At 41.9% G+C, this 57671-nt stretch carries 51 protein-coding genes and 1 pseudogene (1 of these 52 running past the window's edge); 19 read left to right on the forward strand and 33 right to left on the reverse strand.

Annotated features, from left to right (window positions below):
- Positions 1-49: 49 nt before the first annotated feature.
- The 4 genes and pseudogenes from U5J89_RS15320 to U5J89_RS15335 form a co-directional block, all read right to left on the reverse strand.
- Positions 50-647: pseudogene (locus tag U5J89_RS15320) on the reverse strand (transferase hexapeptide repeat family protein).
- A 90-nt stretch (positions 648-737) separates the two neighbouring features.
- Complete coding sequence (gene pcaF, locus U5J89_RS15325; protein ID WP_322576527.1) at positions 738-1943, reverse strand: 3-oxoadipyl-CoA thiolase; 1206 nt, start codon at positions 1941-1943, stop codon at positions 738-740.
- Between the two features lie 94 nt (positions 1944-2037).
- A complete protein-coding gene (gene paaI, locus U5J89_RS15330) occupies positions 2038-2460 on the reverse strand; it encodes a hydroxyphenylacetyl-CoA thioesterase PaaI (RefSeq protein ID WP_322576528.1) in 423 nt (140 codons plus the stop codon).
- A 71-nt stretch (positions 2461-2531) separates the two neighbouring features.
- Positions 2532-3698 (reverse strand): 3-hydroxyacyl-CoA dehydrogenase NAD-binding domain-containing protein, encoded by a 1167-nt coding sequence (locus U5J89_RS15335; RefSeq protein ID WP_322576529.1) that lies wholly within the window; start codon positions 3696-3698, stop codon positions 2532-2534.
- A gap of 148 nt (positions 3699-3846) precedes the next feature.
- Between U5J89_RS15335 and U5J89_RS15340 the strand changes: the two genes are divergently transcribed.
- Positions 3847-4098 (forward strand): FitA-like ribbon-helix-helix domain-containing protein, encoded by a 252-nt coding sequence (locus tag U5J89_RS15340; RefSeq protein ID WP_322576530.1) that lies wholly within the window; start codon positions 3847-3849, stop codon positions 4096-4098.
- Complete coding sequence (locus tag U5J89_RS15345; RefSeq protein ID WP_322576531.1) at positions 4095-4517, forward strand: type II toxin-antitoxin system VapC family toxin; 423 nt, start codon at positions 4095-4097, stop codon at positions 4515-4517. Before U5J89_RS15340 ends, U5J89_RS15345 begins: the two co-directional genes overlap by 4 nt.
- 4 nt (positions 4518-4521) lie before the next feature.
- Here U5J89_RS15345 and U5J89_RS15350 read toward each other — a convergent pair whose 3' ends face one another.
- The 5 genes from U5J89_RS15350 to paaA all read right to left on the reverse strand — a co-directional run bounded on the left by U5J89_RS15350 (position 4522) and on the right by paaA (position 8103).
- On the reverse strand, positions 4522-5304 hold the full coding sequence (locus tag U5J89_RS15350; protein WP_322576532.1) for an enoyl-CoA hydratase-related protein: 783 nt from the start codon (positions 5302-5304) through the stop codon (positions 4522-4524).
- 92 nt (positions 5305-5396) lie between these two features.
- Complete coding sequence (paaD, locus tag U5J89_RS15355) at positions 5397-5906, reverse strand: 1,2-phenylacetyl-CoA epoxidase subunit PaaD (RefSeq protein ID WP_322576533.1); 510 nt, start codon at positions 5904-5906, stop codon at positions 5397-5399.
- A gap of 66 nt (positions 5907-5972) precedes the next feature.
- Positions 5973-6764, reverse strand: coding sequence for a 1,2-phenylacetyl-CoA epoxidase subunit PaaC (paaC, locus tag U5J89_RS15360; protein WP_322576534.1), 792 nt, complete (start codon positions 6762-6764; stop codon positions 5973-5975).
- Complete coding sequence (paaB, locus tag U5J89_RS15365) at positions 6761-7078, reverse strand: 1,2-phenylacetyl-CoA epoxidase subunit PaaB (protein WP_322576535.1); 318 nt, start codon at positions 7076-7078, stop codon at positions 6761-6763. The genes paaC and paaB overlap by 4 nt, the downstream gene beginning before the upstream one ends.
- An 80-nt stretch (positions 7079-7158) precedes the next feature.
- Positions 7159-8103 (reverse strand): 1,2-phenylacetyl-CoA epoxidase subunit PaaA, encoded by a 945-nt coding sequence (gene paaA / locus U5J89_RS15370; protein WP_322576536.1) that lies wholly within the window; start codon positions 8101-8103, stop codon positions 7159-7161.
- A 204-nt stretch (positions 8104-8307) separates the two neighbouring features.
- On the opposite strand from paaA, the gene hppD reads away from it, so the two are divergent.
- The 3 genes from hppD to U5J89_RS15385 all read left to right on the forward strand — a co-directional run bounded on the left by hppD (position 8308) and on the right by U5J89_RS15385 (position 13421).
- The gene (hppD, locus tag U5J89_RS15375; protein ID WP_322576537.1) at positions 8308-9456 is read left to right on the forward strand and encodes a 4-hydroxyphenylpyruvate dioxygenase; all 1149 of its coding nucleotides are present in this window, start codon (positions 8308-8310) and stop codon (positions 9454-9456) included.
- A gap of 89 nt (positions 9457-9545) precedes the next feature.
- Complete coding sequence (locus U5J89_RS15380; protein WP_416208551.1) at positions 9546-10733, forward strand: homogentisate 1,2-dioxygenase; 1188 nt, start codon at positions 9546-9548, stop codon at positions 10731-10733.
- Between the two features lie 447 nt (positions 10734-11180).
- Entirely contained in the window at positions 11181-13421 is a 2241-nt protein-coding gene (locus U5J89_RS15385) for an IGHMBP2 family helicase (RefSeq protein ID WP_322576539.1), read from the forward strand.
- Between the two features lie 16 nt (positions 13422-13437).
- Here the strand turns inward: U5J89_RS15385 and U5J89_RS15390 are convergent, their stop codons facing one another.
- Both U5J89_RS15390 and U5J89_RS15395 read right to left on the reverse strand, forming a co-directional pair.
- Positions 13438-15129: a S8 family peptidase gene (locus U5J89_RS15390; RefSeq protein ID WP_322576540.1), complete on the reverse strand. Its 1692-nt coding sequence runs from the start codon at positions 15127-15129 to the stop codon at positions 13438-13440.
- Positions 15130-15171: 42 nt separating this feature from the next.
- Complete coding sequence (locus U5J89_RS15395) at positions 15172-15987, reverse strand: hypothetical protein (protein ID WP_322576541.1); 816 nt, start codon at positions 15985-15987, stop codon at positions 15172-15174.
- Between the two features lie 263 nt (positions 15988-16250).
- Between U5J89_RS15395 and U5J89_RS15400 the strand changes: the two genes are divergently transcribed.
- Positions 16251-17840, forward strand: coding sequence for a sensor histidine kinase (locus U5J89_RS15400; RefSeq protein ID WP_322576542.1), 1590 nt, complete (start codon positions 16251-16253; stop codon positions 17838-17840).
- 33 nt (positions 17841-17873) lie between these two features.
- Here U5J89_RS15400 and U5J89_RS15405 read toward each other — a convergent pair whose 3' ends face one another.
- Positions 17874-18680: a protein-L-isoaspartate(D-aspartate) O-methyltransferase gene (locus U5J89_RS15405; protein ID WP_322576543.1), complete on the reverse strand. Its 807-nt coding sequence runs from the start codon at positions 18678-18680 to the stop codon at positions 17874-17876.
- 137 nt (positions 18681-18817) lie between these two features.
- On the opposite strand from U5J89_RS15405, the gene U5J89_RS15410 reads away from it, so the two are divergent.
- From U5J89_RS15410 to U5J89_RS15420, 3 genes are all read left to right on the forward strand, one after another.
- Positions 18818-20473, forward strand: coding sequence for a class I adenylate-forming enzyme family protein (locus tag U5J89_RS15410; protein WP_322576544.1), 1656 nt, complete (start codon positions 18818-18820; stop codon positions 20471-20473).
- Between the two features lie 93 nt (positions 20474-20566).
- A complete protein-coding gene (locus tag U5J89_RS15415; protein WP_322576545.1) occupies positions 20567-20929 on the forward strand; it encodes a four helix bundle protein in 363 nt (120 codons plus the stop codon).
- A 135-nt stretch (positions 20930-21064) separates the two neighbouring features.
- Positions 21065-21781 (forward strand): hypothetical protein, encoded by a 717-nt coding sequence (locus tag U5J89_RS15420; protein ID WP_322576546.1) that lies wholly within the window; start codon positions 21065-21067, stop codon positions 21779-21781.
- A gap of 63 nt (positions 21782-21844) precedes the next feature.
- On the opposite strand, the gene U5J89_RS15425 is transcribed toward U5J89_RS15420, so the two are convergent.
- The gene (locus tag U5J89_RS15425; RefSeq protein ID WP_322576547.1) at positions 21845-22273 is read right to left on the reverse strand and encodes a hotdog fold thioesterase; all 429 of its coding nucleotides are present in this window, start codon (positions 22271-22273) and stop codon (positions 21845-21847) included.
- Positions 22274-22414: 141 nt separating this feature from the next.
- Between U5J89_RS15425 and U5J89_RS15430 the strand changes: the two genes are divergently transcribed.
- The 6 genes from U5J89_RS15430 (at position 22415) to U5J89_RS15455 (ending at position 29341) form a co-directional block, all read left to right on the forward strand.
- A complete protein-coding gene (locus U5J89_RS15430; protein WP_322576548.1) occupies positions 22415-24223 on the forward strand; it encodes a long-chain fatty acid--CoA ligase in 1809 nt (602 codons plus the stop codon).
- A 72-nt stretch (positions 24224-24295) separates the two neighbouring features.
- The gene (locus U5J89_RS15435; RefSeq protein ID WP_322576549.1) at positions 24296-24691 is read left to right on the forward strand and encodes a 3-hydroxyacyl-CoA dehydrogenase family protein; all 396 of its coding nucleotides are present in this window, start codon (positions 24296-24298) and stop codon (positions 24689-24691) included.
- Complete coding sequence (locus U5J89_RS15440) at positions 24678-26669, forward strand: 3-hydroxyacyl-CoA dehydrogenase family protein (protein ID WP_322576550.1); 1992 nt, start codon at positions 24678-24680, stop codon at positions 26667-26669. The genes U5J89_RS15435 and U5J89_RS15440 overlap by 14 nt, the downstream gene beginning before the upstream one ends.
- Positions 26670-26763: 94 nt before the next feature.
- Positions 26764-27117 carry a four helix bundle protein gene (locus U5J89_RS15445; protein WP_322576551.1) on the forward strand — a complete coding sequence of 118 codons (354 nt, stop codon included), beginning with the start codon at positions 26764-26766 and terminating at the stop codon, positions 27115-27117.
- A 47-nt stretch (positions 27118-27164) separates the two neighbouring features.
- On the forward strand, positions 27165-28352 hold the full coding sequence (locus U5J89_RS15450) for an acetyl-CoA C-acyltransferase (protein ID WP_322576552.1): 1188 nt from the start codon (positions 27165-27167) through the stop codon (positions 28350-28352).
- Positions 28353-28480: 128 nt separating this feature from the next.
- Positions 28481-29341, forward strand: a complete 861-nt coding sequence (locus U5J89_RS15455) for an SDR family oxidoreductase (protein WP_322576553.1) — start codon at positions 28481-28483, stop codon at positions 29339-29341.
- On the opposite strand, the gene U5J89_RS15460 is transcribed toward U5J89_RS15455, so the two are convergent.
- The 3 genes from U5J89_RS15460 to U5J89_RS15470 form a co-directional block, all read right to left on the reverse strand.
- Positions 29338-30189 carry a hypothetical protein gene (locus U5J89_RS15460; protein ID WP_322576554.1) on the reverse strand — a complete coding sequence of 284 codons (852 nt, stop codon included), beginning with the start codon at positions 30187-30189 and terminating at the stop codon, positions 29338-29340. The genes U5J89_RS15455 and U5J89_RS15460 overlap by 4 nt on opposite strands.
- Positions 30190-30276: 87 nt before the next feature.
- Positions 30277-30459 carry a PspC domain-containing protein gene (locus tag U5J89_RS15465; RefSeq protein ID WP_322576555.1) on the reverse strand — a complete coding sequence of 61 codons (183 nt, stop codon included), beginning with the start codon at positions 30457-30459 and terminating at the stop codon, positions 30277-30279.
- A 53-nt stretch (positions 30460-30512) separates the two neighbouring features.
- The gene (locus U5J89_RS15470) at positions 30513-31196 is read right to left on the reverse strand and encodes a CDP-alcohol phosphatidyltransferase family protein (RefSeq protein ID WP_322576556.1); all 684 of its coding nucleotides are present in this window, start codon (positions 31194-31196) and stop codon (positions 30513-30515) included.
- Between the two features lie 648 nt (positions 31197-31844).
- Between U5J89_RS15470 and U5J89_RS15475 the strand changes: the two genes are divergently transcribed.
- Complete coding sequence (locus tag U5J89_RS15475; protein WP_322576557.1) at positions 31845-32177, forward strand: hypothetical protein; 333 nt, start codon at positions 31845-31847, stop codon at positions 32175-32177.
- 1033 nt (positions 32178-33210) lie between these two features.
- Here U5J89_RS15475 and U5J89_RS15480 read toward each other — a convergent pair.
- The 6 genes from U5J89_RS15480 to U5J89_RS15505 form a co-directional block, all read right to left on the reverse strand.
- Complete coding sequence (locus U5J89_RS15480; protein ID WP_322576558.1) at positions 33211-33630, reverse strand: hypothetical protein; 420 nt, start codon at positions 33628-33630, stop codon at positions 33211-33213.
- A 202-nt stretch (positions 33631-33832) separates the two neighbouring features.
- Entirely contained in the window at positions 33833-34237 is a 405-nt protein-coding gene (locus U5J89_RS15485) for a hypothetical protein (RefSeq protein WP_322576559.1), read from the reverse strand.
- A 184-nt stretch (positions 34238-34421) separates the two neighbouring features.
- Positions 34422-34826: a hypothetical protein gene (locus U5J89_RS15490; protein WP_322576560.1), complete on the reverse strand. Its 405-nt coding sequence runs from the start codon at positions 34824-34826 to the stop codon at positions 34422-34424.
- Positions 34827-35260: 434 nt separating this feature from the next.
- Positions 35261-36907 (reverse strand): TonB family protein, encoded by a 1647-nt coding sequence (locus U5J89_RS15495; RefSeq protein ID WP_322576561.1) that lies wholly within the window; start codon positions 36905-36907, stop codon positions 35261-35263.
- Entirely contained in the window at positions 36907-37290 is a 384-nt protein-coding gene (locus U5J89_RS15500; RefSeq protein ID WP_322576562.1) for a BlaI/MecI/CopY family transcriptional regulator, read from the reverse strand. The genes U5J89_RS15495 and U5J89_RS15500 overlap by 1 nt, the downstream gene beginning before the upstream one ends.
- Before the next feature lie 338 nt (positions 37291-37628).
- On the reverse strand, positions 37629-38114 hold the full coding sequence (locus U5J89_RS15505; RefSeq protein WP_322576563.1) for a TIGR00725 family protein: 486 nt from the start codon (positions 38112-38114) through the stop codon (positions 37629-37631).
- Positions 38115-38194: 80 nt separating this feature from the next.
- Between U5J89_RS15505 and U5J89_RS15510 the strand changes: the two genes are divergently transcribed.
- From U5J89_RS15510 to U5J89_RS15520, 3 genes are read left to right on the forward strand one after another with little or no spacing between them, the layout of a single operon-like run.
- Positions 38195-39769 carry a cryptochrome/photolyase family protein gene (locus U5J89_RS15510; protein ID WP_322576564.1) on the forward strand — a complete coding sequence of 525 codons (1575 nt, stop codon included), beginning with the start codon at positions 38195-38197 and terminating at the stop codon, positions 39767-39769.
- 18 nt (positions 39770-39787) lie between these two features.
- A complete protein-coding gene (locus U5J89_RS15515; protein ID WP_322576565.1) occupies positions 39788-40771 on the forward strand; it encodes an aldo/keto reductase in 984 nt (327 codons plus the stop codon).
- Positions 40772-40795: 24 nt separating this feature from the next.
- Positions 40796-42277, forward strand: a complete 1482-nt coding sequence (locus U5J89_RS15520) for a hypothetical protein (RefSeq protein WP_322576566.1) — start codon at positions 40796-40798, stop codon at positions 42275-42277.
- 69 nt (positions 42278-42346) lie between these two features.
- On the opposite strand, the gene U5J89_RS15525 is transcribed toward U5J89_RS15520, so the two are convergent.
- The 11 genes from U5J89_RS15525 to U5J89_RS15575 form a co-directional block, all read right to left on the reverse strand.
- Positions 42347-43138: a purine-nucleoside phosphorylase gene (locus U5J89_RS15525; protein ID WP_322576567.1), complete on the reverse strand. Its 792-nt coding sequence runs from the start codon at positions 43136-43138 to the stop codon at positions 42347-42349.
- A gap of 2 nt (positions 43139-43140) precedes the next feature.
- Positions 43141-43932: an MBL fold metallo-hydrolase gene (locus tag U5J89_RS15530; protein ID WP_322576568.1), complete on the reverse strand. Its 792-nt coding sequence runs from the start codon at positions 43930-43932 to the stop codon at positions 43141-43143.
- 1 nt (position 43933) lies between these two features.
- Positions 43934-44920 carry a PhoH family protein gene (locus U5J89_RS15535; protein WP_416208552.1) on the reverse strand — a complete coding sequence of 329 codons (987 nt, stop codon included), beginning with the start codon at positions 44918-44920 and terminating at the stop codon, positions 43934-43936.
- A gap of 101 nt (positions 44921-45021) precedes the next feature.
- Positions 45022-45708, reverse strand: coding sequence for a ribulose-phosphate 3-epimerase (rpe, locus tag U5J89_RS15540; RefSeq protein ID WP_322576570.1), 687 nt, complete (start codon positions 45706-45708; stop codon positions 45022-45024).
- 5 nt (positions 45709-45713) lie between these two features.
- The gene (locus U5J89_RS15545) at positions 45714-46535 is read right to left on the reverse strand and encodes a PASTA domain-containing protein (RefSeq protein ID WP_322576571.1); all 822 of its coding nucleotides are present in this window, start codon (positions 46533-46535) and stop codon (positions 45714-45716) included.
- Positions 46536-46566: 31 nt separating this feature from the next.
- Positions 46567-47418, reverse strand: a complete 852-nt coding sequence (locus U5J89_RS15550) for a hypothetical protein (RefSeq protein ID WP_322576572.1) — start codon at positions 47416-47418, stop codon at positions 46567-46569.
- 31 nt (positions 47419-47449) lie between these two features.
- Positions 47450-50824 carry a hypothetical protein gene (locus U5J89_RS15555; protein ID WP_322576573.1) on the reverse strand — a complete coding sequence of 1125 codons (3375 nt, stop codon included), beginning with the start codon at positions 50822-50824 and terminating at the stop codon, positions 47450-47452.
- On the reverse strand, positions 50825-53953 hold the full coding sequence (locus tag U5J89_RS15560) for a T9SS type A sorting domain-containing protein (protein WP_322576574.1): 3129 nt from the start codon (positions 53951-53953) through the stop codon (positions 50825-50827).
- Between the two features lie 72 nt (positions 53954-54025).
- Entirely contained in the window at positions 54026-55129 is a 1104-nt protein-coding gene (gene porV, locus U5J89_RS15565) for a type IX secretion system outer membrane channel protein PorV (RefSeq protein WP_322576575.1), read from the reverse strand.
- A gap of 184 nt (positions 55130-55313) precedes the next feature.
- Positions 55314-56495 (reverse strand): acetyl-CoA C-acyltransferase, encoded by a 1182-nt coding sequence (locus tag U5J89_RS15570; RefSeq protein WP_322576576.1) that lies wholly within the window; start codon positions 56493-56495, stop codon positions 55314-55316.
- 47 nt (positions 56496-56542) lie between these two features.
- Positions 56543-57671 carry the 3' portion of a cystathionine gamma-synthase gene (locus U5J89_RS15575; protein ID WP_322576577.1) on the reverse strand. It continues 11 nt past the right edge of the window, so the window shows 1129 of its 1140 coding nt (coding positions 12-1140); its start codon lies off the right edge, out of view; the stop codon is at positions 56543-56545.

The raw sequence follows: 57671 nt of genomic DNA on the forward strand, positions 1-57671 counted from the left end.
TATTCAGCTGTTATTTGGAAGCATATTGAACTTAATGAAGAAACGGCTCCTAGCTCTTCCGATCTCCCCAGGTCTTGTAGTTGGCTGACTGGCTAGGGCGGTCTTCCGGTTCTTCACGGAGCGGTTCGCATTCTTTTAGCGAATTGTGCAGTTGTCCGGGTAATTGCTGATACAATTTCGTGCCCTTTCGTTTTCCATTGAATCATCTCATCGGATACATCTTTGACAATTTTCGCTGGATTTCCGACCACCAGCTTCCGATCTGGAATTTCCATTCCTTCTTTTAAGAATGACATAGCGCCTACTATGCATTCAGCGCCGAGCTCTACGTTATCCATTACCACGGAATTCATTCCAACAAGGCAATTTTGTCCAATATGTCCACCGTGGATAATGGCACCGTGTCCAATGTGAGCACTCTCTTCAAGCACTACGGTAACACCGGGAAACATGTGGATGGTGCAATTTTCCTGTACGTTGCATCCATCCTTGATTACAATCTTTCCCCAGTCGCCGCGAATGGCCGCTCCAGGAGCAATATAGACATCCTTGCCGATGATTACATTACCGGTTACCGCTGCCTGCGGATGCACAAAAGCACTTTTATCAACAACCGGTTTATATCCATCAAATTTGTATATAGCCATAATGAATAGAACACTGATTTTGCGGATATCTCGGATTTTCGCCGATTAAACCTGTGGAGATCAGCTAAATCTGTTTTATCCGCGTTCCATTTAAACTTTTTCCAGGATTACAGCCATGCCTTGTCCCACGCCAACGCAGAGCGTGCAGAGGGCATACTGTTTATCCTGTTCGTGGAGTTCAATCGAGGCCGTTTGCAGTAGTCGTGCTCCCGACATGCCCAGCGGATGTCCCAGTGCAATAGCTCCGCCATGCGGATTCACGCGCGGATCATCATCGTCAATTCCAAGTTCCCGAAGTACAGCCAGACTTTGAGCTGCAAATGCTTCGTTGAGCTCAATGATGTCAATATCTTCAAGTGTTAGAACAGAGCGAGCCAATACCTTTTTCGTAGCACCAACCGGACCCATCCCCATGATACGGGGTTCAACACCGACTACCGCCGAAGCGACAATGCGTGTCAGCGGTTCGAGATCGAAATCTTTGATGGCTGTGTCTCCGGCCACCAGCATGGCACACGATCCATCGTTAATACCGCTGGCATTTCCCGGCGTTACGGTTCCGCCATCGCGAAAAACAGCCGGAAGTTTGCTTAACACTTCTACCGTGGTTTCGGGACGAATAAACTCATCTTCTTCGAAAATTTTGGGATCACTTTTTTTCTGTGGGATCTCCACCGGCATGATTTCTTTGGCCATGCGTCCACTTTCGGTGGCCTGTCCCGCTTTTTGTTGCGACCAAGCCGCAAACTTATCCTGATCTTCACGGCTTACCCCATATTTTTCTACAATATTTTCGGCCGTTTCGCCCATCGCTTCGCTTCCGTACTGCTCATCCATTTTGGGATTGACGAAGCGCCATCCGAAGGTGGTATCATGCATTTCGGTATTGCCGGAGTAGGGGGCTTCCCCTTTACCAAGTACCATCGGTCCGCGGGTCATATGTTCCATGCCGCCTGTGATGAATAAGTCGCCTTCGCCGATTTTGATAGATTTGTAGGCCTGTACAGCACTGCTCATTCCGGAAGCGCAGAGTCGGTTGACCGTTTCTCCGGGTACTGAAACTGGAAGTCCTGCCAGCAGCGCTGCCATGCGAGCTACATTGCGGTTGTCTTCGCCTGCCTGATTGGCACATCCAAAGATCACATCTTCTATACGCTCAGGATCAATGTTCGAATTTCGATTCATCAATTCTTCAATGGTTAATGCGGCCAAATCATCGGCCCGGATGGGAGAGAGGGCTCCGCGATATTTGCCGATGGGAGTTCGAATGGCATCAATAATATAAGCTTCAGACATAGTATTTTAGTTCTTAGTATTAAGTAGAAGGTAGAAAGTATGAGTGTGATTTTCTGAAATTTTTAACTCAAGATTTTCTGCTTTTGACTTTCGACTATTCAAAATGTTGTTCTTGCGTTCTAAAAACGGTTCCGCGGAAAAGAGCGACCTGGTCAGCATTTTGGTTGGTAATACTGATGTTATAGACGCCAATGCGTCGGCCAATGCTAAGTTCTTCAGTTTCTGCTGTTAGTGTATCACCTGCAACAACTTTCTTCATAAATGAGATATTGTTCTCCATGGCTACCGCTATTCTGCCATAACTGTTGGAGGCGAAAGCCAGGGCGCTGTCGGCCAGCGAAAAAGCAATTCCTCCATGAGAAACATTGAATCCGTTAACCATTTCCTTTCGGACTTTCATCTGCAACTTAGCAAATCCGGGATTTACCTCAACGACGTCGATACCCAGCCATTGACTGAAGGCATCATCCGCCATCATTTTATCAACTACTTTTTCAGCAAGTTCATTTTTATTCATAGCATTAGCTCTCAGCCGTCAGACATCAGCTTTCAGTATTAATTTAATCACTGAAAACTGACTGCTGATAGCTATTCATAAAATTTCTCATTATTTCGAACCTTACGCTTTAATAATGGATTCGGCCGGTAGCGATCTTCGCGATATTCCGTTTGTAACCTTGAAATACGATCTAACACTTCCTGCAAACCAATCTCATCCGCCCATTTAAGTAATCCCTTGGGATAGTTAACACCTTTGGTCATGGCAAGATCCACATCCTCAACGGTAGCTACATTCATAAATACGGCATCAGCAGCTTCATTAATAAGCATTGCCAAAATTCGATCTACTATTCTTTGACCGAGTTCTTCATCTTTGGTCGGCTCGGGATTGTCGGCATCATCACCATATTCATAAAATCCTTTCCCTGATTTCTTACCCAACCAGCCGGCTTCGACCATTCGTTTTTGGGTAAAAGACGGTTTAAACCGCGGATCATAGAAAAATTCCTTAAACACTGTTTCAGTCACCTTGTAATTTACATCGTGACCGATAAAATCCATCAGCTCAAAAGGACCCATGCGAAATCCGCCAATTTCTTTCATAGCCCAGTCGATAGTGGGTACATCAGCAACGCCTTCTTCATACATGCGGATAGCTTCACTGTAAAATGGTCGTGCTACACGATTAACAATAAAGCCGGGAGTATCTTTGGCCAGAACTGTAGTCTTCCCCCATTCATCAATCTGCTTTCGAGCTGATGTTGTAGTTTCATCCGAAGTAGCAATGCCGGGAATAATTTCGACCAGCGGCATAATTGGGGCGGGATTGAAGAAGTGAATTCCCAAGAATCGTTTCGGTTTATTGAGTGCTGATGAAAGAGAAGCTATCGAGAGGGAGGAGGTATTTGTTGCCAGGATGCATTCGCGTGGGACAATTCCCTCGAGACGTTGAAAGACATCTTTTTTTATTTCTAAATCCTCTACTACAGCTTCAATAACTAAGCTACATTCGCCGTAATTGGTTAGGTCTTCTACAAAGTGGATACGATCCATAATGCCATCCACTTCGTCTTGCGTCATCCGATCCTTTTCTACCTGTCGCTGCAGGATTTTCCGCAACTCATGTTTGGCAGTGCCCAACTGATCGGGATAGGCATCGTATAAATACACTTTATGATTATGTTGGGATGCAATCTGGGCGATACCTTGTCCCATAGTACCAGCGCCCACTACGCCAATAACCTTATCTTTCATTTTTTGTCATAATTAAATTCAAGATTTTTCACTTTGAAAATAATGATTTCAACTCTAAAACCAACTTATTCGTAGATGTGAAATACAGTTTGAAAACTATACCAAATTATGCTATCATGATGATATCATACTGATAAAAGAAAGTGTCATGTCTAAAAATGTTCTCGTAAGAAATATCGATGAAGAAACGCTTAAAAAGCTGAAAAAGAAAGCGGCAGCGAATAATCGATCCCTGCAAGAAGAGCTTAAAGAGTTGCTCGAAATGCACGCCGGTCCAGATCCAGACGAGGTTAAGGAAAGGGTTCGAGATATCTTTGAATCATATAGAGCAGAAGGAAGAAAATTTTCAGATAGTGTTGAAGATATCAGAAAAATGAGAGAAGAACGCGAAGACCGATGAATTATGTATTAGATGCATCGGTGGGAATAAAATGGTTTTTGCCAGAAAATCTTTCTCATAATGCGTATGTTTTACTTGAAAAAGAAAAAGGTTTTGAAATCCCAGATCTATTCCTGATAGAAATTGATTCTATACTTACTAAACGCGTCCGAAAGGGAAACTTAAATGTTATTAGAGCTGCAGAAATTGCTAACACGGTAAGGGATCTTTCTTTTATAACTACTAACTATCAAGCAATTAATAGTATAGCTTTTCGTATCGCGACAGCCTATTATATCTCACTTTATGATGCGATTTACGTTGCACTTGCTGTTATAAAGGATAAAAAAATGATAACTGCTGATAAAAAATTAGTACGTGCTGTGGAAAACACTCCTCTTGAAGTTTTTGTAGTATATTTAGGAAATATTAAAGAATAGTTGGTTACTTCCCCTCAAACTCCGGCTTACGCTTTTCCAGAAACGCCTGCACGCCTTCGTGATAATCGTCAGTTTTACCGGCCTCGGTTTGGAGATCAGCTTCCAGCTCAAGATGCTCATCTAAGTTATTCGATAGGGATTGATTAATTGCTTCTTTATAGAGAGCAAATCCCTTGGTGGGCATCTTAGCCAGTTTTTGGCAGACGGATTGAGCTTCGTTCAAAAGCTCCTCTGCATCCACCGCTTTGTAAATGAGTCCGATTTTTTCGGCCTTTTGTGGAGATATCTTTTCATCTAGCAGATACATTGCATTGGCGCGCTGAAGACCGACGAGACGCGGCAGAAAAAAAGTGCCGCCGCTGTCAGGAATGAGTCCAATTTTACTGAAGGACTGTACAAAGACCGCTTCGTTGGATGCCAACACGATATCGCAAGCCAGTGCAATATTGGCACCAGCACCTGCAGCCGTTCCATTTACGGCACAGACAACCGGTTTGTCAAGCCCTCGAATGGCATTGATGATAGGATTATAGCTTTTTCGGACGGTTTCTCCGAGCTCGTAATCATCTCCTTTATTAACGACCTCTGGCAAATCCTGTCCCGCAGAAAATGCTTTGCCGTTTCCAGTTAATAACACACAGCGCACATCTTCATTTCTCGTTGCATTGGTGAGTTCTTGTTGCAGCTCTTTTGCCATCGGCTCAATAAAGCTATTAAGCTTATCGGGACGGTCAAGTGTGATAGTTAAAATATTATTTTCAAGAGATGTTTTAATAAAATCACTCATGGGTAATTATTTTTTTGGCCACAAATTTACACGGATCTTTAAAGATATATTGGGGTATAGGATCAGTTTTAATCTGTGATTATTAAAGTGGCCTATATACACTTAAAATGTTCAAAGGGCTCGTCACAATCGTGGCAATAATATTGTGATTTACAAGCAGTGGAGCCAAACTCACTTTGCAGTTTGGTGTCGGTAGAATCGCAATAGGGACAGGGAATTACTCGGCTCGATCCCTTTATCGTTTTCAGAAAATCATCGTCTTTTTCGGTTTTGCCGGGGGGAGCAATGCCGTAGTCTTTAAGCTTTTTCTTAGCTTCATCAGACATCCAGTCTGTTGTCCACGTTTCTGAAAAATCCTTTTTGATTTCAAAATTTTGAATACCGTTGACCTTCAGTGTTTTCTCAATTTCTTGTTCGATAGCTTTCATTGCAGGACATCCGGAATAGGTGGGCGTAATGCGGACCATTACTTTATCACCATCGATCGAAACTTCGCGGGCAATGCCCAGATCGATAATAGAAAGCACAGGAATCTCCGGGTCTTCCACTTCCGACAAAAGCTCCCAGATTTCATCTTCATTATATGTTGTTACTGTGGCCATAGCATTAAACTAACGATACTTCGTAATGATTTATTAGCTATTACTACAAATAACTAATAACAAAATTTACTGCCAATCTGCATCGGGATAAGAACGCCGTAAGTGCTGCATTTCTGCTAATAGATGTCCCAAGTGCTCGGTATGTAATCCTTTGCGACTGCCTTCTACCATAAACTGATTAAAGTCCGGAACTTCTAAGGTGGCCTCTTCCAGCGTATCTGAAACCAAGATTTTCCAGTCGGATTTGAAACTTTCTGTATTGGCAGCCAGGTTTTTATCCTGTAAAAATTCATCGACTTCATCTTGGTAAAATAATTCACCAATATAGGTCCAAATGTCGTTAAAAGCATTTTGGATACGTTGGTGACTTTCTTCCGTACCGTCGCCGAGTCGCAGTACCCATTCTCGGCTGTGACGCAGGTGATACTTTACTTCCTTAAAATGTTTTTCAACTATTCCGCGGAATTGCTCATCCTCAACATCCGACAGTAATTGGTATAAATAATAGCTATAAGAGGAGAACAAAAACTGTCGAGCAATGGTAAAGCCGAAATCGCCTTTCGGTAATTCCGTAATTTTTAGATTCTTGTATTCAACATCATTGCGGAAATAGACCAAATCGTCACGGTGACGTCCTTCTCCTTCAATTTCAACGGCATACTCATATAGATTGGCAGCATGACCGATGTAATCCAATGCGATATTAGCCAGCGCAATATCTTCTTCGAGGATCGGCCCGTGTCCACACCATTCAGAAAGACGATGTCCTAAAATAAGGCGATCATCCGCAAGGCGTACAAGATATTCAAAAAGCGCTTTCTGTTTTGTCAATTCTTTAGACTTTATAGCTGTACTCATGATCGTCGTTTTGAAACTCGGGGTACACTGTAAAATTGCGGATGCCTATAGGGTTTGTCGTCCGCCGGATCGAAAAATGGTCCTTCATCTTCGCCTTTGGACGCTACAATCTGATCGCTCGGCACAACCCAAATATTAACTGCTTCTTTACGTCGGGTGTACACATCCCGAGCATTTTCCAAGGCTTTTTCGGCATCGGGAGCATGTAAACTACCGGCATGTTCATGAGGTTTGCCGTCACGAGGCTGAGTAAATACCTCCCAAAGCGGCCATTGGGTATCGTCGTTGTTAGTTTTCTTATCGTCTTTGCTCATGTTTTAGATAAATAGGAATTGTTAGCCACGGAATGGCACGGTTTAAATCTGTTTTAATCCGCGTAGAACTGTGGCTATAATTAACTCGCTTTTTCTTTGCTCAATTTCTGTTTACGGGCATATTCTTCGGCCGCTTCGCGGACCCACTTGCCATTTTCGTGCGCCTCGCGACGTGCTTTCATGCGTTCTTTATTCATAGGTCCATTGCCTTTTACAACATTCCAGAACTCATCCCAGTCAATTTCGCCAAACTCCCAGTGTCCCGTTTCGTCATTGTATTCCAGATCCGGATCCGGAATTTCAATACCTACCTCGTGGGCCTCAGCTACTTGACGATCAACAAAACTCTGGCGCAATTCATCATTAGTTTTAGATTTTACGCCCCATTTGATTAGTTCGGCACTGTTGGGCGAATCCTCGTCATGTGGACCAAACATCATAAGTGTTGGCCACCACCAGCGATTGACGGCATCCTGAATCATTTCTTGCTGCTCGGGAGTGCCATCCGCCATTTTAGCAACCATTTCATACCCCTGCTTCTTGTGAAAACTTTCTTCTTTACAAATACGCACCATGGCACGTGAATAGGGTCCGTATGAACTGCGAGCCAACATCGTTTGATTAATAATAGCAGCTCCATCTACCAGCCAGCCGATTACGGCCACATCTGCCCATGAAAGAGTAGGATAGTTGAAGATGCTAGAATACTTTGCTTTGCCCTCAAGCAGTTGGTCAATTACTTCTTGCCGGCTTGCTCCCAGCGTTTCAGTAGCGCTATAGAGATAAAGGCCGTGACCTGCTTCGTCCTGAACTTTGGAAAGCAGAATCATCTTGCGTCGCAGGGAGGGAGCACGAGTAATCCAGTTGCCTTCGGGTAACATACCCACAACTTCAGAATGGGCATGTTGTGACATCATCCGGATAAGTTGTTGTCTGTATCGATCCGGCATATCGTCTTTAGGTTCAATCGTTTCGCCATTGTCAATGCGCTCTTGAAACGATTTCTGTTCGCCTTGGTCACTCATAGCAGATTATTTTGGTGAAATTTTTTTGCACAAAGAACATATAGATGAACAGTAAATTAAACAAATACATTCAATAAAACGCATTTAGTTCATTAATCTTATAAGTAGAATACAAGTGTGATTAAATAATTTGAGACGTAAACCGTTGGATACTATATTAACTAATGTTAAATATAAAAAAAATGAAGTGAGGTGTAATACAGGATGGGTGCACAAGTAGATCAAGCAGCTACCTTAGAACGACCTGTTGAAGAAGAATTTGATGACCATCTTGGACTTCAAGATGTTGATTTTGTCGAGCATTATGTAGGAAATGCCAAACAGGCCAGCCATTTTTATCAAACGGTTTTTGGATTTGAGCTCAAAGCGTACAGTGGATTAGAAACCGGAAATCGAGATCGGGTTTCCTATCTGTTGCAGCAAGGGAATATTCGGTTTTTAGTGACGTCATCATTGAATAGCAATTCACCAATTGCCGACCATATCACAAAGCATGGAGATGGTGTTCATGATATTGCCATGCATGTGGAAGATGTAGATCGGGCTTACAAAGAAACGGTTAAGCGTGGAGCCGAAGGTGTTGAGGATCCCCACGATCTGGAAGATGAGCATGGAACCATCCGCAAAGCTGCTATCGCTACTTATGGTGATACCATTCACACCTTAATTAATCGGTCGAACTATGATGGAATATTTATGCCGGGTTTTGAACCTGCAGATTCACCCATCAAAAAGATTAACCCGGTTGGTGTACAGTATGTAGATCATTGTGTGGGTAATGTCGAGAAAGGGAAGATGAACGACTGGGTGGATTTCTATCGCGATGTAATGGGCTTTACGCAGTATATCCATTTTGATGATAAGGATATTTCTACGGAATATTCGGCGCTGATGTCGAAAGTGATGGCCGGAGGACGCGGGATGATCAAGTTTCCGATAAACGAGCCGGCGGATGGGAAAAAGAAATCCCAGATAGAGGAGTTTCTTGATTTTTATGAAGGTCCGGGTGTGCAGCATATTGCACTGTTAACTGGAGATATTATTAAAACTGTGAAGGAGCTCAAGGGTCGAGGATTAGAATTTTTGCATGTGCCAACGACTTATTATGAGGAACTGGAAAATCGCGTCGGTACAATTGATGAACCCATTGATCAGCTGGAAGAGTTAGGCATTCTGGTGGATCGCGATGATGAGGGATATCTGCTGCAGATTTTTAGTAAACCGGTAGTTGATCGTCCGACCTTCTTTTTTGAGATCATTCAGCGAAAAGGAGCACGCGGTTTTGGAAAAGGAAATTTTAAGGCGCTTTTTCAGGCTATTGAACGTGAGCAGGACAAACGAGGAAATCTTTAAAATTGTCGAAAGTCCTGAGTATAAAGTGAAAAGTGTTTGATGCCACTGATAACTTGAGACTTTCTACTTTTGACTAAAAAGAGGTAGCAATTATGATTTATCATCAGTTGGGAAAAGTTCCGCATAAACGGCACACGCAATTCCGCCGTCCGGATGGAGAGCTCTACCAAGAGCATCTGTTTGGCGCCGAGGGATTTCACGGAGTGTCATCGTTGATGTATCATCACAATCCTCCTACAAAGACGTTTAAGGTGGAAAAGGGTGAAGAGGTGAAGATTGAAAAGTGGGATGAAGGAATGCTACGTCATCATCACCTGCGAACGGCCAATATTGAAGAGGGTGGTGATCCGGTAATGGGACGTAAAGTGTTGCTCTATAATAATGATGTGCAAATTGGAGCCGTGCGTCCGACAGAACCTATGGATTACTTTTATAAAAACGGGGAGCACGACGAGCTACTGTTTATCCATGAAGGGGAGGGATACGTGCATACGATGTTTGGCAAACTCGAATTTGGATGGGGTGATTACATCTATATACCACGCGGTACGATCTATCAAATAGTATTTGAGACCGAGAAAAATCGAATGTTGACGGTAGATTCTACGGGCCCGATTGATGTGCCGGACCGTTACTTGTCTGATAAAGGTCAATTCCTGGAAAATAGTCCATATTGTGAGCGTGATATTCTTCGTCCCGAAGGACCTATTTTTGTCAATAAGCAGGGCGAATTTGAGGTCCGCATCAAAAAGCAAGGACGATATACTTCGTATTGGTATGAACATCATCCATTTGATATCGTAGGATGGGATGGATATTTATATCCGTGGATTTTTAATATCAAAGATTTTGAGCCCATTACGGGACGTGTCCACCAGCCGCCTCCCGTACATCAGACGTTCAAGGGAAATAATTATGTAGTATGCTCATTTTGTCCACGAAAATTTGATTATCATCCCAAATCAATACCGGCACCATACGCGCACTCCAATGTAGATTCCGATGAGGTGCTCTATTATGTGAAGGGTGATTTTATGAGTCGAAAAGGTGTGGAAGAAGCCAGTATTACACAACATCCCGGCGGAATTCCACACGGGCCACATCCCGGAAAGTACGAGGGGAGTATCGGCAAAGAGGCTACCGATGAATATGCCGTAATGATTGATACCTTTCATCCGTTGCACTTGACGACCGAAGCTAAAAAACTGGATGATGAAAGTTATCCGTATTCATGGAATGAAGAAGTCGAAAAAGGAAAAGTAGAAGCCGAAGAATAGGTTCGTCTTCAGTTAAAATATTGAAGCCTGTCAGCTATTAAGTCTTGACAGGCTTTTTTATTAAAAATGTTTAGAGCTATTTATTGGTGTAGAATTAAATTATAAAAGGTAATTGAGCTTCTATCGGGTTTAAGCTTTCAGCTATTTTAAATTTTGTGAAGTAAAACTTCGTAGTTAGGTCTATTATTTTATCGGGAACTACTTTAATGGGAAAAATCTGATTGGTTTTAAATACAGAATCGTAATTTTTTATTTTTAAACGAAGTATTAAAGATCTATCAGTAAATAAATGATCAATTTCTTTTGAGCTTTGGATTTCCTGAGGCCCCCGAATTTTCTTGAGATATAACTTTTATTTTCTTGTTCTTTTGGAATTTCTCCCACTTTTTTTTGTGTTTTGATGTTGCTAACAAACAATATATAAAAGCTGAAAATAGAGATTAAAATATGGCAGAAGGCAACATTTTAATCACTGAATTAGAAAATCAAGGCCCGGGTGATATTCTTGGAGCAATCGGCGGAGAAACGAACATCGATCCCGGTATTATCGGAAATATTGATATTAATGGCTCTAAAGCTTTTGTAGAAGTGAAAAATGGAAAAGCCGAAGAGCTGGCAGCTCAACTGAATGGAAAAAAAGTAGCCCATTCCAGGGTATCAGTCCGGAATATTGAAGAGGAAGATTTTGACGATATAGAAACGATTTTTGATTATGTGAGCCGATACAAACGGCTGGTTGAGCTGGAGCGCGAAGAGGAAATGCGGGAGCATGAGGAAAGTATTCGTTCTCTTTCAGGCGAACAGCGAGAAGCCGAAGGGAAAGCTATTCTCCATTTAAGAGGTCGTGATGAAGGTAATGCGCTTGAAGGAAAGTTGGTGAAATTTATGCGCCAGCATAAAGGAGAGCCGCTCCCTGAGACAGAAATAGCTGTTGGAGATCTGGTGATGATTTCCCGCAGAGATCCTTTGCTTAGCGACAATCCTACGGGTACGGTAGTGCAAAAAACCAATTATTCTGTCACCGTTGCTTTTGATCAGCCCAAGAGTTTCATCTTTGGCAAGGGATTGCGCATGGATCTGTATGTCAATGATATTACATACCAGCGAATGAAGGATGCGTTGACGCAAGTAGAAGAAGCAACCGGACGACTGGCGAAACTGAGAAATATTGTAGTTGGCCTGCGTTCTCCTGAGGAGGGAGAAAAAGCTGAGGTAGATGAGTGGTTTAATAAAGAGCTGAATGACTCACAAAGAGAGGCAGTGGCCTATAGTTTGGGTGCCGAAGATGTTCATCTTATTCATGGACCGCCGGGTACCGGTAAGACAACAACAGCCATCGAGGTGATTGAACAGGCGGTGGAAAATGGACAGAAAGTACTTGCTACGGCTGCATCAAATATTGCTGTTGATAATATGCTGGATTTTCTGCTTGATCGTGGAGTAAAAGCAGTACGTGTGGGACATCCGGCGCGGGTTACGCCACAATTAAAGGAACATACGCTGGATAGCCTGATCGAAAATAATGAACAATATCAAAAATCGGAGGAGTTACGGGCTCAGGCATTTGAGAAAAAAGAGGAGCAGGAAGAATACACTCATCCATCCGGAAAATATCGACGCGGTATGAGTAATACCAAGATTAAAGAGCTTGCTGAAGAAGGACGCGGATCGCGGGGTGTATCAGAAGATAAAATTAAGAAAATGGCCCGTTGGATTGAGTTACAGGATGAAATCGAAGAGCTTTTTGAGGAAGCAGATAAGCTTCGGGAGGAAGCTGTCAATGAAATTCTGGAGACCAAACAGGTTATTTGTACAACTAATAGCACGGCCGGCAGCGAATTGATAGAAAATCGTGAGTTTGACCTCGTAGTAATTGATGAGGCTACACAGTCGACGGAACCAAGTTGTTTAATACCTATTACCCGTGGCAAGAAAGTAATAATGGCCGGTGATCATCGTCAGTTGCCGCCTACGGTAAAAAATCGCAAAGCTGCTGATAAAGGATTGGAGGATACGCTTTTTGAGCGACTTACTGAGAATCATCCCGACATCAAAGATATGTTGGAGGTGCAGTATCGCATGCATGAGAAAATTATGGAATTTTCAAATGAGCAATTTTATGATGGGATACTTTCTGCCGATGAAAGTGTGAAGAAGCATACGCTTGAAGATTTCCAGCTGGATATCAATTTATTTGATAACAATCTGACAGAGATTCTGGATCCGCATGAACCGGTTGTATTTGTGGATACAGCAGGACGTGATGCCGCGGAACGCATACGACAAGGATCGACATCCAAAGAAAATCCCGAGGAAGCCATGCTGGTAGCTCTGATGGCGGACAATTTAATGCAATCGGGGATGCGACCGGAAGATATTGCTGTTATTAGTCCATATAAAGATCAGGTTGATTTGCTCGAACGTAAAATTAATACCGAAAACCTGGAGATAAAATCGGTTGACGGTTTCCAGGGACGAGAGAAAGAGGTAGTAATTATATCACTGACGCGGAGTAACAAAAAGAGAAGCATTGGTTTTCTTAAGGATGTCAGAAGACTTAACGTATCGTTGACCCGCGCAAAACGAAAGCTTATTGTTGTAGGCGACAGTGCCACCATAACATCTCATGAAACTTATAACCGTTTTGTAGATTATGTACGAGACCAAGGAAGAGTGATAGAGTTATAATTTTACCTGCAATGAATTATTTCTTACTCATTTGCTCCGCCGCCTGCAGTGCTTTGTAAACATTGACTACTCCATCAGAAACAGATAACTCTGCAAAGGCAGCCTGTTTGGCTTCTTGAGGATTTCCTTCGCTCGGTACAGTTACTTGCTGACTGGAGTACTGGGTTGTGTTTTCGATAATAATTTGTCGAACCTGTTTAGCAGTTAAATCCGGATAATAAGCCATAATCAAGGCTGCAGTTCCTGCCACAACCGGCGAAGCCATGCTGGTTCCTTCCTGAAATTTGTACTCGTTGTCGGGCATGGTAGAATAAATATCCACGCCGGGCGCAAATAGGTCAACCGTTTGGTCACCATAGTTGCTGAAGTTGGCGACAAATTCTTGATTGGGCTTCCAGCTTGTTGCCCCCACGCTCAGCCAAAGAGTGGCAGCAGAATCACTAATGGCACTACTATATTTATCAGTGGGATAGTTTGCCGTTGTATCTGTATTCTGAGCACCGTTACCTGACCCGTGTACCATCAATACATTATTTTTGTCGGCATGAGCTAAGGCTTTGTCAACGACTTCTTTGTAAGGAGAGTAGCTTTTGCCAAAACTCATATTGATTATATCGGCCCCGTTATCCACAGCGTAGCGGATAGCATTAGCCACATCTTTGTCTCTTTCATCGCCATTGGGGACGGCGCGAATGGCCATAATTCGTACGTTTGCAGCAACGCCGTTTACCCCGATTCCATTATTGCGTTCCGCTCCGATAATTCCGGCTACGTGCGTTCCGTGAGAAGGATCAGGTCCCGCTACATCGTTGTTACCATAATATCGTTCAGATTTGTTTTCGTAATCATCGCCCACAATATCACGGGGATTAAAATTCGGATTGTAGCCGTATTTCGCGAACTCATAAATCTGTTTTTTCTGGTTGGCAATAAGCGTAGAGTCGATATCATTTTCCATCACGTACAGCATCACATTTTTTGCAAAGTTAAGATCCTGGCTGGTAGGCTGAAGGTTTTGGAGGTCTTTGTAGGTGTATGAGGAGTCGGCAAAATGTTCATTTAAAATATTTTCAGCTTGTACCTTGCTCTGTTCAATGCTCTCAATATTTTTATACTGTTGACTTAATTCCTGAATTTTATCTTCATAATCTGATTTAATTTCCCGGTAATAGAGGTATTTTTCTTTTTCTTTGTCAGTGAAAGAAGATGATTTCATCTGTCCGTACTCTTCCTTCAGCTTGCGATAAAGGCGGGTTAGCTCAAAGGTATCGTGATTGACATTTTCTCCGTTCGCACCTCCAATAAAATTCCATCCATGCACGTCATCAACATAGCCATTATTGTCATCGTCTTTGCCATTACCTGGAACCTCATCTTCATTCATCCAAATTACATCATCAAGATCCTCATGATCAGTATCTACACCGCCATCTATTACGGCAACTGTAACAGTTTTTTGTGGGGATTTATCAGCCAGCAATTTATGGTAAGCAATGTCACTGCTGATGCCGCGGAATCGAGTGATTTCTTCATCCCAGTGGTGCCATCCCTCGGGTGGTTCCAGCATTGTTTCAAAATTTACAGAGTCCGGTGCTGCTTCCTGTTGATATTTTAAAGGAGATTTATCATCAGAAACCGTTTGTTGCGTTGTAGAACAGCTATATAACGAAACAGCAAAAGCCAGTATAATTAAAAATCGCTTTTTCATATGGGTAATGGTTATAAAATGTTACAACTAACTGTGATGTTTTTACAATGATTTGATATCGGAGATAAATCGATCAGAAGCTTCTTGAAAAGCTGTATGAATAGATTCATTTAGGGCCTTCTTAAATTCAGTTCCCGCTTTGGTAGTATAAAAATCTGCATATTTTGTAAGTCGGTCATTTTCCAATCCATGGTACATAACCAAATAATTGTTGACCAACTCATCTTCTAACTGCATCTGCAGACGGTTCTTAAAGTTATTGATGATACTGTTAATCTGTGAGTCGCTTAAGTTAAGCCTGCTGCTAATTGCATCGGTACCAATAACAAATGAGCGGAATAGGATACTTTGAGATTCTAAAGCAGATTTTTTTGTCGAGCTCTGTTCTATAAGGTTTTTTACAATTGAAATTCGTTTTTGAGAGGGTTCATCCTGTTCAAGCTCATATTTGGTGACAATCTGTTTGCGGATTCCCTGCACGGTATAATAATTAGCCTCCGAGTTTAGAACAGGTTTTATTTTATCAGAGTTGAGGATGGTGAGAACAGAATCGGAATAACTGGAATCAAAGTTATTTTTAAAGTGTTTGTGAGCGATTTTGAATAGGGAATCAGCGTGGTATGCTTCGCTGAAAAGTTCTATAAGCTGCTCATTTTTTGAGGCAGATATGCCAAACGGATTCTGTGAAAATTGGTTCTTCAGATCTTTTGGAAGCTCCGTTAAAGTTTGTTCAACCGGAATCAAGTCGAATATCCGATCAATGTCGTTGCCATTTTTGACGTCTGCTGATTCTTGAGCAAAAGCCAGAAAAGGGAATAAGAGGCAAAAAAGAAAGATCGTTAACTGCGAATGTTTCATAGTTACTTAAAAATTAAAGGAATAGGATAGATGATGAAAAATTATAAAATAAGCTAACGATAATTTTTAATGCTCAAAAGTTTCAAATTAATTGCTGGAAATTATTTTTATTAAATAAAGATTTATTTTTTTGTGTTGATCAAAAGTTATGGTAGAATCAAATCAAGATTGATAATTCAGAATGTGATGATTAAAATGAAATTTGATTTGAAAAGGTGCAGTTAGACTACTCTGGCTAAGTGAAAATATAAAGGATTATTTTGATGAAAGAAGAAAGAGGGAGCATGAGCGCAGAAAATACAGGGCATTGGCGTCCACTGCCACTGGGATATTTACTGGAAGAATATGGGTTATTTAATAAAAAGGTAGCACTGTTACTGGTTTTATGGCTCGTCTTATTTGTACTCAGTTTTATTTCCGTAATTTACTGGATACCCCAAGACTGGGATACATTAGCCAATACGAGTCAGGCAATTTCGCTTTTTCTGTTGTTTTATCCCCCGCTTTTAATATCAAATTTATTACTGTTTTGGTTGGGATTTGAATGGGGATTTATTCCTGCATACCTCTCAACATTTATGGTAGCCTTGGCTTTTAATATGCCTACCCAGTGGTCTATACTTTTTGGTATAGCGGTTGTTTTAGGGATGGCAATTTTTGCGGTGGTATATTATAGCACTCATTTTCATTACACGTTAGACAGTGTTACCCATTTAGCATTTTTTGTAGGTGTTGCACTGGTAGCCTCAATGGCGTCCTCATTGGGATCCTTAATTTGGAGCCATGTTCAGAGCCTGACAATTGAAGAAACACTCATTGCTTGGCAAAGTTGGTGGACCGGTACATTCCTTCAGCTCATATTTATTAATGCTCCTATTCTTTTTTTGGTTGGCGATAGAATAGAGCGCGTTAAGGATAAATATTTTGATGTCCCCGACCGACCTGAAATTTCACTGGGATGGGTGTATAGCGCGATTATATCTGTAGTTACTGTACTGGTTATTTTTATTCTTTCGGCCGAACAGTTGGGTACCCTGCGAATAGAAGAAGCACTTAGAAATACCTCTTCAAGTTTGGCAAATGAGATTTTAAGTGCTTCGCAAACATTTGAGTTAACAGCTTGGATTGCCATAGTGATTCTATTAGCTGCTGGGTTGGGGGGCATCCGATTGGTTGAGGGCTGGAATAAAACGCTAAAAGATCAGGTACGGATAAAGAGAGCGCTAATAGCAGAAATCCATCACCGTGTTAAGAATAATATGCAGTTAGTATCGGGACTTATTGAGCTGCAGCTTCAAAATTCAGATAACCAGGTTGTGCAAAAGGAGTTGAGAAAAAGCCATTCTCGTATTTATTCGATGGGCAAAGTCCATGAACAGACGTATCAGCACGAAGATGCTGCTGATGTAAAAATGGATGTTTATGTTGAGAGCATTGTAAAGCAAGTGCAAGCAAATTTTGGAGAGATTGACGGAGCTCGATTTAAGTTGGTTTGCTCTTCTTTTAAACTGACTATTAGCCAGGCGGTAACCTTTGGATTATTGCTCAACGAGCTGTTGACTCTTATCTGTAGACACGAATACAGTCACGCCAATAAAGACACTGAAATTTCAATAAGTGTAGAAGGAACTGAGAATCAGGTAAGAACGAAATTTCAGGGCATTTCTAAGCCTTTTGAGATTGCAGTTGCTGATTCATTGGATGGTACGTTGATTAGGAAGCTTACCAAACAGCTTAATACCGAGTTACATCGTATTGAAGATCAGGAAGAAGTTATAAACTTGGAATTTACCTTTGATAAAAAAGATTCTCCATCGTATTTCAATTCCTGGAACCCTGCAAATAACAGTTAAGTCTCAATATCATATGGTATTGTATTTAATAGCTTACTGCTTTTGACTTTTGCCAGTCATGGGAACAAACCGTACCGGCATCTTTTGCTCTCTTTTTATTTCTCCGTCTTTTGTTTTGGTAACCTTTGTCAAAACCTGACTGTCATCAACATTACCAACAGGAGCTACCAATACGCCATCGGGAGCCAACTGATTAATTAATGGTTGAGGGATTTCCTCAGGGGCTGCTGTTAAAATAATCTTATCAAATGGTGCGTGCTCCGGCCATCCTTTGTAGCCGTCCCCAATTTTTGTTGTAATGGTATGATATCCCAATATTTCAAATCGCTTGATTGCCTGATCAGCCAGTGGTTTTACAATTTCTATCGTATAAACATGGGGAGTAAGTTCTGATAAAACGGCCGCCTGATAACCACTGCCCGTACCGATTTCCAGCACCTTTTCACCTGCTTCAATATCCAGCAGATCTGTCATATAGGCTACTATTAAGGGTTGTGAAATCGTTTGGTCATATCCGATAGGGAGGGGACGATTTTCGTAAGCATATTCCTGATAGTTTTTGGGTACAAAAAAGTGCCGTGGAACATGGCGCATGGCCTCCAATACTTTTTCATCATCTATAATCTTACGGTTTTCAATACCTTGCTCGACCATCTCGTGCCGTTCATCCTGGCGCTGATCAAAACGAGGTCGTTCCCATTCTACGGTATCAGTTGCAACTGTATCTAAAGTCTGTGGTGCGGGCAAATGGTCGGCGGACAGAGGTGCGGGATCGTCGAATGTAAACCATATCCCTGCAGCTGTTATCAGTAAAATGAGAAAACTATTGAGCGTTTTCATAAAAGTGATATTCATTTATCTGGATTATAAAAACATAGTATCATTAATAGTTCGTTCAAAATATGGTAGTTATTTGCCTTTCCGCCCTTCAAAACCTAAAATTGAGCACAGGTCAATGGGCAATAAATAGGTGCTTTATGGATTTTCAAGAACTTCAGCAAAAAATTGATTACGCGCGAACAACTTCTAATCAATTACCACCTTTGTCATTTCAGGATATCCCGGAGTTATTACAACAACGTGCGGATAATGACCGCAATTATTTGACCTATATTGATGAAAATGACAACAGGACAGAGGTCAGTTATGCTGAATTTTATCAACATGTGCTAAACTGCGCTAGGTTAATGCAGAATCATGGGCTTAGCCACGGCGATCGCATTGCTACGATCTCACATAATCACTGGCACACCGTTGTGCAGTATTTTGCTGCGTGGTTATTGGGATTAGTAGTTGTGCCTATTAATTTGGGAGAAGATGATGAGCGCATTGCTTATATCCTTGAAAATGGAGAAGTAGAGCTGGCATTTGTACGCACTGAATACCGAGAGCGATTTCGGGGGATTCTGGAATCGTATAAGTATTTGAAAAATGTTGAGTGGATTATCTGTGAGGGAGAGACCGAAAATTTCACGAAGGAGAAGGGAGATCTTGAACTTCCTGACGATGCTTTAGGTGAATCTGAAGCTCTGATTGTCTTTACATCGGGAACCACCGGTGCGCCCAAAGGGGTAGTGTTAAGCCAGCGTAATTTACTTGAAGATGCCCGCAGTATTGCTGATTGGCATAATATTGACGATCAAACACGCATGATGTGCGTGTTGCCGATCCATCATGTGAACGGTACGGTAGTTACTTTGATCACCCCATATTTTGCCGGGGGTTCTGTAGTACTTAACCTAAAGTTTAGAACCAGCCGCTTTTTCCCCATTATCAAAGAAGAGGAGGTTCATATCGTGAGTGTAGTACCTACTTTGCTGCAGTATCTCAATAATTATTATGCGGATAAAGAGGTGCCCGGTACCTCAACTTTGAAGCACGTAATTTGTGGTGCGGGACCCTTGACCATTAAAGTGGCTGAAACATTCGAAAGTCGCTTTGGTATTCCCATAATTCACGGCTACGGACTTTCGGAGACGACCTGCTATTCTTGTTTTCTTCCTGTTGATCTGGATGAAGAAGAACATCAAAAGTGGATTGCTGATTATGGATACCCGAGTATTGGCGTGCCTATTCCGGCAAATGAGATGGCTATTCACGATGAAGACGGAAATAAGCTGGAGGAAGAGGAGCGCGGAGAAATTGTGATTCGCGGTGTAAATGTAATGATTGAATATTATAATAACCGGGAAGCCAATGAAGAAACCTTCAAAAACGGATGGTTTAGAAGTGGGGATGAGGGATTCTATGCCAATGATGAGGAAGGCCGTCCCTACTTTTTTATTACCGGTCGGTTGAAAGAGCTGATTATCCGTGGTGGCGTAAATCTTGCACCCCTCGAAATTGATGAAGTAATCAATAAGGCGCCGGGTGTAAAGGCAGGTATTGCTGTAGGTTTTGAAAATGACTGGTACGGCGAAGAAGTAGGTGCCTATGTAGAGCTTAAAGAGGGAGCAGAGGAGGATGAGGAAGCTATTTTAGAGTACTGCCGCGACCATCTGCCATTTTCGAAGTCACCGAAAGTTGTTGTTTTTGGGGATAAAATTCCGGTGACCTCAACGGGTAAATATCAGCGCCGAAAAGTAACGCACCATTTCGAACAGTGGAAAGACGTGCAGTTTCGGAAGGAATAGTGGCATTGAGCTCGGAGCCTGGAGCTTTGGGCAAGATGAATAGGAGACAATTTTTGAATTATTTATACATATTAACATCAAGAGAGGAAAATTATGAGTCAATTTCGATTCCAAGATTTCACTATTTGGCAAAATGCGATAGAATTGACAGATGAACTCTTTGATTTAGCAGATAACTTGGAAGCTGATAAAAAGTTTAGATTTGCCGAGCAGCTAAGAGGTGCTGTTATGAGTATCACGAATAATATTTCAGAAGGTGCAGGATCAAATTCAAAGAAAGATTTTGCACGGTTTCTTAGTTATTCAAGAAAATCATGCTTTGAAACAGCTAATATTTTAATTCTTATGGAGAAACGTGGTTATATGTCTTTCGATATTTTAGCAGGACAACTTGCGGAACTGGAAATTCTTAGCAAGATGATAACTAATTTTCGAAAATCGCTCTTAAACAATTAGTGGGTTTAACGCTCCAAGCCCTTTATTCCTTGCTCTAAGCGATATGAAAACAATAAAACTTGCTCCTCTCTTCGTTATTAATTAAAGTTGAAAAAAGGATCATCTACACCACGGAACAAAAAGCAAGAGGTCACTATGGCTCATTCACTCGATCTAGATCTTTTTACACACCTTCAATCTGATTTTGAATCCCAGCAGTATAAAATATTGGCTGGACTCAAATCCATTTCTGATGACTTTCAGATGAATAAAATTTATCCGCATCTGAGTCATCTGGTTGAACTCTACACCACCTTGGATGATATTTTGAATCGACTGCAGGATCTGCGGGATGAATTTCCAAAGCGTATCAAAAAGATCGATTTTGTTAATGAGGTTATTGAGCACGAAGTGGTATTTGTGGATGGATCTGATCTTTCAAAAGTAGAGGATCTGATCGAATGGGGACTGCCATTGATCAAAGCAAAAATTGAGGAGGGGAAAACGATTTATGAATTTGTGAATGATGAAATCAAGCTCGAAGAAGTCGGTATTGTTCCTAATTATACGGATGAGGGATACTTTTTTGTACCGGATAACGAGGAGTCGAAACTCTTGCTATATCAATATGAACTAACTGTTTTTGAAAGTTCGCAGGATAAGTATCGATCGCTTAAAACAGCTTTTTTAAAAGGATTGGAACAAGGCGGTGCATATCGTTCACCGAATGCTATTAAGCTGGATCTGATTGATGAAAATAAAGAATTACCCAACCCGGCTACTTTTGTGTTCAATACTGATCTGAACTTTCCGTTTCGGGAGACGATTTTTCCCGTAACTAAGCGGAAGTTATTGCAGCAGCTTTATGAGTAATTAAGTAGAGAGTCAATAGTAGAAAGTATTAGGGCGCACTTTGAACTTTTGACTTAATACTTTCTACTGATCCACTATCGCCAGTGTACACCGAGATACACATACCAATTTTTCTTCCTTGTTATAAATTTTTGTCTCCCAGACCTGAGTTTGACGTCCGTTGTGGATGGGATGAGAAATGCCTAAAACTGTTTCTCCTTTTTTGGCAGCACGTACATGATTGGCATTGATTTCAACCCCCACTGCTGTTTTACCTTCTTCCTCTATGTTTAGCCAGGCTCCGACGGATGCCAGCGTTTCGGCCAGAGCAACAGAGGCTCCGCCATGAAGTAATCCGAAGGGCTGAACAGTATTTTCATTGACCGGCATCGTGGCTTTTACTTCATCAGACTTGAAGGATGTAAACGATATACCGAGAGCATCGCCCATATTTTTTTCAGAGATTGAAAGAAATTTTTCTACTCGTTTTTCAATATTCGGTTGGATATACATAAATGATTCTGTTACAATTGATTAGTGGGTGTGAAGGTAATTATAAAATTGGAAGAAAAAATTTAAATAGACTTTTAAATCATCCACAATAGTTTAAATTATTAGTTAAGAACGTCATCAACAATTAAATAGCGTACCGTTATGGCTTATGATCCAACTACTATTATTGATGAGATTGAGAAAGGCACTCAAAAGCATGATAAAGATGTATTCATTTCTACGAAAAGGAATGGAGAATGGGTAGAAACGAGCAACGCTGAATTTAAGGAAAAGGTGCGAAATTTAGCACTGGGGTTGTATGAGCTCGGCGTGCGTGCCGGTGATAAAGTGAGTCTCCATTCCGAAAACAGTGCTGAATGGGTAATTTGTGATCAGGCAATTCTTTCGTTGGGAGCGGTGAACGTGCCGATTTATACAACTCAGCCCGGAGAACAGATTAAGTATATACTCGAGAATTCTGAGACTAAAGTGCATATTGTTTCGAACGATGAACTTTTTGCTGATACGAAGCCTATCATCAAAGATATTACCAACGTAAAAGCAATTATTTCGATTTTCGGATCGAAGCATGACAAGCTCAAAGAGTTTGAAGAGATCACGGAAATGGGCGCGAAGAAACATCAGGATAATCCTGAGCTTTATGAGGAATTGCGATCAAAAGTGCAGCCGGATGATCTGGCTTCCCTAATTTATACATCCGGCACGACCGGAGATCCCAAAGGAGTAATGTTAACGCATAATAACATTGCATCAAATCTGCTGGCCTCGCTGGAGCGCGTGCCTTTTGATGAGACCGTCCGGGAGCACGAAAGAATGTTGTCTTATCTGCCGCTGTCTCATGTGTTTGAGCGGATGATCACTTATATGTATCTGAGTATGGGATATCCCATTTACTACATCGAAGATGTGGATGAAATTCGAGATGATTTTGAATATGTGAAACCCTATTACTTTGCTACGGTGCCCCGGTTGCTGGAAAAAATCCATACGGGCATTAAAGTGAAGGGACAGGAAATGAGCGGACTCAAAAAGCAACTGTACTACTGGGCGATAAACAGGGCAGAAGAATACGATCCTGAAAACCCACCGAGCGGTTTGGATGCCATTAAGCACAAAATTGCCGATAAGCTGGTGTATTCGAAAATTCGTGATCTATTCGGTGGAAATCTTCTTGGTATGGTGAGTGGTGGTGCAGCTCTGTCAGATAATTTATTCCGGTTTATGAATGCGATGGGACTTATTTGTATGCAGGGATACGGACTAACGGAAACATCGCCGGTTCTGTCTGTGCATGATAAAGACCACATGCGGATAGGCAGTTCGGGTCCGCCCTTATCGAATGTGGATATCAAAATTGCTGATGACGGTGAGATTCTTGCGAAAGGCCCTAATGTGATGGAAGGGTATTACAACAATCCCGAAAAAACAGACGAGGTTTTTACAGAGGACGGCTGGTTTATGACAGGTGATGTGGGTAAGCTTGAAGATAACTATCTGTTTATAACAGATCGCAAGAAGTCAGTCTTCAAACTCTCTACCGGAAAATATGTGGCACCGCAGACTATTGAGAATCTTTTAACCGAAAGTGGGTTTATTGATCAGGCTGTTGTAATCGGATACCAGCGAAAATTTTGCTCGGCATTGATTGTGCCCGATTATGGAAATGCCAAAAAGTGGTTGAAAGGACGTGGTAAATCCGTTTCGGATCCCGCAAATGAAGATCCCGAAATTCGAAGGCTTATGCAGCGCGAAGTCGATAAAGTGAATAAGCAGCTTTCACCTTGGGAGACGGTTAAGAAGTTTGTTCTGCTGGAGACGCCTTTCTCAATTGAGTCCGGCGAACTCACGCCAACCCTGAAAACTAAACGTCCCGTTGTGAAAGAACGTTATGAAGATGAAATCGAGTCGATGTACCAAGATGGGGAGCAGAAAGCAAAAGCTGAAAAATAAATATTTTTAATTTCTGGTGATTTTGTGAGATTAATATATAAGTAGTAATAAAAATATTATACGATAATTTTTATGTCCACAAGCAAATACGATATTCAGAAAGTAGCGGTACTTGGATCGGGAACAATGGGTAGTCAAATTGCAGCGCATTGCGTAAATGCAGGTATGCAGGTTTGGCTGCTTGATCTCAAAGATGAGGAGAGCGACAATCCCAATCAGCAGGTGATTGATAATATTAAAAATTTGAAGGATATGAATCCCTCTCCGCTGGGATTGCCCGAATATGCTGACCGTATTAAGCCCGGAAACTTTACTGATGATCTGGATATTATTAAAGAAGTTGATTGGGTTTGTGAGGCCATCATTGAAAAGATGGATATTAAAAAGGATATGATGGCAAGGATCGATGATATCAGAAGAGAAGGCACGATCGTAAGCTCCAATACTTCGGGACTTGCCCATCGGTAAAATAGGAGAGGATTGCTCAGAAGAGTTTCAACAACATTTTCTGGGCACGCACTTTTTTAATCCGCCGCGGTATATGAAATTGCTTGAGGTTATTCCTACGGAATCAACTGATGATCAAGTTGTGGAATATATGTCTCGTTTTTGCGAGCGTGACCTGGGCAAGGGGGTGGTACAGTGCAAAGATACGCCCAACTTTATTGCTAATCGCATCGGTATTTTTTCGATAGCCAGTATAATGCCACACTTTTACAATGGGGATTTCCGAGCCGAAGAGATCGATTATTTGCTTGGAACGCTCACTGGTTATTCCAAAGCGGCCACCTTTCGCACTGCTGATATGTCTGGCCTGGATGTAATTCATCATGTAGCAACGAATTTGTATCCTGCCATTCCGGATGACGAGCGGCGCGAAGTATTTGATCTGCCCGATTTTTTTGATCAAATGGTGGAAGAGGGTAAGCATGGAAATAAAGCTGGAAAAGGTTTTTATAATAAAGTGCGTACTGATTCCGGCAAGGAGTACAAAGTAATTAATCCGGAAACGGGTGAATATGAGTCGCAGATCGATCCTGAATTTGAAAGTGCCACCGAGGCTAAAAAGAAATTTGATACGCCCGAAGATCGGCTCAAGTTTTTGGTTAACCGAGATACCGAAGTCGGACATTTTTTGTGGAAAGTTCACTGCGACCTGCTGTTGTATGCCGCCAATCGTATTCCTGAGATTACAGAATCCGTAGAAGCCATCGATCGTGCGATGAAGTGGGGCTTTAACTGGGAGCTGGGTCCGTTTGAGCGTTGGGATGCCATCGGTGTTGAGGAGTCAGTCGAGCGCATGCAGGATGAGGGACTCGAAGTTCCTCAAAATGTATTGGACATGCTTAACAGTGGCCGTGAGCGATTTTATGACAAAAAGAAAGGCACGGTTTATAATCTGGCAAGCGGAGAAATCGAGGAGTTAAGTCCGCCGGCAGAGGGGGCGATCCAGGTTGCAAATCTAAAAGCTGATAATAATGAAGTGTTTGGTAACGAAAGCGCCGCGCTGTACGATATGGGAGATGGTATTGCCCTTTTCGAATTCCGCACACGAAAATATACGCTCGGCTTTGAGCTGGTTCAGTCGCTGCAAAAGGCCTGTGATATTGTTGAAAAACGATTCGATGGGTTGGTAATCAGTCATGACGGAGACAATTTCACCTACGGCGCCAACTTGATGGAGGCGATGCAGGCCTGGCAGAATGGAGAAAAAGATCGTGTCAAGAAGGCCGCTAAAAATTTCCAGGATACGGCTGTGGGATTGCGGTATCGCCCGTTTCCGGTTATTGTAGCACCATTTGGTCGCTCGCTGGGCGGCGGAGTTGAATTTATTCTGCATGCGGATAAAGTTGTGGCACATCATGAGTTGTATGCCGGACTGGTAGAAGTGGGTGTTGGATTGCTCCCGGCTGGCGGTGGTACTAAAGAGGTACTCTATCGCACTATGCAAAATCTGATGAAAGACGAGCAGGTTGATCCGCTGCCAAATATCAAAGAGAAATTTAAAAATATTGGTATGGCAGAAGTGTCGGATGGAGCGCCCAAAGCTAAAAAGCTGGGATATTTACGGGATTCAGATACCGTAATAATGAATCGAGATCTGCTGATTGCCAATGCCAAGGAGGAAGCCCGCCGTATGGTTGATACAGGTTATTATCCGCCAGAAAAACCGATGATCAAAGTGCTTGGAAATGAGGCACTGAGTTCGCTGAAGATGATGCTGTACATCATGCATGAGGCTAATTTCATTACCGACTATGACAAAGTGGTGGCCGAAAAAGTAGCCTATGTGATGAGCGGCGGAGATTTGAGCGAACCGCAGGAAGTGCCGGAAGAGTACATACTGAAACTCGAACGTGAAGCCTTTATGGAACTACTGGAAGACGAACGAACGCAAGCACGAATCGAGCACATGCTCAAGAAAGGAAAACCATTGCGAAACTAGTTATTGGTAGAAGGTCGAAGGTATAAAGTTTGTAAGTTAGTTCATGTAGAGCAGTCTTACTTATAGGCTATAATTTAAAATAAAGACTGTTACTATGAACAATTTTCGGAATTTAGATGTATGGGATAAAGCTGTTGAATTGGCAACTATTATTTATGATAAAACAGAAAATTTTCCTAAAACAGAGCAATATGGTTTAACAAGCCAGATAAGACGAAGTGCCGTTTCTATTAGTTCAAATATTGCTGAAGGTGCGGGTCGAGAATCTAAAAAAGAATTCAAGCAGTTTCTAAATATTTCAACTGGTTCTTGTTATGAATTGGAAACACAGCTCAAAATTTCAAAAAATTTAGAGTTTTTAGATGAAGGAAAATATTCTGAAATCAGAAAGAGACTTATTGAAATCCAAAAAATGATTTATGCTTTAAGGCAGAGTTTGACGAAATAGATTCTTTAACTTTCTACTTATTACATTCTACTTAACACTTTCGACTTATGACTACAAAAGATGCTGTAATTGTTGCTGCTGCGCGAACTCCAACTGGAAAAGCAAATAAGGGATCACTTCGATTTACTCCACCCGATACGCTGGGAGGAGAAGTGATCAAGAACCTCTTAGAACGGGCTCCGAACCTTCAGCCCGAGCAGGTCGATGACGTGATTATGGGCTGCGCCTTTCCCGAAGCGGCACAGGGACTGAATATTGCACGTCAATGTGCCGCGCTGGGAGGACTGCCGCCTTCTGTTCCCGCCGCTACGATGAACCGCTTTTGCTCCTCGGGATTACAAACTATTGCTCAAGCCGCTGAGCGCATTATGGTTGGCGGTGCTGATGTGATTATTGCCGGGGGTGTAGAGTCAATGTCGCTCGTGCCTATGGGTGGGTATGTTTCAAGGCTCAATCCAGAGTTGGTGGATAATTATCCCGAAATTTATATCAACATGGGATTAACAGCCGAAAATGTGGCCGACAAATACGATGTAAGTCGCGAAGATCAGGATGCCTTTGCCTATCGCAGTCACCAGCGTGCGCTAAAGGCCTGGGATGAAGGCTATTTTGATGATCAGATTGTGCCTATTGAAGTGAAAGAGAAGAAAGTTACAGCGGATGGAGAAGTTGAGGAGACCGAATTTATCTTAGATACCGATGAAGGACCTCGACGCGATACCTCGAAGGAAATTTTAGCAAAGCTAAATCCTGCCTTTAAGCAAGGAGGATCAGTGACGGCTGGAAATGCATCCCAGATGAACGACGCGGCGGCAGCGGTAATAGTGATGAGCCGTGAGAAAGCCGATGAATTGGGCCTTGAACCCATTGCCAAATACCACGGTTTTTCAGTGGCGGGAGTTCCGCCCGAAATTATGGGCATCGGTCCGGTTGAGGCAGTGCCAAAGGTTCTAAAGCAAACTGGGTTTGATTTAGAGAATATTGATTTAATCGAATTAAATGAGGCTTTTGCCGCGCAATCACTGGCGGTAATTCGTGAGCTTGGGCTGGATGAAGATATCGTCAATATAAACGGTGGAGCTATTGCAATGGGACATCCGCTGGGCTGCACCGGTGCGAAGCTGACGACACAGATTCTGCACGATTTGAAACGACTGGATAAACAGTTCGGGATGGTAACGATGTGTGTAGGCGGAGGCATGGGTGCAGCCGGTATTTTTGAGAATCTGAATTAATAATAAGTCTATTTGTCATCTTGACCGGAGGGAGAGATCTTTGTTTAACTTTCATTTGGTATGCATGATTTTAACAAGGATTTCTCGCTTAGGCTCGTAATGACAGGTTTAAAAATAATTATACAGGTATGTTTACAGAAGATACGTTAGCAGATCAAACGATTTTAATTACGGGTGGTGGCAGTGGATTGGGACTGGCTATGGCGAAGAAGTTTGCGTCACTGGGCAGCAATATTGCTATTTGTGGTCGGACCGAAGAAAAACTCCAAAAGGCCGTCAAAGAAATTGAAGAAGCCGGCAATAAAATTTCTGCAAAATACTATGTAGCTGATGTCCGCGATTATGACCGCATTAAGGAGATGATCGAAGAAATTGTATCCGATTTCGGTGCGATGACGGGACTCGTGAACAATGCGGCCGGGAACTTTTTGTCGGCCTCAGAAGATTTGAGTCCCGGTGGATTTAAAGCCGTAGTCGATATCGTATTGCACGGCTCGTTCAACTGCACGCACGTATTTGGTAACTATCTTATTGATGAGGAACAAAAAGGCAATATCTTGAATATGGTGACCACCTATTCTGAAGATACGGGATCGGCATTTGTGCTGCCATCCGCCTGCGGTAAAGCGGGTGTACTGGCTATGACGCGATCACTGGCCTATGAATGGGCAACATATGACATTCGCCTGAATGCTATAGCGCCGGGGCCCTTTCCCACCAAAGGAGCTTGGGAGCGGTTGGTTCCCGATGAAAGTGCAGAAAAGAAATTCCTTTCAAAAATTCCTGCCGGCCGTTATGGAGATAAAGAAGAGTTGGCCAATCTTGCTACCTTTTTGATGTCGGATATGGCGCCCTATATCACGGGAGAATGCGTGGTTATTGACGGCGGCGAACGCCTTTCTGCCGGACAGTTTAATTTTATTGATAAGCTGGGATCACGCGAAGAGCTGAAAGGGTTCTTTAAGATGATGCACAAAAAAGGAGACTAAACGCGAGTCAACCTTTTTTTAATCTTATCAATCGTTTTGTTCAACTCCCACAGGTGATAGGCATTATAAATCGTTTCACGATTAAGTTGTATGGATTTCAGAAAGCTTAAAGCCGCTAATTCTGCTGCTTTGCTGGCATCGAAAGATTTTCTGTTGAAGAATAGGTGTCCATCTCCATTTTCTTCTCCTAACCGAACCGACTGTTCTAACACATCACAATCTAAAATAAAATGATTGTTTGCAGCCAGCCGATGATGATGAGCGTTGGTTGCCGTTACGTTGATAAAAATATTTGCTGTTGCCCCACTCTCAAAGCGTAACATCATATGCAGTGCATATAAATGCTGTTCGGAAAGTTCAACTGTTTTTAGATCAATATGATGGACCGATCCGTTTATCCAGCGCAGGCAAAAGGCGAGCTCATCAATCCAGTAATATTCAAACGGATGATTTGACTCTACAAATTTTGAATAATTCAGCTCGCGATTAATCTGCAGAAAGGAAGGTTTTTCGATCTTTTTTGCCATCCATTTTGAAGCCGGGGCAAGGGTAGGCCAGTGCGAAAATTGCACAAGAACATTTGATTCCTCAGCGGCATGGTAAATTTTTTCAACCTGCTCGGTATGGGTGGGAATAGGAGCAATCAAAAAGGTATGATATCCTGCTTTAACCGCTGTAAGTAAGCGATCCAGGTTTTTAGAGTGCTCATCCATTAACAGGCACGCATCTACTTCACCAATCTCAGATAGTTTGCCGGCAATGACTACTTCTGAGACGGTTCGGTGGGGACGCAAATGATTTTCCCAGGCAACTGCTCTGTCGGCAGGACCAACGATGCCTATTCTCATAACTGGATTTTTCGTTAAGGTGAATACCTATCCATAGTTATGAAATAGGGTTATAATTTCAAAACTGATTACACTGCTTGAGGGGAACTATTCCGGCATCACCAACGCAAGAATAAAATACAGGAGAACGGGGCTGCCCCATCCGAGAAAAGTGGTAATCACAAAAATAATTCTCACGATCGTGGGATCCCATCCCAAATATTCAGCAATGCCTCCGCAGACACCGGTAATCATTTTGTCGGTACGAGATTTTTTTAATCGAGCTCCCATAAGCAATATCAGTTAATGGTTTTATTGATCTTTGTTGAAATCATACGATAGAGTCAGCGGGATGTTTCAGGCGATTTGATATTAACAAAAAAGGAAAGTCCAAAGTAATAGAACGGAAACAGAAAGGAACTGTAAATTAGCCAGGGCGGAGACTGATCAAAATAATATAGCAATGCAATAAGCTGGAGAGTAAAGATGCTGCCGAGGATTAAGGTAACGGGACGCAAATATTTGGTGCGGGATGGATAAACAAACTTAACGGGCAAAAATGTTACGAGTGCAAACATTAGTAAGACTGCGGAAGCAAAAGTAACGGGTAGTTCAAGGAGAAAAATATAGAATACTACAATATTCCAGTAGGATGGGAAGCCCAGGAAAAAGTGATCGTCGGTCTTGGCTTTTGTATTGGAAAATCCGAAGATGCTTGCTATGGCACAAATTACGAGCACCCAGGTGGGAATGTTCATCGTTGCAAAAATCCAGAGTAGGGGAGCGATGGTCCAAGTGATAAAATCAACGATATTATCCATTAGGGCACCGTCGATAGCCGGTGCATGTTCTTTGGTTTGCGTAAGTCGTGCCAGGGCTCCATCAACAGAATCGATGATGGCAGCTACGGCCAGTACCCAAACCGTTTCTTTGTAAAATCCGTTATATGTTAAAATCAGTGCCCATAAGCCAAGTCCTGCCCCTAAAGCAGTAAATAAATGGACCCCGTACGCTGCCGCTTTTTTCACAAGCAGTTTTTGTTGTTAATGATATCCTTCTTTTAATCACCCTTAATAAAATAAAAAAAGCGGAACTTCACAGAACGAAGTGTAAGAAAAAACATAAGTTTAAATTTATTTAACGGTGATAATGGAAATAAATCATAGGATATTTTTTAGTTCTCACCCCTAAAGCACCCAAAAAATGCCAAAGATTGAGTTGACTAAATCGTTACTTAAATCAACAAGTGAAAAAGTAAGTTACTGCGATGCAGTTGAAGAAGGACTAATTGTTTGAATTACAGTGAATTGTATAAACTCTTTCTGTTTCCGTTATGAGTTTAATAGAAAAAAAAGACTTGTGTTAGTGATTTCCGTCCTCATGATATAAGAAGAACTGTCGCAACAAATATAGCTAAACGAGGGTAGTGCGGACAGTAGTTGGTAAAATTCTAAATGATATAGGAATGAGTGGTGTAAGCTAAAAGGCTACTTTACTTCGTAGCGTTTTTGATGCGGTATATTATAAACTGTTAATATTGCATGTAAAGAGTTGGTTTTTTTGTAGAGATTAATACTTTTAAAAGTCGTGTTTTTAGATTCTTTTTCGAATCCAGATGAATCTACACAAGAGATTTTTTAGACGTAATATCAACTAATAAACCAAGAGAGGGCATTATGAGTGATGAGACCACATCAGAAAGGAGAGATCTCAGAATGTTACGGTTTGAGATTATCAATGAAGATGGGAATAAAAAGGCGCCTATCTATGAAGGCAACTATAGAGAGATATTTTCGTATCTAAAGAAACATGATATAGAAGGGCTAAAGGTGATAGCCGTTGATATTGATAGCTGGAACAGCATGGATCCAATATCAGCGGAACAATTCCTCAAGTGGTATGAGCTGATTGTCCTGCCACAGTTGAAAGATGCAGACTACAGAAGTGAAATGGACGTATATTTTCCTGATAAACACTTTGAAGTAGCTGATAATGGAAGAGGTAACTAACTAATATAATAGGTGACCTTGGTATAAAGATGGCGAGAGCGTAGTTAAAGATTATAGGGCTTAGAACTCTTTTGTATAGGCTTCATATTACAACAGATGGGAAAACTTTTCCGTATTTAGTAGGTGTTTCCCGCTATTAGGGATAGGTGTTATCTGCTATTTTGAGCCATAAAGCCCCTAATTCCTTGGAACAAGTTGAAGGAAAGTGTATTATACTATATGCGCCTTTTGTTAGGCGTCTCTCTTGATGAATAGCAAGCCCCCGCAACTGATACTTGTGGGGGCTTATTTATTATTAAAGCAATCTAATGTAACTACATTTCTTTCAAGGCGTCTTACCAACCACTGTTCATTAAGGTGGATACCTTGAGAGGACAGTTAAATATGCTCTTATTGTTTGAATGGTAGGCTCCCGTAAGTGATACTTGCGGGGGCTTTTTTATTGATAGAAGCGATAAAGCATCGTAATTTGTATTTGCTTTATAAGGTGTCATTACAAATGACTGGTCATTAAGTTAGGCACCGATAGAGAAAGTAAAACCTACAGAAGGCAGAGTAATAGGCTTTCATTCTTATATTGGATGGGAGTTTTTACTTTTGTAAGTAATCAGATTAGAAGCAAAATTTTACCTACCGTCAACACGATGAGCTGTTGGGACAGTGGTTTGTAGGGGATTCCCTCAAATATTGACTGCTGACATAAGGAATTTGGATTCCAAAATGATTAGATGTAAATAGGTCAGTAGCTTCATAATTAGAAAGAGAAGAACCTCACATTTAAATATTTAGGTGTGGGGTTTTTTATTGGGTCTAACAACTTCCTTAAGGGTTAGATCCGATTGCCAATACTCTTTCCCCTTTACAATCTACTCCAGTGGTAATTTCGGATTATTCATATCAGGAAATGATAGCATTGACCATCTATTAGTTGAGCTGATAAAAGTTTATGATCAAGTATTGGAGTGGGGATAGAAAAAGTTAGAGTTAAGCAGGAGAGGACGGGATATTTCTGCCTAATCCAGAAATCAGACAGCTACTTTGTGTCATTACAATTAGAGTATATAGTTATCTGGCTATTATCATCAACTCCTTTCATAACTATTGTTCCTTCTGAATAACTAACTACTTCATGCTCTGAAGTGCTTCTTGGATATATATAGATAAATTCTAGTCGTAATTTATTGTTGTCTAATATGGTATAGTTGCCGGTCAATGTATGGTTTGGTGTACTACCACATGGGAAGTTATGTATTGAATAAACAATTTCAGTATTCAGGTTTCCATATTTCCATTTTGTATATATCTCACTCGAATCTGGGACCGAGCCATACCAAGTAGTGTTTGGAAGTATTTCTTTCAGGTCTGGTGTTGATTGTTCAGTACCTGTTGATTGACAACTAATTATGGCAAGAGTAACTGCAAGTAAGACAACTGGCTTGATAAATGTACTCACGATGAATCAATTTTATTGAAATGTATTTCCAATCTACGGAAAATCGGAATAACTGGACAAAAAATTTTACTCTTAATAATATTGTCTATAAGAAACACACAAATAAATATTGAATTGTTGAATAATGAACGAAGTGCTAAAAAAAGCCACATACTGGCAAGTGATGGTGAGGCGCGTCTCCTTAAAGCGCTGGTTAGCGACTTTACTTAATGTTACTATAGCCAAGAATACATAAATCAGGATAATCTCTTGTCTCTCTTCTATCGACTGAAAGTGAGATCTTGTACTGTTTATTTTCCTGAAATTGCTTTGGTTTAACGGTTTCAATAAACAATGTGTCAGTAGGGGGTAGCCTATCTGATACCCATATTCCATCTGGTGCAACGCAAGTTGCATCTTCAGGACATTGAAAAGTATTAAATACAAAGGACTCGATATTTACGGAATCAGGTGTTTCAACTTTGTTAAGTACTTGTTGTATCCCTACCGTCTCAAAATTAAAGGCTTCTGGATATGTTCGTTCAATCTTCTCATCAGAGTTGCTGACACCACATCCTACAAAAATTAAAAGACAGGCTACAATTAAAGATAGTTGATTAATGTTCATAACTGGTAGGTTTTGTGTCAGAATGACTTTTGCAAATTAATACCTAAAAGAGATCTATACCTAACCATTAAATAATAAACGTTTAGATAAAACGCCAGACCTTGGTATATAGATCTCTTTAATGCACGTAATAGGAGTATTAATGCGTTTTATTTATTGTCTGGATTAGTTACATCAAATGAATTTATTTGCCATTAACTGATGTAATGTTACCATCAAGTATAACTTGGGCAATATGATTAAATTGTTTCTCGGTCTTCCAAGTAGTTTTTCCATTCTTTTGAGCAACTAAGTTAAGGATCATAGAACTATTGCCTTTTAGTTTGTGAAAAGTACCATAAAAATTAGTTTTACTCACAGTAAACTCGAATGGAGTCTCTTGTGAATCAGCAGGAGCCGAACCATTCCATTCACCAATATTTATAGCTTCAAATATTAATGTGCTATCTGGGTTAGAAGAAGAAATACTGATGGTCACATTTTCTACTACAAATGAGGTTTCGTTATTCTCTTTTTCTGTCGCACTTGAGCATGCAATGAAAATAAATAATGTGACAGTAGTAGCGAGTATGAGATGAATAGTTTTCATAATATTAGTTTTAAGTTGGAATTTTATAAGGCAGTGTACCTAGCAACCTGGCGTATAAAGCTACACACTAAATAATGACCGAAGAGCTAAAAAGCCAGATGATGATTAGAGGGGGGCTGATATTACAAATATGACTATGATTGAGTTCTATGATGCAATAAATTCTTTTCCAATAGTGAATAATATTTCACTAGACTCAAAGCAATTATTTAAGGGCCTCTGCAAAACCTGGGAAATTGAGCACGTTATTGCAAGCCTGATAAGTAATCTCGGAATCAAAGATGCTATAAAGAGATCGACTGCCTATTCCATAGCTTTTGTAACGTGTTAAGTCATATGTTAAAGAAAGCTCCGTGCAGGCACACCGCATTTCATTTGGAATAACAGTAAGGTTTTGTAAAGGCCCCTATTTACAAAATGTGGATAAAAATGGTTTATGAGTCTTTTTCGCTACCGGATAATTTGAAAGTTATAGGTAAAGAATACTGAACTCGTACCGGTTCGCCACGTTGCGTGCCAGGAGTAAAGTTTGCTTGTTTAACGACCCGAAGTGCTTCATTATCTAAGCTTTCTTCTACTCCTTTTACGATTGTCGGGTTCACAACATTACCGTTTTTGTCAACGATAAATTGTACGATTACTCTCCCTTCGGCTCCTGCTTCGCGAGCTTCCTCGGGATAATTAATCATTTTTTGCAAAGAGCCCAAGCCGCCAACTAATTCCGGCATATTTTCAACGGCTACAAAGTAATCTCCTTCTTCAGATTTTGAACCTTCTGTAGGTTTTTGAGGAGCTTTATCCTTGAGATCAGTAAATGCTTTTTCGGGATTTATAACCGTCATTTTTAAGACCCCGTTTTTGCCTTGTTCGCCGTATTCGTTGGTAGCTTTTTCTCCTTTCAGAACATCGATAGACTTAATATACTTTGATTTGAGTCGGGACAATTTATCTTTGTTCGATTCTGTTTGATCCCACACTTCTCCATTAACAACATATAGTGGAGAAGAATCAGATGACATAGTCGTGATCTGTGATTGCGTTTGTTCAACTTCGCTGTTGGTAATGCCATCTTGTGACATATCAGTACAAGAAATAGTGAGTGTTAACAGGGAAGCGGCAAAAAAAGTGATTAGAAAGCTCGATCGAAAGTTCATAGATAGACTGTTTTGGTTAGACATAATTTGAATACGCTTTTTAAGTGAAGAAGGATTAACGGCCATACTCAGAACTAATTTTTGTTGATGATCTCGTTTTGCAAGTTCAAAGAGCAGAGAGGCATACTTCTTTTGGGAAAATTCCTTATTGGCCAGAACCTCGCTGTCGCAGATCACCTCTCTGTATTCTTCCCGAGACGTATAGAGGTTGTGGATGAGTGGATGGAACCAGAAAAGGGATTTTATAAGTACAAGAAGGCTATTCAGCAGAAAATCGCGATTTTTAATGTGGATCAGCTCATGCTGTACGGCCATTGCAAGTGAAGACGGTTGATTTTTTAAATCAGCCGGTACAACAATCTTCGTGGTAAGCCATCCATAAGTAAATGGGATGTTGGTATTGCCGGAGTAGGCAATTAATGTATTTCGGTATGTATGACTTGCAGATGGGAGATTTTCCATCAGGTCTTGGTCACTTGTAAGGGGAGAAAAGTCTAAGTTTTGCTCCATATTTCTAAGTTGAGCAAAATCGAAAACAAGTTTCAGGACAAGTGCCGCTGCAACTAATCCAACAATCAGGCTAACAGCACCTATCCAAAAATTCGGATTGCTCAAGCCAGTTAATACAGAGGGGTTTGCCGTAGCCCCGGAAACTGTTATTGGATTTTGAATGACGATAAATAGACCCTCACCCGCTGCTTGTGTGGCACTGCTGATAAAATCCATTAGGTAAGCTCCCAGTACACCGAGTGGAAGCACTAAGAGGAGGGCTGTGCGGCTGTGATAGTGATAGATGGGCTGAAGTGATTCGTTTTTATGCAAGAACAATGCAATGGGAGCGGCTACCAAGGTCCAAATTACTACGGGTAGCCAAAAATGCCCGATTATCTGATCACCAAACGATTGAAGTAGGTTTACGAATTCCATTATTGATTATCCTCCATGTTATCGATCATAGATTTAATTTCATTCAAGTCCTTTGCGGTCAAGTCCTCACTGTTTACCAGCGCTTGCACTAGCTCTTTGGGGGATCCCTTAAACGCTTTTTTCATTAAATCACTGATAAGATTTGAACGGACTGACTCAGGCTCTTGGGCAGGGCTATAAACATAAGTAACGCCATCTTTGCGATATTTCAGCAGATCTTTCTCGGCCAGATTTTTCATGACCGTCATTATAGTGGTATAGGCTACTTCCCGGTCTTCCAAAATTCGTTTGCGGACCTGTTTTACCGTAGCTTCGCCCATATCCCAAACATGATTGAGTACTTCCATTTCGGTTTCTCCCAGTGGAGTGAGTGATTTTTTCATCTATTTTGTTCAATTATGATTGAAAAATTCTATTAACCAGTAAGTCTTATTCAGTTAATACTAATATAGTAGTATTAAGGAAAATGTCAAACACAAAGAGTGGGCTTTGCAAAACCCTTAAAATTTAGCTTGTCATTGCGAACGGAACCATTCGAAGAATGGTGTAGTGAAGCAATCTCACAGAAACGAGCACCGAAAGGGAGATTGCCTGCCTATGCCGAAGCTTTTGTAATATGATAAGTTATATTTTTATAGAAGGCTCCGTGCAGGCAGGCCGCATTACATTCGCGATGACAGTAAGGTTTTGCAAAGGCCTCACAAATAGTAAAATAATTTTATTAAAGCAGTTCCTTAATGGTTTGGACAGCTTTTTGAGGACTTTCTAAATTAGGAGGCACCGGGTAGTTAAGATCGCCTATAAAACGGATTAGGTTTGTTGAGGGATTCAATAAAACGAGAGGTTTTCCAGTCTTAAGTGCAAGCATAATTTCTGAAGTGGTTCCGGCCCCCGATCCACAAGCAACAACTGCATCCGAAGATAGTACATTGATATTATTGCGCGCACTGCCCATCCCCGTACAGATAGGGATATCAACAAATTGGGAAATGCCTTCTTTGTTTTCGGACGGGAGAATGCCTATAACCAGTCCGCCGGCTTCACTTGCTCCTTTAGAGGCGGCATTCATCACGCCTACATTTCTGCCACCAGTTAAGAGAGTCCAATTTTGCTCAGCAACTAATTTACCAAGCGTGTAAGCATTATCAAGATCAGTTTGTGTTGCGCCATTTCCGGGACCCATTACTCCAATGATTGTATGTACCATTGCGGAAATATGATTTAGTTGGAACGTGTTTTAGTTAAAATATATTGATGTATCTTATCCAAACAATAGAAATTTATCGGATGAATAATCGTCTATTTTTAAAAGAAGTTGATCAACGAATTTCTCAAGCAGATCTGCATAAAGTAGATAACGCTGTTTTCGTATTGCACGATCAGCTTAATATGCAGGTGTGGCCCGAGTGGGTACGTGAAGAAAAGCCACCGCTGGTATTCATTGAGGCAAAAGCCAAAGGTGATTCCCTGCCATATCACAAAAAGAAAATTACTTATGTACTCAGCTCCATGCGACATTTTGCAGTGGAATGTCAGCAGGAGGGGTATCCGGTTTATTACTATTCAACGGATCAACACTATGACGATGGCCTTTCCGATATTTTGGAGTCCCATCCCGATTTAGTATTAACCTTTATGACGCCATCGGAGTGGGATAGTCGTGAACGTCTTAGGGAGGTCAAAAGCAGTTTTGGAGATCGCGTTAAGGAAATTCCCAATCAATTCTTTTTTGCGGATCCGGATGCCTGGAAAGATAATATCGAGCCCGGCTATCGCATGGAATATTTCTATCGGGATATGCGAAAGAAAACGGGTTATTTGATGAATGGCGATGAGCCCGAGGGAGGGGAATGGAATTATGATGAAGATAATCGGGAGTCACTGCCCAAAGGATATGACGTTCCGGAAATTACTGGTGTTGAGCCCGACGATATCACCAACGAAGTCATACAGATGGTAGAAGAATATCATCCTAACAATTTTGGCGTGCTGGACGATTTTCGGTATGCCGTGACGAGGGAACAGGCTCTTCAGCTGCTTGATGAATTTATTGAGGAGCGTTTGGCTGATTTTGGTCCCTACGAAGATGCCATGGCTACCGATGAACCAACGCTTTTCCACACCAATTTGTCGATTTATTTAAATAACGGATTGCTGTTGCCTTGGGAAATTTGTGAACGGGCGATTCAGGCTTATGAAAATGATAAGGCTCCCATCAATTCAGTCGAAGGATTAGTACGGCAGATTTTGGGATGGCGTGAATTTGTCCGCATCTATTATGAGGCGATGATGCCGGAAGTTCGTGATACAAATTTCTTGGATTTTGATGGGGCGCTGCCGGAATTATTTTGGTCCGGAAATACGAAAATGCACTGCCTGCAGCAGAGTTTAAAGCCGGTTATCGAGCAGGGATACTCGCATCATATACAGCGGCTGATGGTGCTCAGTAACTTTAGTAATCTAACCAAAACCGATCCGCGTGAGCTTAACAAGTGGTTTTGGTTGGCCTATGTGGATGCCTATGAATGGGTGGTGTTGCCCAATGTGCTGGGGATGTCAACTTTTGCCGATGGAGGAATTCTTGCCTCAAAGCCGTATGTTAGCAGTGGGAATTATATCAACAAGATGAGCAATTATTGTACGTCATGTGAATATAGCGTCACTAAGAAAACAGGTGAAGGAGCCTGTCCGTTTAATTATTTGTATTGGAATTTTGTAGATGAACAGCGCGAGGCCTTTGAGGTAAGTGGACGCAATAGTTTTATGGTGAATATGTATGACAAGAAATCTGATGAAGATAAAAAAGCCATAAAAGAATCAACGAATCAGTTTCTCAATCAATTAGATCGCTATTCAGGTTAATTAAAATTTTTATCACGTATGGAGTTTACACAAGTAAGTAATTTAAACTTTAATATTTCGAGAGTAACGCTTGGTACATGGGCCATCGGCGGCTGGATGTGGGGCGGATCCGACGACCAGTTGGCGGTTGAGACCGTGATAGAGGCTCTTGAAAAAGGAGTTACTACCATCGACACAGCTCCGGTGTATGGCTTTGGTAAGAGCGAAGAACTCGTTGGTGAAGCTATTCAGCAATTTGGGAAAAGAGATGAGATCCAGATTGCAACGAAGTTTGGTTTGGAGTGGGATGATGACGGGAATATCCGGAGGAATTCAACCCGCGATCGAATCCTCAAGGAAGTGGATGATTCGCTTCGCAGATTACAAACCGATTATATTGATATTTATCAGGTGCATTGGCCGGATTTGGATACCGAATTTGCCGAGACGGCTGAAACACTGCACGAATTGCTTGAAGAAGGAAAGATTCGCGCGATTGGAGTGTCAAATTATTCGCCGGAGCAGATGGAAGAATTTCAGCAAACGGCGCCCATTCATGTTTGTCAGCCGCCCTATAACTTATTTGAGCGCGGTATTGAAAATGATATTATCCCGTATTGCAAAGAGAATGATATCACCCTATTAACGTATGGCGCCTTGTGCCGGGGATTATTGTCCGGAAAAATGAGTAAAGATCGCACGTTTAACAAAGGGGATTTGCGGCGGAATGCAGATCCCAAATTTCAGGGCGAAACATTTGATAGGCATCTTGAGGCGGTAGAGAAATTGAAAGAATATGCTGGTAATAAATTCAATCAAAAAGTGATTCACTTGGCTGTACGGTGGATTTTGGATAAAGGAATAGACTCAGCTATCTGGGGAGCACGTAAACCGGAGCAAGTCACCTTTGAGAAGGTATTTGGATGGGACCTCACAGATCAACAGGTTCAGGAAATTGAGCATATTGTCGAGGAAACTATAGAAAATCCCGTTAGCCCGGCATTTATGGCTCCGCCTGAATAACAATTAATTTTCAAAGTATTGACAATGAAAAACATCAACAGCAAGCGTGTTTTTAAGCGTAACGAAAAGGAGCCTAATTCTGATGGTGATTATGTGTTGTATTGGATGCAGATTAATCGGCGTTTTCAATACAATTATGCGTTGGAATATGCGGTAGGCTGGGCGAATAAATTAGATAAGCCGCTGCTGATCTATGAAGGATTGAATTGCGATTATCCGTGGGCTTCTGACCGCTTTCATCATTTTTTGATGGAGGGGATGGAGGAGAACCTGGAGTATGCTAAAGAGAATGATGTTAATTATTACTCATATCTGGAAGATAACCCGGGGGCAGGGAGTGGGTTGCTTTATGATTTAGCTGAGAATGCCTGTACTGTAATTTCGGATGAGTTTCCGGTATATATTATTCGGGAGCATAATGAGAAAGTGGGGCCTAAATTAGAGGTTCCTTATATCACGGTAGATTCCAATGGCATTATTCCATTGGGATTGACGGATAAAGCGCCCTACAATGCCTACTTTTTCCGTAAGATTATGCAAAGAAATTTTATAGAGTGTTTTACCCATCCTCCTATTAAAGATCCATTGGGTGATTTGGAAAATAGGGATACTGTTTCTTTAAATGATGACTTTCTGGACACATATCCTCGGGCGGATAAAAAGTTAAAAGACCGAGAGTCGTTTATTAGCTCATTGTCTATTAATCATGAGGTTGGGAAAATTGAGCTGCAGGGTACACGTCAGGCAGCGCTGGGCAAATTGGGACAGTTTATTCAATACGGGTTGTCAAAATATGACGACCATCGCAATGATCCCGATATCAATGCGACCAGTGGATTGAGTCCGTGGCTGCACTTTGGCAAGGTATCCGAATATGAAATCGTGGATGCAGTGCTCGATCATCAGCCCAAAGGATGGGATCTCGACGATATTACATTCAACAAAGGGTCTACCGGTGGATTTTTTAACGGTGATCCCAATGTAGATGCTTTTCTGGATGAGGTCATTACGTGGCGGGAGGTAGGATTTCATTTCGCACATCACGAGCCGGATTACGATCAATACGATTCACTGCCGGATTGGGCCTTGGAAACACTGGAGAAGCACAAAGACGATCCGCGGGAATATATTTATGAGCTGGAAGAATTTGCGCAGTCGAAGACGCATGATGAGATCTGGAATGCTGCGCAAACGCAGCTTCGAGAGGAGGGGGTAATGCATAATTATTTGCGTATGCTTTGGGGCAAGAAAGTGCTGGAATGGACCCCAAATCCGGAAATTGCGTTGGCTTATCTGATTGAGCTTAATAACCGCTATGCCATTGATGGGCGTGATCCCAACAGTTATTCGGGTATCTTCTGGATTTTCGGTCGCTTTGACCGCGCCTGGCAGGAGCGACCCATTTACGGTAAGGTGCGCTATATGACGAGCGATTCTACACGCAGAAAACTGAAGCTGGATAAGTATTTAGAGAAGTACGGAGATCAGCAAACACTGGATGTTTAGATTAGCCACAGATTTTCACAGATTGGAACAAGTTAAAGATCAGATTTTAGATCAGTGTAGATCCGCGGCCTAAAGCTTTTCGATTAGAGCTGTAACCAGCTTGGCAAAATCCTCCTTGCGAGCATCGGCAGCAGCTTTGACCTCTTCGTGATCAAGCTTTTCGCCCGTAACACCGGTTGACATATTGGTAATCAGCGAAATAGCTGTGCTTTTTAGATTAAGGCGGGCGGCCTCGAAAAGTTCAGTAGCTGTGGACATTCCTACGGCATCGGCGCCCATTTTGCGAAAGGATCTGATCTCTGCTTTGGTCTCGTAATTGGGTCCGGTAACATACATATAATTGCCAAGTTGTGTGACGAGTCCGAGTTCTGCAGCAATTTTTCTGACTTTTGGAACCCATTGATGATGTTGATACCGATGTTTTGGATTACCCAGCGGTGATATAGCTAAATTATTGCGTATTACGCTCTCGATCACCATCAAATCCCCAACCGAAAAGGAGGTATTAATAGCTCCGGCTGCATTGGAAACAATGAGTTTGTCTGATCCAAGATAATTAGCAATGTATACTGGCGTAGCCGTTTCATCAAAAGAAAACCCTTCGTAGTGATGAAAACGCCCGGAAAAGGCCATTACATTTTGATCGTTAACGCTACCAAAAATAAGTTCTCCGGCATGTCCCTCTACTGATGAAACCGGCATTCCGGGGATATCGTGATAGGGAATGGTCGATGGGTTTTGGATCTGATCCGCAAAACCACCCAGCCCAGAGCCTAAAATGACGGCGGCTTCGATATTCTCGGGCAGTTCTTGATTATCCAGGTAACTAAAAATCTTGTCAGTGAAATTAGGTAATGACATTATTAAATAGCTTCTATTTTGTATCCCTGTTGTTCGTCGTAGTCGGTTAAATTAAATAGGGGATGGTGCGTATCGTGATATCCCATCACCGTGTATTGTTCTTCGTAGGCTTTTTGAGTGAGTGCTTTTCGCGCTTCCATACTTTGATCAGCATTAAAATCATATTTCGCCGCAAATGTTCGATTTACTTCACCACGGGTGGCTAAGACATCACCGGCCATCAGGTATTTTTGGTGACCGTCATCAAAAAGTAACACCTGTGAAAATTCGGTATGTCCACCGATCTTTTCGACTTTTACTTCGGGATAGGGCTGATCTTCTTCATCCAGAAAATGGAGTTTAGCTTTGGCATCTAAAAAATGAATAAATTCTGTTTTTACGTCGTCATAATACTCATCCATGTCCATTACTTTTTTCCATCCCTTTTTGGAAACCCATACATTTGCATCGGGGAACGTCAGCTCCCAATACCCCGATGATTGCCCTGCCAGTCCTCCAATGTGATCGTAGTGTAGATGGCTGGCAAAAATATCAGTGATATCGTATTCTGTCAGCCCTAACTCTTCGAGGTTTTCCTTAATGAGATTGGTGCTTGTATCTTCTCCAAAATCACCAATCCCAACATCGAAAAGAATATTTTTATTGCCCGATTGGATGAAAAAGGGATTGAGTGAAATTTTTAGAGCTCCTTTGGCAGGCGGATCGTCACGATCAATCCGGTTGAATTTTGTATCCAGACCTACGCTAAACGTTCCTTCATACAGGGGATGGGCAGTGAGTTCTTTTGTGGGCATGCTACGATTTCTTGTCATTTTTATTTTCGTACTTGTCGTAAGCCTCGATGATATCTCGCACTAACTTGTGGCGAACAACATCATTTTCATCAAGATAGACAAAAGAGATGCCGTTGATGCCTTTAAGAATCCTTTGAATAGAGATAAGTCCTGATTTTTGTTTATGGGGCAGGTCGGTTTGGGTGATATCGCCAGTAATAATGGCTTTACTGTTAAATCCAATACGCGTGAGGAACATCTTCATCTGCATATTGGTCGTATTTTGAGCCTCATCCAAAATTACAAATGCGTTATTGAGCGTACGGCCCCGCATATAGGCCAAGGGTGCAATTTCGATATTATTTTTTGCCAGATGCATCTCAAGCCGATCATATTCAATCATATCTTCGAGTGCATCGTAAAGCGGTCGTAAGTAGGGATCGATCTTTTCGCGCAGATCACCGGGTAAAAAACCAAGTGTTTCACCAGCTTCAACGGCGGGACGTGCAAGTACGATCTTTTTCACTTTTCGTTCTTTGAGTGCCTTTACTGCCAAGGCCACTGAGGTGTAGGTTTTTCCCGTTCCTGCAGGACCAATAGTAAACACAATATCATTTGCAGCAGCTGCTTCAAGGATCTTTTTTTGTCCCGGTGTTTTTGCCGTTATGGCTTCTCCAGTATGAGTGTTGATAATAAAATCACCGGTAACACGGGTATCGTGCAGTGGATTGGGTCTTTCGTTTGCGCGGTCGCTGTGTTTAAGAGCGAGAACGGTTTCAAGATCACTTTCAGTGAGGTCTTCATTACGGGCAGCCATACGTTCGAGTTCACTAAAAACCTCCACAAGTTCTATACAATCCCCTTTGGGACCCGAAATTCTAATAGTATTGCCGCGGGCTGAAATGTTAGCATCGGGATAAGCCTCGTCAATCTTTTTCAGATATTCATCCTGAAAACCTAAAATAAGGACGGGCTCGACATCATTAATTTGATAGGTTTTTTCACTAATGGTTGATTGTTCTGCGATAAATGGCCTCTACTTTAATTATAGATCTGAAATCTTAAAATAAGGAAATAGTATGAATTTTTTGTAAATCGTATAAAAGTGATTTAAGCAATTGTTCCTTTTCCCAATTTTGCGTTCTCTGTCAGATTTTCAATTCGTTTTGGGATGTTTTTGGCCTTAAAAACAGCGCTTCCGGCTACAAGAACATCGGCACCGTACTGGGTAACTTTTTGGATATTATCGAGGTTTACGCCACCGTCTACCTCTATAAGAAAACCGGCGCCGTATTCATCACGCATAGCGTTCAGTTTTTGCAGGCGCTGATAGGTATTTTCGATAAAGGATTGTCCCCCAAAACCGGGATTTACGCTCATTAGAAGAATCAAATCTACATCGTTTATGATCGGCTCAACTGATTGCAGAGAAGTAGCGGGATTTATTGCGACGCCTGCAGTAATGCCAAAATGGTGAATTTTTTGAATAGTGCGATGTAAATGGGGACATGCTTCCTGGTGTACGGTAATTTGATCGGCGCCGCCATCTACAAAACGCTCGATGTACTGATCTGGATTTTCAATCATCAAATGAACATCTAAAAAGGCGTCCGAACAACTTCCTGCTGCTTCTACAAATTTTGGGCCGTAGCTGATATTAGGAACAAAATGGCCATCCATGATATCACAGTGCAACCATTGTATGTCAGCTTGATTACATTTGTCGATTTCTTCGCCAAGGCGCGTGTAGTCGGAGGCTAAAATTGAGGGAGCTAAAATGGGTAATGTAAAATCCATATCAATTAATTGTTGTTATCTTCTGGTGAGGAAATATTTGAGGTATCAATTACGGCTCCGGATTCATCTTCTTCTTTTACTTCAAATCGTTCAGAGACAATAAGTTTCAGTGTTTCTCCTACTGTAATTTGGTCTTTTTGTGGTTCGTAATTGATGATGACATTGGGATCAAACTCTTTACTTGGTTGAAATCGGATCTCACCAATACGCAGACCTGCTTTCTGTAATTTTTGTTGCGCTTCGGAGAGGCGCAGTCCCTTAATATTAGGGATATCAACCATTTTTTCACCGAGTCCGTCGCTTACTACCAAATCAACCATCGTACTTTTGGGCACTATATTTTCGGCCGGTACCGATTGGCGCAATACAACATTTTTAAACCGGGATGATTCATAGCTGATGGTACCTACCCGCAAACCGTAATTTTCCAGTTGGATTTGAGCGTTACGGAGTGACAGGTCTACGACCTTTGGAACTTGAACGGTGGGATTAGCCTCCGTATTAACAGTGAGATAAACTTTGCGGTTTGGCTTCACAATTTCTGCCGCTGCCGGCATTTGGTCAATCACATAATCAGCCGGATAAGCTGAATTTGATCGACGTTCGGCAACTTCGTATCGCAACCCGTATGAAGTAAGGCGTTCTTGGGCTTCATCTAATGAAACCTGGGTAATATCGGGTACTGTAACGCCTTCGTTGTAATTGGTATAGGCCGGCATAATTACAAAATCGAGCAGCGCCAGAAACAGTGCTCCGGCGGCAATTAAACTACCCAACCCCAGGTAGAATATTTTATTTGTGAGTAATGATTTTATTTGTGACCACATATCTTTAAAAATATGATTCTTTGGATATTACTTAAAAATGAAATTTTAGTGTAAAGGTTCGATGTGGATTTAACAGATTGGTCTCCGTTTCCAATTTTCGGTTTTTAATCTTAACTGTTAAAAAGGCATCAAAAGCCGATATAATATGGTTTAATATCAGAAACGAAACCATGTTCCCGGCCAGGCGATAACTGTCATTGAAGTCATTAGCCAGGCGTGCACCTAAAATAAAATTGTCCGGCATTCCACTGCCGTCCCAGTTTAGTTGGTATTGAGCTGTAAAATCGTTCCAGCCCGGGCCATATTGATAATATTTGCTAATAAGTTCATAATATTGTTGCGAACCGTAATCCGGCATAACATGCGAAAAATTATTGCCAATATGTTCCGGATATACAAACGGGGTATTGCGTTCCACATTGCGTAGCAGTTCAATATCTACTTTCGACCAGTCGCTCTCGGGATTGTAATCAGCGGTTTTACCTTCGATATGTTGCTCAAGATCATTAATATGACTATTGCTTAAGTTATTTTGTTCGTGGTATTCCACCAGCCATTGGGCATAGTTGACCACGCTCCAGTTGTTATTTGCAAATCGCTTGTATCTTCGTTCTTCTACTCTTGCGTCGTGAGAGCCTTTAAGGTATACGCCAACCATCACCGCTTCTGCCAGGAAATATAATCCTGCCCGTACCCATTTTTTGTTGGCAGCTTGCCCACTTCCGGGAATCACAGCTGAACTGAGTAGTGCCCATCCCGCTTTTTCTCTTACTGGTTGGTAAAAGGGATCCGATTGAGCGTAATTGATGTTAGGTTTTAGGTCATCAATGGTAATTTCCTGCGAAGTCTGCACAGTTTGAGCAGTGGAACTGCTTACTATCATCCCCAAAAATATACCTAAAAATGTCGCTTTTTTAATCATGATTCAGGACATCAAAATCAAATGTTAATCCAAAATGGAAGTAAAAGCCCTTTCCGTATGTTACTCCGCTCTCTGCTGATTCCGTAATGAATTCGCTGGGTAAAGTAACATCAAATTTATTGAATCCATAAGCGCCGCTGATAAATAATTTGAGTGGGAACAGATAGTAGCTGTTAAAAGCAAATCGCAGTTCGCCGCCGAGGCCGGTTTTCAGGTTATTGCCAATTTCGAGTGGACCGTTCCAGCCGTTGCCGGTTTCCGCAAATAATCGCAAATAAAGCTTATCAAAAGTATGACGGCCAACTTGTGCATTCAATTTGTTGGCAATCGGAAATGTGTACGAAAGTTTTGCCAGTGCTGTGGTATTACCACCAAGAGCAAAGTAGGGATAACTGCGCATCCCTGTAAATCCTCCGATGTAATCGAGATAGAAAAAATCATCGGGATTATTGAGATAACTGAATCCGCGTCCATAAAAGTTAAGGGCTGAATGATGACCTATTGGATATCCCCACCGAATATTAGCTTCTATAGAGTGATTTTTGATATCCTGATAGATCGGGTTAAGAGTGCCGTCTTCTACTTCATAGTCGTCAAGCAGTTTGCTGGGTTCGTAGGTGTATCTGAATGCGCTGCGAAAACCAATAGGGGCAACATCGCTATTCGGATAGGAAGTCCAGTTCTCGTAAATATATGCGGCCGTGAGAGTGGTTCCTTTAAAGTATTCCGAAGAAGAGGAAGGAATAAATGATTCGAGCTCTTGGGAGAAAAATCCATCTGTTTGCACGCGATATGGACTGTACCCGGCTCCTAGCTCAAGTAAGTTGTGCTGATTGATTTTGCTGCGCAGAAAAATATCGGCCTCCCAGATATTGTATGCGATATCGACATTGGTGGTATCCGGCAGGCATGACGTACAGGGGAATTCCTCGATTGAAAGTCCGTCAGCAACATTTCGGCGTAAATTATAGAAATCCAGTGTAACAGTAGGAGACCATCGTTTTTTGATGAAAGGGAGTCCCACATGTTCAACTGATAAGTATAAATCTCGATCGAGATCGGTAAGCCGAGCGGGATTAAAAAAATCCCCGATTCCGCTGCTGGGTTCCGAGGCAAAACCAAAGAGAGCGCTGCCAAAGAAGTTGAATTGTCCGGTTACTTCCCGGGATGAAAAATAGGTACCCAGCTTCATATCACGCAGCAAGTTGCGGCCCAAATCGCCAAATTGACCGGCCGTGAGCAGGCGCCCGTTACTGCCGTTTTTCTTGCTGTAGTTATCGAATCGGATGACGGGATAAAAGCTAAAGTTGGTAAAGGTATTTTTATATGGTTTTAGCTTCAATTTCTCCCGGTTATTCTTCTCAGCAGGAAGCATTAAAGAATCTGAACGGCTCAACTGCTGCAGCTTTGATTTTTCAATGATTTCAATATTCTCTGTATTCTGCGGATAGTTGAGGTTTGATTTCTCAGGCAGTTTTAAATAGGAGAGCGGTTCTCGATTATAATTTGTTGCAGATTGTGGCTCAGCGGTTGATAAATTGGCGGAGGAAATGATGTAGCCTTCTGATTTAAACTCAGAAAAATAGAGCGATTCGTTAATAACTTGGGGCATAAAAGCTCCTCCTACGACGTTCGTCAACTGCTCCTGATATTGCTGTTTGCCATTGATAGAAATGCGATAAATATTGAAAATGCCATCCGGATTGGCAGAATAGTAGAGATAATTGCCTTCCTCATCTACATAAGGATCGCGGTAGTCGGTTAATGTATCCTGCAGTAGGGGTTCGACTCTTTCCGATTGTGTATCGAGGCGATAAATATTGCGGGTATGTTTGTCAGAAAAAGAAAAATAGAGGGTTTTTCCATTGGGATGCCAACTGGGACTGTAAACTTGTTCACCGTTCGTGTAATTTGTTAGCGGCTGCAGGGAATCAGAAGCTATATCCACCTCAACTAAATTGGTGCTGCCGTTTGACTGCTGAATGGCTGCCAAAGAGTTTTTCGTAGGATGCCAGCTTGGTGATGAAAGCCGCTTGCTTTGGGTGAGGCGTTCCACCTTTTTGGTTTGCTGACTATAAATAAATAGATCGTTATAGCGTTCTCCGTAGTTGTTTAGTTTTTGTCGGCTAAAAGCAATTTGAGATCCATCCGGAGAAAAAGAAAATGAGGATTGCAGATGTTTTATCGTCGGCTCCTGATTTTTATAGATGCCGTATCGCTGGTCTGATGATTGCAATGTGCCAATATCGATAGCGTGGGATGAAGCTTTTATTCCATCCCGGTCATCTACAAAGAGTTGAACAGCCGGCGATCTGCTGTCTTTGTTTGATAGATATGCAATCTGTTCGCCATTCGGACTAACGGTGGGATAGAAGTTAAAAAATCCATCGGACTGAACTGCCTCAGTTTCCGTAGGATTTAAAGATTCAGTGGCCTTACGATAGTATTTTTCGGAGGAGGAAATAAATTCATCAAACAGGTTACTTCCCGAAATTCCGGTGGTGTGCTCAAGAGCTTTATCAACGGTGAAAACTCCTGATTCTCCTAAACTTTTTGATAATGCCGGCAAAAGGTCTTCCCCGAATCGATCCACCAGATAAGAAGTAAAGGCAAAACCTTGATTATAAATCCGTTCGCGCTGCAGGGCATTTTTAGATCCGAAAATGCCCATCTCCTCAAACGAAATAGGATCGCCTGAAAGAACAGCCGTTCGGAAAAGCATATCGCGATGCGCATCCCAATAATCAAAAAACAGGTTTTGCCGCTGGTATTGTGCTACTCCCTCGGCCAGCCACGCAGGTACGTTAATAGAAGCAAAGGGGTAGGTGAGAATTCCTTTTGGATAGCCGTAAAGGACGTCGGGGCGCCGCACATCGGAGTATGAGAGCCATTGGAAGTATATGGCGGGTAGTCGACGGTCTCTTTTCATTGCGGCCTGTAGCTGTACGATATGAGTGAATTCGTGAGTGATAACATCCCAAAGCCAGTCGTGCGTACCTCGAAGAGGAGTATTCAGTGATGAAACCCAGATTTCAATCTGATTATCGAAGAAATAGGCGGCCCCGTTTGAGTAATCCCGGCGATCTTTAAGTACGATATTGGTTTTGGTATCTGGCTCGAGATTATAAAGATCAGTTATATGTGGATAAATGGTTTCGGCAATACGAGCTGTAGTTTGTGCCGAGCGATTATTGCCCTCCTGAAAGTGGATATTAAAATGGTCGCTTTCAATAGTGTACCAGGGCAGATGATTTTGGGGATAGGTTAGCTGGGAAGGCGAAAGCTGTTGTGCAAAAACAGTATTGAAGCAGTTGCACCATCCCCATAAAAGAAGTAACAGGGCGATATGGAAAATGCGATTTTTCACCTATTGGACGATTACAATTTTTATCATCTTCTGTTCTTTTTGTCCGTCTACGGTAGCCGTAATCATAGCAAAATATAATCCGCTGCTCCAGTCATGCGTAGAGATCTGATATTCTTCAGGAGGTCCCCCGTTGGCCTCATAGTTCTTGTCGAAAATAATTCTTCCGCCGGAAGTGATAATTTTTACTTCAACTGTACCCGGCCCGCTGGTTTGAAATCGAATATTGGTAAAATCTTCCGCGGGATTTGGCCAGTTATAGGTTTCCTCCTTAACAAGAATGCCATTAGTTGGGGAGGGCTCTTGAGGGTTTTCAGTACTTATAGTTCCTGAAACTTTATTCATGAATGTATTTCCATATCGGCTTGCCCATAGTACCTCATCAATATTATCCAGCTGCCAGGCTTTAATATCGCCGCGGTGACTGACTGCATAAAGGGTATTTTGGTGGATCAGCGGATGAATGGGCTGATTATTCTGATCAGAGATATTGCCTACATAAAGGGGAAATCCCTCGACGGGTTCTCCATCAACAGTATATGCGTTGATATTCAGGGAAAGGCTGTCTTGTGTGGGAATGTAAAGGGTTAAATCGCCCGTTTGTTCTGAGTGGGTAATCAGCGGTGTCCCGATAAACCGGGCATTTTGAGGAGCAGTAATGGGAAAGTTTGCCAGTAGTGCTCCGTTGATATTGCGTGCTTCAAGAGTACCCGTTTTCTGATTTACATAGCTGAAATCGATGCGTCCGTCACTATTGAGATCAGCCATAGCGGGCCATCCCAGATCGATATTTTGGACGATGGTGTGGGGCTGATTAAATGATTCGGGATCAAAGACCAAAAGCTTGTTTTCAGATAAATAATAGAATCCCTGTCGTTCATCCTCAAGTTGTACCGCCCCGCTATAATGCCGACTTCCATTCTTGTTTATGGGATATGTGCTTCCATCCGGTTCCAGCGTGAGTTGGCTTTCCGTGAGTACGGTGTATCTTCCATTAACAGTGGTAGATCGCTGTTGTGGATTTGGTAATGGTTGCTGTTCTGTACCATCTGAAATATTTATTCGCTGATCAGTAAAATCCGCATACAGTGTTTGACTGTCATTAGAACTCAGAAAAGCATCATTCGCATCAATGGTGTTATTCCATTGGGCATTCCATTGATTGCCATTCCATTGCCACGCTGATAGCTCAATTTGGAATTGAGTAGGAGCTTTTCCCAGAATAAGGGCATTCCCAAGATATGGTTGCTGGACCGATGGCGATTGAAAATCGAAAACGGGATTGTTCGTATTCCCTAGATTAACGGCATACGTTGATTGCTGCGTGGGAATAATCAGGAAAGAATCCGAAGAGGTCGAATAGAAGGTGAGCCCCAGTGGATATGCAGAAAAATAATCCGACTGAGAAGTGGTGAATGATGTTTCGTCTTCAATATTTGAAACAGGCAGATTTACCGATTGAATATTATTGGAAGAGGTTGACCGAATACGAAATGAGGCTACCGGTTGATTATCCGAAAAGTCATAGAGCTCAAAAAAACTTGGTGCCCCGGAGTTGCTTTCATTTGATGGTCGGGTATCGGGACCAAATCGGTTTTCGTAGAATTGCAGAGTATCACCATCAAGGGTAACGACTGAGGCATTATTTCCATCCCACCAGAAGTCGAAAGCGGTGCCGCGCGCCTGACTGCTAAAGTCACTATTTGCGGCTCGTCCGATATCCTGAGCACCGTCAGCTTCCTCGAGATCTACCCCGCGGCGGTCGGGGTTATTATTCACGCTTTGATTTGCTATCTGACTGTTAATGACGGCTTCATCAATATGCCAGATTAGAATACCACCGTTGAGTAACCGGTCATCGGCAGTACCTCTTGTTTCGTCGGGACCAGGATCCAAACCTCCGGGCAGACTCCACTCGGGATTATTTACATCAGTAACTACACCAGCCATTAAAGATTCCTCGAAGCCCTCTGTTTGATTGATAAAAGACTCATCGTAATTGGAAAACTGTTTAGTTTGTACCGTACCGTCCGGTTGTTCAAATGTAAGAGTAACTCCATCACTATTAGGATCGCGATGGCGGTTTTCAATCAAAAAATATTCATCAGCAGATAAAGGTACTTTTGCAATACTGTTTTGTTGATGATAAGCTGCCGCGGGGAGGATAACGGGATTGTTATTTGATGGGACTACGTTAAATGGATCTTGCCAGCCCAGGTATATTTTTTCCCAAGCTGAAGGTTCGGGCGGAAAAAGTCCACGATACGAGAAGAAACTTTCTCCGTCCATTAACCCAAATCGCCCAATCCCTGAATTGCCTGTTTCGGTGTTAAAAAGATCGGGCAGGCCGAGATAGCTTCCAATGGATGCGCAAATAAGTCCATTCGTGGAGAGTTGTAAAACAAACTCGTTACCTGTTATATCTTCGCCCCGGCGCGAGAGGCTTCGCGGTAAAATCATTGAATTGGTGATTCTGAAAGCACCATTATTAATCGGGAATCCGTCAAAATTTGGCCGTTCAAGCAGGTTGCTTAGTGTAGATTGATCTAAAAAGAGGGAAGGGATGTCTTGTGGCGTTTTATCGAGGATCGTTCCCGTTAGCTCAATATCACGGCCAATACCTGCGTGAAAGATGGCAAAGGCCGTTTTTTGGGGATCCAAATCGGAAGTAGAAAACCCACCTTGTTCTTCAACAACCTGCCAAGCATCTTGGGCTAAATCAGCGACTTTTTCGTCAGTAAAGGATTCTCCAGTAGGGGAATACCGCTCCATTTTTTCCTGCAGTTGATATACTGTGGAAAGCACCCGGAATTTGATATGCAACTGATCTCCCGACACTTTTTTGAAGTAGTTTTGTGCGAATGTCAAATGCCGTTCAAAATAGGATTGGTTATGGGGCAGGGGATCGATGGTAATATCGGGATTATCGAGATAGGCTAAATTGGATGGATTAAAGGTGCCATTACCCGTGGTTAACCGGTTTTCGTCGGGCTGAAACTCAACCATTATTGCGATTACGGTAAGTGTATCGGGAACACTGGGTTTAGAGTTTGCGTGGGGCGTGAGGCTGTGGCTCCGTTGTATTTCAAATTGTTGACCATAAACGTTATGAAGCCCAAATAATAAAAGCATGCTTACTAATAGCATGCTTTTACCGAAAAAAGTAGTTGGTTTATAAAAAGTCATGAACCCACAGCTGCTCAATTAGAAGTTTAAGAGCAAACCAAAGCGGGTTGTATTGGCAAGCGGGTGATTTTCAGCCCCGAGAGTATTTATATAACTAAAATCTACTCCTACAAACTTGTATCTAATTCCGGCCCCCAAGGTCATGTATTGACGATCACCATTATTAGGATCTTCGTAATAGTATCCGCCGCGTACTGCAAATAGGTCGTTGTACCAGTATTCTGTACCAACTGCATACATAAGCTGCTGAGGAAGCGAAAGGGTTACTTCTCCTGTTCCGGTATTGCGGTTAAAGCTTCCCCAGGATGAGAAAAGGGAACTGATAACTCCTTTGGGTTCACCATCAGAATTAAGGCGTGCCATTACCTTCGAGATATCGTTGGCAATGGTCAATTTATGGATACCGTCTTTATCAAGGTTCGTATTAAACGCCCATCCAATGCGGAATATAGTTGGTAGGGGATCTTTTTGGGCGTTATCAGTATAGTTTACGCCAGGACCAATGTTTGAGATATTTAATCCGGCATTTATATTGGCATCGTTCCCGATAAATTTAAACTTGTTTGATTTGTACATGGCAGCAATGTCAACTCCGACACTTGAACCCGGGTTGATACGCTGCTGGCTTACACGACCATCTGCAAGGCTGCTGTATATGAACCTGAATCCGGTACCGAGAGACCAGTTTTTATTAAGCTGAAGTCCATAGGAAAGTCCTGCGGCAAGTTCATAACTGTTAAAACGTCCCTGTTCTAATCCAGTTTCATCAGTACGAAGTTGCTCTCCTAAATTTAAAAAAGTAACATGTCCGCCAAATGTGCCGATTTCTTCCATATGATATTTTCCACCCAAATAATCATAAAATAGGTCGGCATTAAACTGGGGTAGCCACTCACTATGCGTAAAGTTGATTTGGTTTCCCTTTTGAAAAGCAAGTCCGGCAGGGTTCCAGAAGACTGCTGAAGCATTATCGGCAATAGCAACACCAGTATTGCCCATTCCTGCTGCGCGTGAATCGGGTTCGATCTGTAAAAATGGTACCGAAGTAATGCCAACCTGAGCATTTGATAAACTGGCAAAAACCAGCAGAAGGGCAAAAGTGGATAATGCTTTCTTAATCATAACAAAATAGGTTGATAGAAGTACGTTCAGAATTTAACGAAAAATAGCAAATAATATTAGCTAAGACTATTATTCTAAGAACTTGCTCTATTATTATATCCTTTTGATATAAAGTTATCAGAATAAATGAAAAATAAAAAAGCAGAATGGAACAATTCATCCTGCTTTCGCATTTAAAGGATTTTTAGTTAAGCATCTCCAAAACCATGGCTGATGCTCCACCGCCACCGTTGCAGATACCGGCACATCCATAACGTCCTTTTGTACGTTTGAGAGCGTGCAGAAGTGTTACAACGATTCGTGCTCCCGAGCAGCCAATGGGGTGTCCAATACTGACTGCACCGCCATGGATGTTTACCTTTTCCGGATCGAGCTCCAAAATCTGCTCATTAGCCAGCGATACCACCGAAAAGGCCTCATTAATTTCGAAAAGATCAATTTCGTCCTTTTCCAGTTTTGCCCTTTTCATTGCTTTGGGCATGGCATCGGCAGGTGCTGTTGTAAACCATTCCGGCTTTTTAGCTGCACTGGCCTGACTTACAATACGAGCGAGCGGAGTATACCCAAGTTCTTCAGCTTTTTCTTCACTCATTAAAAGAACGCCCGCAGCTCCGTCATTAATACTGCTGGCGTTAGCAGGAGTAACAGTTCCATCTTTTTCAAAAACAGGATTAAGCTTTGGTACTTTGTCATAGTTAATACGCTTGAGCTCCTCATCCATCGTAACCTTGGATACATTGCCCTTACGATCTTTTACTTTCATCTCGATTATTTCATCATCAAAATAACCCTCTTCATGAGCTTTAATAGCTCGCTTGTAAGAGGTGATGGCAAATTCATCTTGTTCTTCGCGGCTAATGTTGCACTCCTTGGCACAGATTTCTGCGGCATTACCCATGTGGAAATCATTGTAGACATCCCAGAGGCCATCTCGCAAAATACCGTCTTGTGCTTCGGCATGGCCCAACTTGGATCCAAAACGGTGTTTATTGAGATAATAGGGCACATTGCTCATGCTTTCCATACCGCCGGCAACAATGATATCAGCTTCTTCGAGCTGAATTTGATTGGCGGCGATCATAATAGCTTTCATTCCCGAGGCACAGACCTTGTTAATGGCTGTCGCGGGGGTGAGTTCAGAAAGACCGGCCTTTAATGCGGCCTGTCGCGCAGGAGCTTGACCCACTCCGGCGGTGAGCACATTGCCTAATACGACTTCTTGAATCTGCTCGGGTTTAATGCCGGATGATTTTATCAATTCTGTGATTGTTGCTGCACCTAATTCCGGTGCTGAAAATGAGGACAGGCTTCCCCCGAAAGAACCAACCGGTGTACGTTTAGCATCTACAATAACAACATTCCGCATAATTTATAGAGTTTTTTGGTTATACATTTTGTTCATGGATCTGAAATCTATTCAAACGCTTGATCCAGATCTTCGATAAGATCGTCAACATCTTCAATACCAACCGAAAGTCGGATTAAGGAATCTTTGAGTCCCGCCTTTTCGCGAACTTCTTTTGGGATAGATCCGTGAGTCATAGAGGCGGGATGGCTAATTAATGATTCAACCCCGCCAAGACTTTCAGCCAATGTAAATATTGTGGTTCTACTCATGAATTCCTGGGCTTTTTCCATTGAATCATTTTTTAAAGAAAATGAGACCATGCCGCCAAAGTCGCTCATTTGTTTTTTTGCAATTTCATGTTGTTGGTGGCTTTTAAGTCCGGGATAAATAACTTCATCTACATCGGAATGACTATCCAAAAAGGAAGCAACTTTTTTAGCATTATCAACTGATTGCTGTACACGTACCGATAGCGTTTTTATGCCTCGTAAAGTTAGATAGCAATCCATCGGGCCTGGAACAGCTCCAGTAGTTTTAACTTGGAATCGTAGTTGTTCCATAACTGCTTCGTTTGAAGTGGCAACAGCCCCTCCAATTACATCAGAATGACCGCCCAGGTATTTAGTGGTTGAATGAAGTACCATGTCAGCTCCCAATTCAAGAGGCTGCTGCAAGTAGGGAGAGGCAAAGGTGTTATCAACCAATGATAATATATCCTGTTTCTTGGCAAAATTCGTGAGTTCTTCAATATCTACAACTCGCAATAGTGGATTGGTGGGCGTTTCAATCCAAAGAAGCTTGGCATTGTCGGTAGCAGCTTCTTTGACATTCTTGATATCAGTCATATCCACAAACGTGAAGTCGATACCGTATGGAGCAAATACTTTTGTAAACAGTCGATAAGTGCCACCGTAAAGATCATTTGAAGCAATAATTTGATCTCCGGGTCGAAACATTTTTAGAACTGCATCCATTGCGGCACAACCGCTGGCAAAGCAAGCACACTCATCGGCGTTTTCTAATCCGGCAATGAGTTTTTCGAGGGCAGTGCGAGTAGGATTACCTACTCGAGCGTAATCATATCCTTTATGAACGTTAGGTGCTTCTTGTGCATACGTTGATGTTTGGAAGATCGGGGGCATTACAGCACCAGAAGTTTTTTCTGGTTCTTGTCCTGCATGAATTGCTTTAGTA

It is taken from the genome of Fodinibius sp. (assembly GCF_034521915.1).
In the GTDB taxonomy this organism is placed as follows: Bacteria; Bacteroidota; Rhodothermia; order Balneolales; family Balneolaceae; genus Fodinibius.

What these genes read in the sequence shown, in the direction of transcription:
- pcaF (WP_322576527.1), bottom strand. Translation starts at nt 1,943, where the DNA reads ATGTCTGAAGCTTATATTATTGATGCCATTCGAACTCCCATCGGCAAA.
- paaI (WP_322576528.1), bottom strand. Translation starts at nt 2,460, where the DNA reads ATGAATAAAAATGAACTTGCTGAAAAAGTAGTTGATAAAATGATGGCG.
- U5J89_RS15335 (WP_322576529.1), bottom strand. Translation starts at nt 3,698, where the DNA reads ATGAAAGATAAGGTTATTGGCGTAGTGGGCGCTGGTACTATGGGACAA.
- U5J89_RS15340 (WP_322576530.1), top strand. Translation starts at nt 3,847, where the DNA reads ATGTCTAAAAATGTTCTCGTAAGAAATATCGATGAAGAAACGCTTAAA.
- U5J89_RS15345 (WP_322576531.1), top strand. Translation starts at nt 4,095, where the DNA reads ATGAATTATGTATTAGATGCATCGGTGGGAATAAAATGGTTTTTGCCA.
- U5J89_RS15350 (WP_322576532.1), bottom strand. Translation starts at nt 5,304, where the DNA reads ATGAGTGATTTTATTAAAACATCTCTTGAAAATAATATTTTAACTATC.
- paaD (WP_322576533.1), bottom strand. Translation starts at nt 5,906, where the DNA reads ATGGCCACAGTAACAACATATAATGAAGATGAAATCTGGGAGCTTTTG.
- paaC (WP_322576534.1), bottom strand. Translation starts at nt 6,764, where the DNA reads ATGAGTACAGCTATAAAGTCTAAAGAATTGACAAAACAGAAAGCGCTT.
- paaB (WP_322576535.1), bottom strand. Translation starts at nt 7,078, where the DNA reads ATGAGCAAAGACGATAAGAAAACTAACAACGACGATACCCAATGGCCG.
- paaA (WP_322576536.1), bottom strand. Translation starts at nt 8,103, where the DNA reads ATGAGTGACCAAGGCGAACAGAAATCGTTTCAAGAGCGCATTGACAAT.
- hppD (WP_322576537.1), top strand. Translation starts at nt 8,308, where the DNA reads ATGGGTGCACAAGTAGATCAAGCAGCTACCTTAGAACGACCTGTTGAA.
- U5J89_RS15385 (WP_322576539.1), top strand. Translation starts at nt 11,181, where the DNA reads ATGGCAGAAGGCAACATTTTAATCACTGAATTAGAAAATCAAGGCCCG.
- U5J89_RS15390 (WP_322576540.1), bottom strand. Translation starts at nt 15,129, where the DNA reads ATGAAAAAGCGATTTTTAATTATACTGGCTTTTGCTGTTTCGTTATAT.
- U5J89_RS15395 (WP_322576541.1), bottom strand. Translation starts at nt 15,987, where the DNA reads ATGAAACATTCGCAGTTAACGATCTTTCTTTTTTGCCTCTTATTCCCT.
- U5J89_RS15400 (WP_322576542.1), top strand. Translation starts at nt 16,251, where the DNA reads ATGAAAGAAGAAAGAGGGAGCATGAGCGCAGAAAATACAGGGCATTGG.
- U5J89_RS15405 (WP_322576543.1), bottom strand. Translation starts at nt 18,680, where the DNA reads ATGAAAACGCTCAATAGTTTTCTCATTTTACTGATAACAGCTGCAGGG.
- U5J89_RS15410 (WP_322576544.1), top strand. Translation starts at nt 18,818, where the DNA reads ATGGATTTTCAAGAACTTCAGCAAAAAATTGATTACGCGCGAACAACT.
- U5J89_RS15415 (WP_322576545.1), top strand. Translation starts at nt 20,567, where the DNA reads ATGAGTCAATTTCGATTCCAAGATTTCACTATTTGGCAAAATGCGATA.
- U5J89_RS15420 (WP_322576546.1), top strand. Translation starts at nt 21,065, where the DNA reads ATGGCTCATTCACTCGATCTAGATCTTTTTACACACCTTCAATCTGAT.
- U5J89_RS15425 (WP_322576547.1), bottom strand. Translation starts at nt 22,273, where the DNA reads ATGTATATCCAACCGAATATTGAAAAACGAGTAGAAAAATTTCTTTCA.
- U5J89_RS15430 (WP_322576548.1), top strand. Translation starts at nt 22,415, where the DNA reads ATGGCTTATGATCCAACTACTATTATTGATGAGATTGAGAAAGGCACT.
- U5J89_RS15435 (WP_322576549.1), top strand. Translation starts at nt 24,296, where the DNA reads ATGTCCACAAGCAAATACGATATTCAGAAAGTAGCGGTACTTGGATCG.
- U5J89_RS15445 (WP_322576551.1), top strand. Translation starts at nt 26,764, where the DNA reads ATGAACAATTTTCGGAATTTAGATGTATGGGATAAAGCTGTTGAATTG.
- U5J89_RS15450 (WP_322576552.1), top strand. Translation starts at nt 27,165, where the DNA reads ATGACTACAAAAGATGCTGTAATTGTTGCTGCTGCGCGAACTCCAACT.
- U5J89_RS15455 (WP_322576553.1), top strand. Translation starts at nt 28,481, where the DNA reads ATGTTTACAGAAGATACGTTAGCAGATCAAACGATTTTAATTACGGGT.
- U5J89_RS15460 (WP_322576554.1), bottom strand. Translation starts at nt 30,189, where the DNA reads ATGAGAATAGGCATCGTTGGTCCTGCCGACAGAGCAGTTGCCTGGGAA.
- U5J89_RS15465 (WP_322576555.1), bottom strand. Translation starts at nt 30,459, where the DNA reads ATGGGAGCTCGATTAAAAAAATCTCGTACCGACAAAATGATTACCGGT.
- U5J89_RS15475 (WP_322576557.1), top strand. Translation starts at nt 31,845, where the DNA reads ATGAGTGATGAGACCACATCAGAAAGGAGAGATCTCAGAATGTTACGG.
- U5J89_RS15485 (WP_322576559.1), bottom strand. Translation starts at nt 34,237, where the DNA reads ATGAACATTAATCAACTATCTTTAATTGTAGCCTGTCTTTTAATTTTT.
- U5J89_RS15490 (WP_322576560.1), bottom strand. Translation starts at nt 34,826, where the DNA reads ATGAAAACTATTCATCTCATACTCGCTACTACTGTCACATTATTTATT.
- U5J89_RS15495 (WP_322576561.1), bottom strand. Translation starts at nt 36,907, where the DNA reads ATGGAATTCGTAAACCTACTTCAATCGTTTGGTGATCAGATAATCGGG.
- U5J89_RS15500 (WP_322576562.1), bottom strand. Translation starts at nt 37,290, where the DNA reads ATGAAAAAATCACTCACTCCACTGGGAGAAACCGAAATGGAAGTACTC.
- U5J89_RS15505 (WP_322576563.1), bottom strand. Translation starts at nt 38,114, where the DNA reads ATGGTACATACAATCATTGGAGTAATGGGTCCCGGAAATGGCGCAACA.
- U5J89_RS15510 (WP_322576564.1), top strand. Translation starts at nt 38,195, where the DNA reads ATGAATAATCGTCTATTTTTAAAAGAAGTTGATCAACGAATTTCTCAA.
- U5J89_RS15515 (WP_322576565.1), top strand. Translation starts at nt 39,788, where the DNA reads ATGGAGTTTACACAAGTAAGTAATTTAAACTTTAATATTTCGAGAGTA.
- U5J89_RS15520 (WP_322576566.1), top strand. Translation starts at nt 40,796, where the DNA reads ATGAAAAACATCAACAGCAAGCGTGTTTTTAAGCGTAACGAAAAGGAG.
- U5J89_RS15525 (WP_322576567.1), bottom strand. Translation starts at nt 43,138, where the DNA reads ATGTCATTACCTAATTTCACTGACAAGATTTTTAGTTACCTGGATAAT.
- U5J89_RS15530 (WP_322576568.1), bottom strand. Translation starts at nt 43,932, where the DNA reads ATGCCCACAAAAGAACTCACTGCCCATCCCCTGTATGAAGGAACGTTT.
- rpe (WP_322576570.1), bottom strand. Translation starts at nt 45,708, where the DNA reads ATGGATTTTACATTACCCATTTTAGCTCCCTCAATTTTAGCCTCCGAC.
- U5J89_RS15545 (WP_322576571.1), bottom strand. Translation starts at nt 46,535, where the DNA reads ATGTGGTCACAAATAAAATCATTACTCACAAATAAAATATTCTACCTG.
- U5J89_RS15550 (WP_322576572.1), bottom strand. Translation starts at nt 47,418, where the DNA reads ATGATAGTAAGCAGTTCCACTGCTCAAACTGTGCAGACTTCGCAGGAA.
- U5J89_RS15560 (WP_322576574.1), bottom strand. Translation starts at nt 53,953, where the DNA reads ATGCTTTTATTATTTGGGCTTCATAACGTTTATGGTCAACAATTTGAA.
- porV (WP_322576575.1), bottom strand. Translation starts at nt 55,129, where the DNA reads ATGATTAAGAAAGCATTATCCACTTTTGCCCTTCTGCTGGTTTTTGCC.
- U5J89_RS15570 (WP_322576576.1), bottom strand. Translation starts at nt 56,495, where the DNA reads ATGCGGAATGTTGTTATTGTAGATGCTAAACGTACACCGGTTGGTTCT.